This window comes from Kineococcus lubricus (assembly GCF_050871965.1).
Classification (GTDB): Bacteria; Actinomycetota; Actinomycetes; order Actinomycetales; family Kineococcaceae; genus Kineococcus.
Map to the genome: position 1 here is coordinate 1 of NZ_JBJLSK010000006.1, position 55,433 is coordinate 55,433.

Annotated in this window: 61 protein-coding genes and 1 pseudogene (1 of these 62 running past the window's edge); 30 read left to right on the forward strand and 32 right to left on the reverse strand. The window is 72.1% G+C overall.

Annotated features, from left to right (window positions below; all coding sequences use genetic code 11):
* The 3 genes and pseudogenes from ACRYRX_RS05750 to ACRYRX_RS05760 all read right to left on the reverse strand — a co-directional run.
* Positions 1–190: pseudogene (locus ACRYRX_RS05750) on the reverse strand (MFS transporter); the annotation flags it as partial.
* Positions 191–405: 215 nt separating this feature from the next.
* On the reverse strand, positions 406–1,764 hold the full coding sequence (locus ACRYRX_RS05755) for a cation:proton antiporter domain-containing protein (RefSeq protein ID WP_432510875.1): 1,359 nt from the start codon (positions 1,762–1,764) through the stop codon (positions 406–408).
* Complete coding sequence (locus tag ACRYRX_RS05760) at positions 1,761–1,892, reverse strand: hypothetical protein (protein WP_432510876.1); 132 nt, start codon at positions 1,890–1,892, stop codon at positions 1,761–1,763. Before ACRYRX_RS05760 ends, ACRYRX_RS05755 begins: the two co-directional genes overlap by 4 nt.
* Positions 1,893–2,316: 424 nt before the next feature.
* Here ACRYRX_RS05760 and ACRYRX_RS05765 point away from each other — a divergent pair, with 424 nt between their 5' ends.
* Both ACRYRX_RS05765 and ACRYRX_RS05770 read left to right on the forward strand, forming a co-directional pair.
* Positions 2,317–4,041: a phosphatidylglycerol lysyltransferase domain-containing protein gene (locus ACRYRX_RS05765; RefSeq protein ID WP_432510877.1), complete on the forward strand. Its 1,725-nt coding sequence runs from the start codon at positions 2,317–2,319 to the stop codon at positions 4,039–4,041.
* A 168-nt stretch (positions 4,042–4,209) separates the two neighbouring features.
* Positions 4,210–4,866 (forward strand): DedA family protein, encoded by a 657-nt coding sequence (locus ACRYRX_RS05770; RefSeq protein ID WP_432510878.1) that lies wholly within the window; start codon positions 4,210–4,212, stop codon positions 4,864–4,866.
* 508 nt (positions 4,867–5,374) lie between these two features.
* Here the strand turns inward: ACRYRX_RS05770 and ACRYRX_RS05775 are convergent.
* Complete coding sequence (locus ACRYRX_RS05775) at positions 5,375–6,040, reverse strand: MFS transporter (RefSeq protein ID WP_432510879.1); 666 nt, start codon at positions 6,038–6,040, stop codon at positions 5,375–5,377.
* A 40-nt stretch (positions 6,041–6,080) separates the two neighbouring features.
* A complete protein-coding gene (locus ACRYRX_RS05780) occupies positions 6,081–6,689 on the reverse strand; it encodes an MFS transporter (protein ID WP_432510880.1) in 609 nt (202 codons plus the stop codon).
* A 178-nt stretch (positions 6,690–6,867) separates the two neighbouring features.
* Between ACRYRX_RS05780 and ACRYRX_RS05785 the strand changes: the two genes are divergently transcribed.
* Positions 6,868–7,086, forward strand: a complete 219-nt coding sequence (locus tag ACRYRX_RS05785; RefSeq protein WP_432510881.1) for a hypothetical protein — start codon at positions 6,868–6,870, stop codon at positions 7,084–7,086.
* A 141-nt stretch (positions 7,087–7,227) separates the two neighbouring features.
* Here ACRYRX_RS05785 and ACRYRX_RS05790 read toward each other — a convergent pair whose 3' ends face one another.
* The 6 genes from ACRYRX_RS05790 to ACRYRX_RS05815 form a co-directional block, all read right to left on the reverse strand.
* The gene (locus ACRYRX_RS05790; RefSeq protein ID WP_432510882.1) at positions 7,228–7,626 is read right to left on the reverse strand and encodes a hypothetical protein; all 399 of its coding nucleotides are present in this window, start codon (positions 7,624–7,626) and stop codon (positions 7,228–7,230) included.
* 589 nt (positions 7,627–8,215) lie between these two features.
* Positions 8,216–8,692 (reverse strand): HIT family protein, encoded by a 477-nt coding sequence (locus ACRYRX_RS05795; RefSeq protein WP_432510883.1) that lies wholly within the window; start codon positions 8,690–8,692, stop codon positions 8,216–8,218.
* A gap of 620 nt (positions 8,693–9,312) precedes the next feature.
* Complete coding sequence (locus ACRYRX_RS05800; RefSeq protein WP_432511045.1) at positions 9,313–9,630, reverse strand: MarR family winged helix-turn-helix transcriptional regulator; 318 nt, start codon at positions 9,628–9,630, stop codon at positions 9,313–9,315.
* Positions 9,631–9,769: 139 nt separating this feature from the next.
* Positions 9,770–10,261 carry a hypothetical protein gene (locus ACRYRX_RS05805; protein WP_432510884.1) on the reverse strand — a complete coding sequence of 164 codons (492 nt, stop codon included), beginning with the start codon at positions 10,259–10,261 and terminating at the stop codon, positions 9,770–9,772.
* Between the two features lie 61 nt (positions 10,262–10,322).
* Entirely contained in the window at positions 10,323–10,727 is a 405-nt protein-coding gene (locus ACRYRX_RS05810; protein WP_432510885.1) for a hypothetical protein, read from the reverse strand.
* Between the two features lie 87 nt (positions 10,728–10,814).
* Positions 10,815–11,273: a GNAT family N-acetyltransferase gene (locus tag ACRYRX_RS05815; protein ID WP_432510886.1), complete on the reverse strand. Its 459-nt coding sequence runs from the start codon at positions 11,271–11,273 to the stop codon at positions 10,815–10,817.
* Positions 11,274–11,535: 262 nt separating this feature from the next.
* Between ACRYRX_RS05815 and ACRYRX_RS05820 the strand changes: the two genes are divergently transcribed.
* Positions 11,536–12,504, forward strand: coding sequence for a dipeptidase (locus tag ACRYRX_RS05820; RefSeq protein WP_432510887.1), 969 nt, complete (start codon positions 11,536–11,538; stop codon positions 12,502–12,504).
* A gap of 158 nt (positions 12,505–12,662) precedes the next feature.
* Positions 12,663–13,001 (forward strand): hypothetical protein, encoded by a 339-nt coding sequence (locus ACRYRX_RS05825; protein ID WP_432510888.1) that lies wholly within the window; start codon positions 12,663–12,665, stop codon positions 12,999–13,001.
* Between the two features lie 126 nt (positions 13,002–13,127).
* Here the strand turns inward: ACRYRX_RS05825 and ACRYRX_RS05830 are convergent, their stop codons facing one another.
* Positions 13,128–13,583, reverse strand: coding sequence for a hypothetical protein (locus tag ACRYRX_RS05830; RefSeq protein ID WP_432510889.1), 456 nt, complete (start codon positions 13,581–13,583; stop codon positions 13,128–13,130).
* A 50-nt stretch (positions 13,584–13,633) separates the two neighbouring features.
* Between ACRYRX_RS05830 and ACRYRX_RS05835 the strand changes: the two genes are divergently transcribed.
* Positions 13,634–14,029: a hypothetical protein gene (locus ACRYRX_RS05835; protein ID WP_432510890.1), complete on the forward strand. Its 396-nt coding sequence runs from the start codon at positions 13,634–13,636 to the stop codon at positions 14,027–14,029.
* A gap of 505 nt (positions 14,030–14,534) precedes the next feature.
* On the opposite strand, the gene ACRYRX_RS05840 is transcribed toward ACRYRX_RS05835, so the two are convergent.
* Complete coding sequence (locus tag ACRYRX_RS05840; RefSeq protein ID WP_432510891.1) at positions 14,535–15,053, reverse strand: hypothetical protein; 519 nt, start codon at positions 15,051–15,053, stop codon at positions 14,535–14,537.
* A gap of 77 nt (positions 15,054–15,130) precedes the next feature.
* Complete coding sequence (locus ACRYRX_RS05845) at positions 15,131–15,391, reverse strand: hypothetical protein (RefSeq protein WP_432510892.1); 261 nt, start codon at positions 15,389–15,391, stop codon at positions 15,131–15,133.
* Between the two features lie 185 nt (positions 15,392–15,576).
* Here ACRYRX_RS05845 and ACRYRX_RS05850 point away from each other — a divergent pair, with 185 nt between their 5' ends.
* The gene (locus ACRYRX_RS05850) at positions 15,577–16,365 is read left to right on the forward strand and encodes a DUF6924 domain-containing protein (protein WP_432510893.1); all 789 of its coding nucleotides are present in this window, start codon (positions 15,577–15,579) and stop codon (positions 16,363–16,365) included.
* 94 nt (positions 16,366–16,459) lie between these two features.
* Here ACRYRX_RS05850 and ACRYRX_RS05855 read toward each other — a convergent pair whose 3' ends face one another.
* Complete coding sequence (locus tag ACRYRX_RS05855; RefSeq protein WP_432510894.1) at positions 16,460–16,642, reverse strand: hypothetical protein; 183 nt, start codon at positions 16,640–16,642, stop codon at positions 16,460–16,462.
* 282 nt (positions 16,643–16,924) lie between these two features.
* Here ACRYRX_RS05855 and ACRYRX_RS05860 point away from each other — a divergent pair, with 282 nt between their 5' ends.
* The 5 genes from ACRYRX_RS05860 (at position 16,925) to ACRYRX_RS05880 (ending at position 20,001) form a co-directional block, all read left to right on the forward strand.
* Entirely contained in the window at positions 16,925–17,587 is a 663-nt protein-coding gene (locus ACRYRX_RS05860; RefSeq protein ID WP_432510895.1) for a hypothetical protein, read from the forward strand.
* Between the two features lie 112 nt (positions 17,588–17,699).
* Positions 17,700–18,056 carry a hypothetical protein gene (locus ACRYRX_RS05865; protein ID WP_432510896.1) on the forward strand — a complete coding sequence of 119 codons (357 nt, stop codon included), beginning with the start codon at positions 17,700–17,702 and terminating at the stop codon, positions 18,054–18,056.
* Positions 18,057–18,232: 176 nt separating this feature from the next.
* On the forward strand, positions 18,233–18,607 hold the full coding sequence (locus tag ACRYRX_RS05870) for a PadR family transcriptional regulator (RefSeq protein WP_432510897.1): 375 nt from the start codon (positions 18,233–18,235) through the stop codon (positions 18,605–18,607).
* Between the two features lie 95 nt (positions 18,608–18,702).
* Positions 18,703–19,371 (forward strand): hypothetical protein, encoded by a 669-nt coding sequence (locus ACRYRX_RS05875; protein ID WP_432510898.1) that lies wholly within the window; start codon positions 18,703–18,705, stop codon positions 19,369–19,371.
* A gap of 96 nt (positions 19,372–19,467) precedes the next feature.
* A complete protein-coding gene (locus ACRYRX_RS05880; RefSeq protein WP_432510899.1) occupies positions 19,468–20,001 on the forward strand; it encodes a hypothetical protein in 534 nt (177 codons plus the stop codon).
* Positions 20,002–20,150: 149 nt separating this feature from the next.
* Here ACRYRX_RS05880 and ACRYRX_RS05885 read toward each other — a convergent pair whose 3' ends face one another.
* The gene (locus ACRYRX_RS05885; protein WP_432510900.1) at positions 20,151–21,461 is read right to left on the reverse strand and encodes a Kelch repeat-containing protein; all 1,311 of its coding nucleotides are present in this window, start codon (positions 21,459–21,461) and stop codon (positions 20,151–20,153) included.
* Positions 21,462–21,804: 343 nt separating this feature from the next.
* On the opposite strand from ACRYRX_RS05885, the gene ACRYRX_RS05890 reads away from it, so the two are divergent.
* Both ACRYRX_RS05890 and ACRYRX_RS05895 read left to right on the forward strand, forming a co-directional pair.
* Entirely contained in the window at positions 21,805–22,398 is a 594-nt protein-coding gene (locus ACRYRX_RS05890; RefSeq protein WP_432510901.1) for a hypothetical protein, read from the forward strand.
* A gap of 497 nt (positions 22,399–22,895) precedes the next feature.
* Positions 22,896–23,336 carry a hypothetical protein gene (locus ACRYRX_RS05895; protein WP_432510902.1) on the forward strand — a complete coding sequence of 147 codons (441 nt, stop codon included), beginning with the start codon at positions 22,896–22,898 and terminating at the stop codon, positions 23,334–23,336.
* Between the two features lie 120 nt (positions 23,337–23,456).
* Here ACRYRX_RS05895 and ACRYRX_RS05900 read toward each other — a convergent pair whose 3' ends face one another.
* The 4 genes from ACRYRX_RS05900 to ACRYRX_RS05915 all read right to left on the reverse strand — a co-directional run bounded on the left by ACRYRX_RS05900 (position 23,457) and on the right by ACRYRX_RS05915 (position 28,013).
* Positions 23,457–23,939, reverse strand: coding sequence for a GNAT family N-acetyltransferase (locus ACRYRX_RS05900; protein ID WP_432511046.1), 483 nt, complete (start codon positions 23,937–23,939; stop codon positions 23,457–23,459).
* A 109-nt stretch (positions 23,940–24,048) separates the two neighbouring features.
* The gene (locus tag ACRYRX_RS05905) at positions 24,049–24,624 is read right to left on the reverse strand and encodes a GNAT family N-acetyltransferase (RefSeq protein WP_432510903.1); all 576 of its coding nucleotides are present in this window, start codon (positions 24,622–24,624) and stop codon (positions 24,049–24,051) included.
* 1,030 nt (positions 24,625–25,654) lie between these two features.
* On the reverse strand, positions 25,655–27,349 hold the full coding sequence (locus tag ACRYRX_RS05910) for a hypothetical protein (protein WP_432510904.1): 1,695 nt from the start codon (positions 27,347–27,349) through the stop codon (positions 25,655–25,657).
* 310 nt (positions 27,350–27,659) lie between these two features.
* Positions 27,660–28,013 (reverse strand): hypothetical protein, encoded by a 354-nt coding sequence (locus tag ACRYRX_RS05915; protein WP_432510905.1) that lies wholly within the window; start codon positions 28,011–28,013, stop codon positions 27,660–27,662.
* 264 nt (positions 28,014–28,277) lie between these two features.
* Between ACRYRX_RS05915 and ACRYRX_RS05920 the strand changes: the two genes are divergently transcribed.
* Positions 28,278–28,595, forward strand: a complete 318-nt coding sequence (locus tag ACRYRX_RS05920; RefSeq protein WP_432510906.1) for a hypothetical protein — start codon at positions 28,278–28,280, stop codon at positions 28,593–28,595.
* Between the two features lie 96 nt (positions 28,596–28,691).
* Here the strand turns inward: ACRYRX_RS05920 and ACRYRX_RS05925 are convergent, their stop codons facing one another.
* Both ACRYRX_RS05925 and ACRYRX_RS05930 read right to left on the reverse strand, forming a co-directional pair.
* Positions 28,692–29,324, reverse strand: coding sequence for a GNAT family N-acetyltransferase (locus ACRYRX_RS05925; protein WP_432510907.1), 633 nt, complete (start codon positions 29,322–29,324; stop codon positions 28,692–28,694).
* Between the two features lie 650 nt (positions 29,325–29,974).
* Positions 29,975–30,562 (reverse strand): glyoxalase superfamily protein, encoded by a 588-nt coding sequence (locus ACRYRX_RS05930; protein WP_432510908.1) that lies wholly within the window; start codon positions 30,560–30,562, stop codon positions 29,975–29,977.
* A gap of 334 nt (positions 30,563–30,896) precedes the next feature.
* Between ACRYRX_RS05930 and ACRYRX_RS05935 the strand changes: the two genes are divergently transcribed.
* The 4 genes from ACRYRX_RS05935 to ACRYRX_RS05950 all read left to right on the forward strand — a co-directional run bounded on the left by ACRYRX_RS05935 (position 30,897) and on the right by ACRYRX_RS05950 (position 34,886).
* Positions 30,897–31,976, forward strand: coding sequence for a PDDEXK nuclease domain-containing protein (locus tag ACRYRX_RS05935; protein WP_432510909.1), 1,080 nt, complete (start codon positions 30,897–30,899; stop codon positions 31,974–31,976).
* An 870-nt stretch (positions 31,977–32,846) separates the two neighbouring features.
* Complete coding sequence (locus tag ACRYRX_RS05940) at positions 32,847–33,872, forward strand: tyrosine-type recombinase/integrase (protein ID WP_432510910.1); 1,026 nt, start codon at positions 32,847–32,849, stop codon at positions 33,870–33,872.
* A gap of 12 nt (positions 33,873–33,884) precedes the next feature.
* Positions 33,885–34,358: a hypothetical protein gene (locus ACRYRX_RS05945; RefSeq protein WP_432510911.1), complete on the forward strand. Its 474-nt coding sequence runs from the start codon at positions 33,885–33,887 to the stop codon at positions 34,356–34,358.
* A gap of 18 nt (positions 34,359–34,376) precedes the next feature.
* On the forward strand, positions 34,377–34,886 hold the full coding sequence (locus ACRYRX_RS05950) for a GNAT family N-acetyltransferase (RefSeq protein WP_432510912.1): 510 nt from the start codon (positions 34,377–34,379) through the stop codon (positions 34,884–34,886).
* Between the two features lie 45 nt (positions 34,887–34,931).
* On the opposite strand, the gene ACRYRX_RS05955 is transcribed toward ACRYRX_RS05950, so the two are convergent.
* A complete protein-coding gene (locus ACRYRX_RS05955) occupies positions 34,932–36,269 on the reverse strand; it encodes a M20/M25/M40 family metallo-hydrolase (RefSeq protein ID WP_432510913.1) in 1,338 nt (445 codons plus the stop codon).
* A 46-nt stretch (positions 36,270–36,315) separates the two neighbouring features.
* Here ACRYRX_RS05955 and ACRYRX_RS05960 point away from each other — a divergent pair, with 46 nt between their 5' ends.
* From ACRYRX_RS05960 to ACRYRX_RS05985, 6 genes are all read left to right on the forward strand, one after another.
* Positions 36,316–36,972 (forward strand): GntR family transcriptional regulator, encoded by a 657-nt coding sequence (locus tag ACRYRX_RS05960; RefSeq protein WP_432510914.1) that lies wholly within the window; start codon positions 36,316–36,318, stop codon positions 36,970–36,972.
* 151 nt (positions 36,973–37,123) lie between these two features.
* On the forward strand, positions 37,124–38,047 hold the full coding sequence (locus ACRYRX_RS05965; protein WP_432511047.1) for a sugar phosphate isomerase/epimerase family protein: 924 nt from the start codon (positions 37,124–37,126) through the stop codon (positions 38,045–38,047).
* 22 nt (positions 38,048–38,069) lie between these two features.
* Positions 38,070–39,791: a dihydroxyacetone kinase family protein gene (locus ACRYRX_RS05970; protein WP_432510915.1), complete on the forward strand. Its 1,722-nt coding sequence runs from the start codon at positions 38,070–38,072 to the stop codon at positions 39,789–39,791.
* A 28-nt stretch (positions 39,792–39,819) separates the two neighbouring features.
* Complete coding sequence (locus ACRYRX_RS05975) at positions 39,820–40,320, forward strand: ribose-5-phosphate isomerase (protein ID WP_432510916.1); 501 nt, start codon at positions 39,820–39,822, stop codon at positions 40,318–40,320.
* Positions 40,321–40,350: 30 nt separating this feature from the next.
* Entirely contained in the window at positions 40,351–41,121 is a 771-nt protein-coding gene (locus ACRYRX_RS05980; protein WP_432510917.1) for a triose-phosphate isomerase, read from the forward strand.
* A 9-nt stretch (positions 41,122–41,130) separates the two neighbouring features.
* On the forward strand, positions 41,131–42,108 hold the full coding sequence (locus ACRYRX_RS05985; protein ID WP_432510918.1) for a 3-hydroxyacyl-CoA dehydrogenase family protein: 978 nt from the start codon (positions 41,131–41,133) through the stop codon (positions 42,106–42,108).
* Between the two features lie 103 nt (positions 42,109–42,211).
* Here ACRYRX_RS05985 and ACRYRX_RS05990 read toward each other — a convergent pair whose 3' ends face one another.
* A complete protein-coding gene (locus tag ACRYRX_RS05990) occupies positions 42,212–42,691 on the reverse strand; it encodes a hypothetical protein (protein ID WP_432510919.1) in 480 nt (159 codons plus the stop codon).
* A gap of 104 nt (positions 42,692–42,795) precedes the next feature.
* Entirely contained in the window at positions 42,796–43,233 is a 438-nt protein-coding gene (locus ACRYRX_RS05995; protein ID WP_432510920.1) for a VOC family protein, read from the reverse strand.
* A gap of 70 nt (positions 43,234–43,303) precedes the next feature.
* Here ACRYRX_RS05995 and ACRYRX_RS06000 point away from each other — a divergent pair, with 70 nt between their 5' ends.
* Positions 43,304–44,269: a helix-turn-helix transcriptional regulator gene (locus ACRYRX_RS06000; protein ID WP_432510921.1), complete on the forward strand. Its 966-nt coding sequence runs from the start codon at positions 43,304–43,306 to the stop codon at positions 44,267–44,269.
* Here the strand turns inward: ACRYRX_RS06000 and ACRYRX_RS06005 are convergent.
* From ACRYRX_RS06005 to ACRYRX_RS06020, 4 genes are read right to left on the reverse strand one after another with little or no spacing between them, the layout of a single operon-like run.
* Complete coding sequence (locus ACRYRX_RS06005; RefSeq protein WP_432510922.1) at positions 44,238–44,912, reverse strand: class I SAM-dependent methyltransferase; 675 nt, start codon at positions 44,910–44,912, stop codon at positions 44,238–44,240. The two genes, ACRYRX_RS06000 and ACRYRX_RS06005, sit on opposite strands and share 32 nt — an antisense overlap.
* Positions 44,909–45,679 (reverse strand): ABC transporter ATP-binding protein, encoded by a 771-nt coding sequence (locus tag ACRYRX_RS06010; protein ID WP_432510923.1) that lies wholly within the window; start codon positions 45,677–45,679, stop codon positions 44,909–44,911. Before ACRYRX_RS06010 ends, ACRYRX_RS06005 begins: the two co-directional genes overlap by 4 nt.
* Complete coding sequence (locus ACRYRX_RS06015; RefSeq protein WP_432510924.1) at positions 45,676–46,650, reverse strand: ABC transporter substrate-binding protein; 975 nt, start codon at positions 46,648–46,650, stop codon at positions 45,676–45,678. Before ACRYRX_RS06015 ends, ACRYRX_RS06010 begins: the two co-directional genes overlap by 4 nt.
* Positions 46,651–46,661: 11 nt before the next feature.
* Entirely contained in the window at positions 46,662–47,735 is a 1,074-nt protein-coding gene (locus ACRYRX_RS06020) for a FecCD family ABC transporter permease (protein ID WP_432510925.1), read from the reverse strand.
* Between the two features lie 106 nt (positions 47,736–47,841).
* On the opposite strand from ACRYRX_RS06020, the gene ACRYRX_RS06025 reads away from it, so the two are divergent.
* Together ACRYRX_RS06025 and ACRYRX_RS06030 are read left to right on the forward strand one after the other, a co-directional pair.
* Entirely contained in the window at positions 47,842–48,606 is a 765-nt protein-coding gene (locus ACRYRX_RS06025) for an alpha/beta hydrolase family protein (RefSeq protein WP_432510926.1), read from the forward strand.
* A gap of 145 nt (positions 48,607–48,751) precedes the next feature.
* A complete protein-coding gene (locus ACRYRX_RS06030) occupies positions 48,752–49,249 on the forward strand; it encodes a QcrA and Rieske domain-containing protein (RefSeq protein ID WP_432510927.1) in 498 nt (165 codons plus the stop codon).
* A 22-nt stretch (positions 49,250–49,271) separates the two neighbouring features.
* Here the strand turns inward: ACRYRX_RS06030 and ilvD are convergent, their stop codons facing one another.
* Positions 49,272–51,131 carry a dihydroxy-acid dehydratase gene (gene ilvD / locus ACRYRX_RS06035; RefSeq protein ID WP_432510928.1) on the reverse strand — a complete coding sequence of 620 codons (1,860 nt, stop codon included), beginning with the start codon at positions 51,129–51,131 and terminating at the stop codon, positions 49,272–49,274.
* Positions 51,132–51,466: 335 nt separating this feature from the next.
* Between ilvD and ACRYRX_RS06040 the strand changes: the two genes are divergently transcribed.
* Complete coding sequence (locus tag ACRYRX_RS06040) at positions 51,467–52,480, forward strand: tyrosine-type recombinase/integrase (protein ID WP_432510929.1); 1,014 nt, start codon at positions 51,467–51,469, stop codon at positions 52,478–52,480.
* A 58-nt stretch (positions 52,481–52,538) separates the two neighbouring features.
* Here ACRYRX_RS06040 and ACRYRX_RS06045 read toward each other — a convergent pair whose 3' ends face one another.
* On the reverse strand, positions 52,539–53,366 hold the full coding sequence (locus ACRYRX_RS06045) for a hypothetical protein (protein WP_432510930.1): 828 nt from the start codon (positions 53,364–53,366) through the stop codon (positions 52,539–52,541).
* 99 nt (positions 53,367–53,465) lie between these two features.
* Between ACRYRX_RS06045 and ACRYRX_RS06050 the strand changes: the two genes are divergently transcribed.
* Positions 53,466–54,644 (forward strand): M15 family metallopeptidase, encoded by a 1,179-nt coding sequence (locus ACRYRX_RS06050; RefSeq protein ID WP_432510931.1) that lies wholly within the window; start codon positions 53,466–53,468, stop codon positions 54,642–54,644.
* A gap of 57 nt (positions 54,645–54,701) precedes the next feature.
* Here ACRYRX_RS06050 and ACRYRX_RS06055 read toward each other — a convergent pair whose 3' ends face one another.
* Positions 54,702–55,433, reverse strand: the 3' portion of a protein-coding gene (locus tag ACRYRX_RS06055; RefSeq protein WP_432510932.1) for a phosphoenolpyruvate carboxykinase (GTP). The gene runs 1,224 nt beyond the window's last position; the window shows 732 of its 1,956 coding nt (coding positions 1,225–1,956); the start codon falls outside the window, past its right edge — the gene reads right to left on this strand; its stop codon occupies positions 54,702–54,704.

The window sequence follows — 55,433 nt, forward strand, 5'->3', positions numbered from 1 at the left end:
TGGGGTTCAGGTCGGCGGTCAGGGCGGGGATGGCCAGGGCCAGGACGGTGCCGTCGACGGCCAGCAGCACCACGGCCAGGGTCAGGACGATCAACGCCAGCCACGCGCGCCTGCCCGCGCGGGCGGGCGCGGTGCCGGGAGCCGCGCCGGGGGTCGTGCTGGCGGGGTGGCTGGGAGGAGTCGGGGTCACTCCACCACCATATACGTCCCAGTCGGTACAACAAGCCGAACGGTCAGTTGTGGATCCGTAAGGGTGACGGCCGGGACTGGGCGCCTGGGCGACGAGCAGGGCGAGGCGGGTTCCGACGGGCCGCTGGCTCGGCGGCGCGTTCCGAGCGCTGCGCCCCAAGGCCGGGGCGCCACGTCCGGGCTCGTCCGGTCCTGGCCCCTTCGGTCCCGCCTCGTTCAGTCCGGACTCGTCGCGTCCCGGGGGGCGGCGTCCGGGCTGCCCGCCGGCCCGGCGGTCGCGGGGGTGCCCGCCGGCGGTCGGGCTGCTCCGGAGCCTCGGCCGACACGCCGGATGAGCGGGTGCGCCAGGGGGCCGTGCAGCAGCACGCTGCCCAGCAGGGTCAGCACGGTGATGAGCAGGACGGTGTCGGCCACCGCCCCGTCCAGGGAGTTGTAGGCCAGCAGGCCGAAGACGATGGACGTCGTCCCCCGCGCTCCCAGTGCCCCCAGCAGCACCCGCTCACGGGCCGGCACCCCCGAGCGCGCGGTTCCGATCCACACCGGCAGCAGGCGCACGAGCGTCAGGGCCGCCAGGGTGAACAGCAGCACCGGCCACGGCACACCACCGGTGAAGGCGAGGACGCAGGCGCTGCCCACCAGGAACCAGACGGCCATCACCGCCAGGGCGGTGACGTCGTGCAGGAAGCGGAAGTCCTCCTCGCGGGTGGTGAGGATCTGCCGGCGTCCGGCGTCGTCCCGCGTCCGGGCCGTCAGTGCCGCCACGACGCGGTGCACGTTGGCGAAGACGGCCCCGGCCACGAAGGAGGCGACGAAGCCGTTGCCGTTCCAGGCCAGCGTCACGGTGTACGTCAGCAGCGGAGCCATCAGCACCAGCATCCGCCGCGCCGGGGCGTCCACCCAGCCGCGGGCGGCGGCGGCGTGCAGGCCACCGGCCAACGCCGTGCCGACGACCGCACCGACCGCGACGGCTTTGAGCGCGTACGGCAGTGCGGTGGCCAGCCCCCCGAGGGGGTCTTCGTGGCCGCGGGGGCCGGCGGCGAGGGCGATGGCGAACAGGAACAGGGGGGAGACGAGGGCGTCGTTGTAACCGCTCTCCAGGTTCAGCGTCGTCCGCACCCGCCCGCTCAGGCGCGAGTGCTTCAGCAGCCGCTCGGCGGCGGCGAAGTCGGTGGGCACCACGACGCAGGCGATCACCAGCAGGACCGGCCACGTCAGCCCGTCGCGGCCCCCGGAGCCGCTCAGCAGGAGCGCGCCCACCGCCACGCTCAGCCCGATGCTCAGCGGCATCGCCACCAGCAGCACCCGTGCCAGCAGCCGGGGGTGGGGTCCGAGCAGTCGGCCGCCGCGCACCATCGTGGCGTCGGAGAACAGCAGCAGCGCCAGGACGACTTCGACCACGTGTTGAGCCACGGTGGTGTTCAGCGCCTCGACGGCCGAGTTCGACGTCAGCAGCCCGCCCAGCGCCCCCATCGCCAGCATCGCCGTCGCGGGACCGGCCAGCCACCGGTCCAGCACCCGCGCCAGCAGCGAGTGCACGATGATCGCGGCCGCGATCATCGCCAGCGCCAGCGTCACCGCCCGACCTCATCGGCCGCACCGGGCCGGCTGACCGCGTCGACCCCGGGCCCGACGCCGTGCTCGACGTCGTCCGGGCCGTTCGCGGTGCGGTTCTCGGCGGCGGTCGGGGCGAGCCCGCTGCTCACCCGTACTTGCCTCAGGTCCGTCACACGTCCTCCATCACCTGCTCCTGAGCCGGTCGTAGGCTCGGGCATCCACCTTACGGACTATGTGGTCGGCAAGACAGACCGGGTAGACTGTTCGTGGAACGCAGCCGGCCTGCCGAGCGACGTCCGCCTCCTTCCCATCGGCGCCTCAGAGAGCGACCTCACCAGTGATCTTCACCCGCTCCGTCCTCGGATCCTCGCCCCAGCAGGCGTCGCCGGCTCAGACCCCGGGGTTCGCCGCGCACGCCACGAGAACCGGGCGTCCCGCGGAGAACCCCGCACCCCCTCGCCCCTCCCACCGCGCACCTCACGACGCCGACCCCCGGGCAGCTCATCGGCCCGACCTCGTCCGAGGCGCCCGCCGGGTCCGCCTCCAGGGTCAGCGCCCGGGCGGAGGCCGGTCGTGACGGGGTCGGCGGAGCAGTCGACCGAGGCGTCGAGGAGGCGTTCACCGTCGCTGGTCGCCCGGGCTGCCACAGCCATCACGCTGCTCTACTCCGCTTTCGGCGTCACGTCGATCCTGCTGGCCCTGACCCCGGCGGTGCGGGCCGTGGCCGAGCAGGTCGACTTCGAGCGCAACGCGTGGGTCTATGTCCTGGGCTGGCCCAGCTTCGGGTACGGCACTCTCCTGCTGCTCCTGGCCCGCTCCCTGCGCAAGCGCAAGCGGGCCGCCTGGCGGGTCCTGGCCGTCGTCGTCACCCTCAACGCCCTCGGCGCCCTGGCCCTGGTGCTGACCTACCGCGACGCCCAGGCGTGGGCGGTGCTGGCCGTCTTCGTCCTGCTGCTGGCGGTGGTGCTCCACGCCCGGCCCGCGTTCACCGTCCTGGGGGACCCGAAGAACCTGCGCGCGGCCGTGACGGTGCTGGCGGTGCTGCTCGGGGTGTGCGTGCTGCTGGGCAGCACGCTCGTGACGCTCCTGGACGCCTCGCACGCCGGGTACCTGCAGCACCTGGCCTACACCTTCACCGCCGCGCTGACGTCGGTGGAGCTGTTCGAGCCCGGACCGGTCACGCTGCAGCTGCCGCACTGGGTCGGCGTGCTGCTCAACACCATCGGCACCCTGGCCCTGCTGGGGGCCGGCTGGGCCCTGTTCGGGCCCCGCCGCGATCAGCGCGCCCACACCGCGGCCGACGACGACGCCCTGCGCCGGCTGCTGGCTGCCGCCGGCCCCCAGGACTCCCTGGGCTACTTCGCCCTGCGCCCGGACAAGTCGCTCGTCTTCTCCGCCGGCGGCAAGGCGGCCATCGCCTACCGCACCATCGGCGACGTCTGCCTGGCCAGCGGGGACCCGCTGGGGCACCCCTCGGCCTGGCCGGAGGTGATCGAGCTGTGGAGGGTGCTGCTGCGTGAGCACGGCTGGGTCCCCGCCGTCCTGGGCGCCTCCGAACGCGGCGCGCAGGCCTACGCCGGCGCGGGCCTGGACGCCCTGGAACTGGGCGATGAAGCGGTGGTCGACACCACCGCCTTCTCGCTGGAAGGCCGCGCGGTGCGCAGCCTGCGTCAGGCGGTCAACCGCGTCGCCCGCACGGGGATGACCGTCCGTCTGCGCCGGCAGGGCGACATCGCCCCCGCTGAGCTGAGCCGGCTGGCCGAGCTCGCCGAGCAGTGGCGAGCCGGCGAGGTGGAGCGGGGCTTCTCCATGGCCCTGGGTCGGCTGGGGGAGCCGGGTGACGACGACCTGCTGATCGCCGAGTGCCTGGACGCGCAGGACCGCCCCTGCGCCCTGCTGACCTTCGTCCCCTGGGGGCGGGACGGTCTGTCGCTGGACCTGATGCGCCGGGACCGGGACGTGGAGCTCAACGGCCTCACCGAGTTCGCGGTGACCTCGGTGCTGACCCGCGCCCCCGAGCTCGGCATCTCGCGCGTGTCGCTGAACTTCGCCGTCTTCCGCGCCGTCTTCGACCGCGGTGCCCGACTGGGGGCCGGCCCGGCGCTGCGGGCCTGGTACCGGGTCCTGGTCTTCGGCTCCCGGTGGTGGCAGCTGGAATCGCTGTACCGGGCCAACGTGAAGTACCAGCCGGAGTGGACCCCCCGCTTCCTGTGCTTCGCCAGCGCCCGGGACGTCCCCAAGATCGGCATCGCCGCGGCCCGCGCCGAGGGTTTCCTGCCCTCCCGCCTGCGTGGCTGACCGACGGCGGCAGCCCTCGCGGCTGTGAGCCCTCGAACCCCCGGCGCACCCACTCGAACCACTGCACCGAAGGAGGACCGAACGTGATCGACGACCGCCGAGAACCCCACCGGACCCGACAGGGACAACCGCCGCCCGCCCCGACCGCGAGGGGTGCGGTGCGACGACGTGGGTGATCTCCTCTCCCCGGACCGGTTGCTGACCACCTTCGGCGCCTTCGGGATCTTCGTCATCCTCTTCGCCGAGACGGGCCTGCTCATCGGCTTCTTACTGCCCGGGGACACCCTCCTGATCGCAGCCGGCCTGCTGGCCGCGACCCCGGTCGGTGCTCCCGTGCACCTGGATCTGGGGGCGGTCCTGGTGGGGGCCGTCGCCGGGGCCCTGATCGGTGCGCAGGTCGGTTACCACATCGGGCGCCGGTTCGGCCCGGGGTTGCTGTCGCGACCGGAGGGTTCACGCATCGGTGCGGGCATGCGCCGCTCCCAGGACCTGCTGGAACGTTTCGGTCCCGGCAAGGCCATCGTGCTGGCCCGCTTCGTCCCCGTGGCCCGCACCCTGATGAACCCCCTGGCCGGGGCCACCGGGGTGCCGGTCCGCCGGTTCCTGCTCTGGCAGGCGGCGGGCGGGGTGCTGTGGACCGTGGGCATCGTCCTGCTCGGCTACTTCCTCGGCGCCACCGTGCCGAACATCGAGCTCTACCTCGTCCCGGCCCTCGTGATCATCACCGTGGCCAGCGTGCTGCCCCTGGTCGTGCGCTCGGTGCGGCAGCGCCGCGCCACGGGAGCGCAGCAGGCGAGCACCGACCAGTCCGATGCCCTCGGCTGAGCCGCGACCGTGCACGAGCCGGGGACACGGCCCACGGCCGTCGGCTCGTCCCGCACCACCGGCTGGGCGATCGCTCGGGACGGCACCCGCACCGCACAGGACCCGCACCACCAGGGAGGAACCGGTGAAGCACCCACGGCTGCGCATCCGAGCGTGGCGTCTGCCCGGAGACGTGCACCGCACGCGGATCCCGCTGAGGCTGATCCGCTTCGCCGCCGTCCGCGCCTTGCTCCGGAGGGGGCTCCAGCACCTGAGCGCGCCGGACATCACCCGTGAAGTGCTCGCCACCACCGGGGTTCGCGCGGCACCAGCCGTGTCGTCAGCCACGCCACGGGTCGGTGACCAGGATCCCGCACCCGACGGTTCCGTGCTCGACGGTTCCGAGGTGCGTGGGGCCGGCGTGGTGGCGCCGACGGGTGGAGCGCGCCGCACGCGGGTCTCGCGGCGTCGGTCGCTCCCGGACGGGTGAGGAGAACCTCCTCGGCCGTCCCCTCACACCACCTGGGACTCACGGCCGGCCGGTCGGTCCGCGAGGTGGAACCCGGCGACACCGGTCGGGGTGTTGCCGATCGACGCGTCGGCGTCGGTGGGTGGCACGAGGACAGGGTCGTGGCTGGTGTCGGAGTCGGCGTTCGTCGTGCGAGCCGAGGAAGGCGCCGAGCGCCAGGACCGCCACGACTCCGCAGCCGAGCAGCGCGGGCCGGTAGCCCCAGGCGTCGACGGCGATCCCGCCCAGGACACCGGAGAGCAGGAAGCCGCCATCGGCTGAGGCGGAGAACAGCGTGGTGGCGAACCCGGTCGACGGCGCGAGGGTCTCCTGGAAGAAGCGCACCCCCGCGGCGGCCAGGACCGCGATGGCCACCCCGCGAGGCACCTGGGCGATGAGCAGCAGCACCACCCCGTCGGCCGCCGCGGTCAGCGCGAAGTGCACCGCGAGAGCGAGGATCCCGCCCGCGAGGAGTCCACGCCCGCTCAGTCGTGACGGCAGGGCCACCACCGCCAGGGCGGCGAGGATCTCCACCACCGCGCACGACGCGAACAGCGTCCCCACGACCTCGTCGGGCAGGCCCAGGCCTCGGGTGACGTACAGCGGCAGGGCCAGACCGCCGGCGAACACCGCCAGGAAGAACAGGACGGTGCTGGCGGTCAGCAGGACCAGGCGGACGCGGGGCACACCCCTCGGCCGGTCTGCGGGGGTGGTGTCCGGGTCAAGGTCAGGGGTGGGCGATGCCGGCACGGCACCCGGGGAGGGCACCGCAGCGGTGGCCAGCAGGGTCAGCACCAGCAACCCCACGGTGACCCACAGCACGCCCGAGGTAGCCGATCCACGGAACCAGGAGCAGCCCGGCGACCAGCGGGCCGAGGGCCCAGGCCAGCGACCACCCGGAGCGCAGCAGCGGCACCGCGCGCTGCCCCACGGACCCGGTACCCAGGACGGCGGGGGCCATGGAGAGCAGCTGGGGGTAGATGGCCTGGTAGACGGCGAGCAGGGTCGTGGAGATGAGCAGCAGCCAGGCGAAGGACGTGGTCGTGGTCAGCAGGGCGTAACCCACCGCGCTGGCGGCGGTGGCCAGCAGGGCCCAGGTGCGGGTGGGACGGCGGTCGAAGCGCCGCCCGCTCCACAGGGTGAAGGCGATGCCGCCGAGGGCGGGCAGGGAGAAGAGCAGGCCGATCTGAGTGGCGGACAGGTCGGCGTGGTCGTCGAGGAAGAGGACGTAGCAGCTGCCCACGACGGAGTCGGCCAGGCCCAGCAGGACCACCGAGCCGGCCAGGGTGGTGAAGGGACGAGCCAACAGCACCGGACGCTGCCCCGGCTGGGTCATGCGGTCACCGACGTGGACTCCTGCCAGACCGGGGTGCGGGATGGGCTGTCGGTGATCACCGGCTGGAGCCTCGCAGAGCTCGGCCGGCGGCGCCACGGGTATTGCGCGGGATCGGCACGACCGTGACGTCGAGCAGGCCCGGGGAGCGTCCCCCGCCGAGCAGGAGCGCTTCGGCCTCGTGGCCCGCGTCGGCGTCGCGATCGTGTTCCTCGCGGTCGTGCTGCTCGGGGAAGCGAGCCGCCCCCGCGAGGTGGTGTCGGGCTGCGTGCCCCTCTTGGTGGGGACACAGCTGGTGCTGCCCGGGGAAACGCGGAGCGGCCGGGCGGTGCGAGTGGTGAACATGGTGCTCCTCGCGGTGGCGGTGGCCCTGGTGGTCGTGAGCACCGCTGTGCTCTGACCCGGCGGTGAGCAGGTGCAGCGAGGAGCGACGCCACGCAGGAGCGGGCACACCGCGCGACGACCGTGACGTCTCCACCTGATCACGGTGCGACGGCGAAACCGTGCAGCCGTCCGGCGGCGACGGATCCAGCAAGGGGCGTCACAGTTCGAACGGCGGGAGCGGCTGGTCGGGGGTGGCGGGGTCGGAGACGAAGGCGAGGTAGGGCTCGGCCAGCACGTGCCGGCGACTGGGGTCGCGGTCGAAACCCACCTCGAGGGTCTCGTCCAGGTGAGCCAGGAGCAGGTTGAGCGCTGCCGGCGCTGACTGCCCGCCGAAGGCGCTGACGGCGTCGGCGGCCATGTCGCGGCAGATGGTGCCCAGCTGCCGGGCGGTGATGTGGAACCGCAGGGGTGGGTCCAGGACCGTGGCGGCCAGCGGGACGTCGGTGGCGAAGTCCCAGCGGTGCAGCACGAACGCGCCGTCGAGGTACTGGACGTCGGGGTCGACGTGCTCGCGCAGGCGGCGTGTCAGCTCGGCGAAGAACTCCTCATCGTCCACCCCGGCAGCCTAGAGAGGCGGCGGAGGGGCGGCTCGACGCTGCTGGGGGTCATCCGCTCCCCGGTGTGACCGGGTGGTGTCCCCAGGCGTCAGAGAGCAGGAGCTCGTCGGGGCAGGTCGTCGATGACGTCCTTCGCGGGCTGGTCGCCTCCGGCTGCGTCGTCGAAGGTGCGTTGCAGCAGGGGGGCAGGACGTCCGCGGCCAGCCCGGCAGCGGGTGCTCGCGCAGTTCCCGTGGCAGGTACTCGTGGTACGGCCGTACCCGGCCGGCGAGGGCGAGGATCACGCCGAGCAGTTGGGACGTCCGGACAGCTGCCTGAGACGTTGGGCAGATCTCTTGGGATCTGGACGGGTATCGCGTCGTGGTCCGTTCCCACCCGACCTGTTCCATCCACACAGCTCTGACCCGCGGTGGGACGGGTTGGATCAGACGGCCAGCGGACTGCTCGTCTCATCCGGGCTGTCCTAGTCGAAGATCACCAGGTCCTGCGGGGGAGCGGGGCGGGGAAGTCCGCGACCGCGCGCCCGGAGCGCGCCACGACCGTGATGTCGCCGTAGCGAGGCACGACCTCGAACACGTCGACGAGTTCTCAGGCACCGGACGGGTGGCCGCCCGCGGGACGAGCAGAGGCCGCCTTGACCTCGTGCGCGTCGCTGTCCAGGCGTTGCCTGTCGCGGTCCAGCGTCTTGGGGAGACTCTCGACGGGCCAGCCGTCTCCGGTGTAGCGGGGCATGACGTGGAGGTGGAAGTGGAAGACCGTCTGGAAGGCGGCCTCGCCGTCACACACGTTGAGGTTCATGCCTCCCGGGCGAAACGATGAGCGGCGCAAGGCGCGAGCCAGGTCCTGAGCCACCGCCCAGACGTGACCACCAGTGACGCCGTCGAGGTCTTCCAGGCCCACCACGTGACGGCGCGGCACGACGAGGAGGTGCCCGGGGGTGACGGGGTAGCGGTCCATGAAGGCCACGACGGTCTCGTCCTCGTACACCGTGCTGGCCTCGGCCTCGTAACGGGCGATGGCGCAGAAGATGCACTCCTGCGGCGCCGCAGCCGCGCTCTGTGTCATGACAGCAACGGTTCCAGCGCGCCGAGTCGAGCGCTACTCGATCGACGAGCGGATGCCTCCGCGGATCCAGTGGTTTCACCGGGTCCGTGAAGTTCTCAGCCGTCCTCGACCTCGTGCCGTTCGCGGCGCGGGAACGTCGGCTCAGCGAGCGCTGACCAGCAGGTAGCGCTCATCGGTGATGTCCCTGCCCCCCTCGCCCCTCGGTCAGTGGCCCTGGTCACAGGCTCCTGTGACGTAGCGGCGCACTCAACGCCTGGGAGCGTCCACGCATCCGGCAGGACGAGGCTGGGACAGATTCGTTGAGAGGTTGGGACGGATCCTGCGAGAGTTGGGACAAGTTTCGTGAGGCTGGGACAGACCAGATGGGAGAAGACAGTCGACATCGTCCGTCCTCATGCGAGCTTTCCCGAGTTCGAGCCCGTGACCTGCGGTTGGACAGGTCGGCTGAGACGCCACGGAGGCTGTTCGTCCCATCCGACCTGTCCTCGTCGAAGATCGCTGGGACCTCGGTAGGTCCGGGAGCGGTGATCCGGTGGGGGAGCGGCGTTCGTGCGGTCGCTCCCTGAGCGCGGGATGAGCGGAAGTTCCCGTCGAGTTGATCAGCGGCGGCGCTCCAACGGTCAGCGCGCGGCGTTGATCAGCCGGGACATGAGCAGGTGGAAGTTCTCGACGTCTCGCCGGCTCCAACCGGCCGTCAGCTCTCGGAACACCTCCTCCTGCCAGCGGTGGGCGTCGTCGATCAGCTGCTCCCCTCGGGGCGTCAGGAGCAGATGCCGGACTCGGGCGTCCTGGGGGCTGGGGGTGGAGGAGAGCAGGTCACGGCTGACGGCGTCGGTGACCAGGCGGCTGGCCCCGGAGTGGTCCAGGCCCAGCTGGTCGGCGACGTCGCGCACCGATGCCGGCGAGGGTGCTGCGGAGCAGACCGCTTCCAGGACCATCACGTCACGGCCGCGGTCGGCCTGCACCGCCTGACCGGCTCCGGCCCACCGCCGTGACCAGTAGCGCACGAACTGGAACAGCGTCTGCCCCGGACCCGGACCCGGACCCGGACCCGGACCGGGGCCGACGGGCGCCGGCTCAGGCACGCGCGTCCTTCCTCGTCCCTGCGCTCGTGGTGCTCGTGCCGGCAACCGTCGTGCGCTCCTCGGTGCTGGTCACCGTCTCGACGGCGAAGACCTCGGAGAGAAGGTGGGCGAGCTGCAGGGCTTCGCGGGCGGGGGGGTAACGCAGTGCGGCGCTGACACGCCCGGCGGAGGTGATGAAGCAGGTGGCGACCTCGGTGCCGGAGGGGTCTTGCGGCCAGGTGGCGTGTTGCTCGACCACGCTGACCCGCTCGCTGACCGGGTGCCAGGTGTGCGCGGTCAGCGTGATGGCCGAGTGCTCGATCCAGTCGGCGAACTGCGCGGTGCTGATGCGGCCGGCGCCCTTGGGACCGTGAACCAGGACCGGGTCGGTCACGACCTCTGGTGCCTGCCGTGTGTCGCGGGTGTTGACCACCGCGTGCCAGCGACGCAGGGCACACGTGGTCATCGACAAGTCCGTGAAGTCGCCAGCCGCCAGCGACAGCACGCACAACGCGGGATGACCGTGACGTCGTAGAGGACCGTGCTCGCGTGCAGCCGGGGCGCGATCAGTCTCGTGCGAGTAGGAACCACAGCAGGACGACGGCAAACGCCAGTGCCTCGGGGGCGGCTACCAAGAGGGTGCTGACCCGTACGTTGGCGTGCCGCCAAGCAGCAACGGTCGCGGTCACCCCTACTGGCAGGCAGAGGGCGATCGCCACAGCGCCGACCCGGCCAGTGTCCGAAAGCGTGTTCCCGCCGAAGTCGCCAGGCAACATCGTGGCCACGACGAGCAGGGGCAGTGCGATGGCGACCAGCGCTGCCCCTCCTAGGCCGGCAGCGAGCAGGGAAGCTTTCCGGGTGGTCAGCTCAGGGTGGTGGGAGTCGATCACGGGCACCTCCGAGAGCACGTCGACGTGCTTGTCATCATGCCCGGTACCGCTCGCTTGAGGTGGCGACTTGATCTCCCGCATCTCGGCACAAAGCGGACGTCTCCGGCGGCCACGACCGCGCACTGAACGCGGGATGACCGTGAAGTCGCGGCTCCCGGCAGTCAGTGCTCAGGATCCAGCAGCAACGGTCCCGGCTGGGGCCTGGGGCAGCCTCTTGACGAAACTGCGCGAGCGGCTCTGGAAGCCGGCGGCGAGGTAGAAGGCGTGGGCCTCCTCACGCCAGTCACCGGAGGACAGGTCGAGACGAGGAGCTCCGGCGGACCTGGCGTGGGCCTCAGCAGCGGCCAGAAGGGCAGAGCCGATGCCGCCCCGGCGCAGGCGTGATGAGACGACCAGGTCGGTGACGCGGCAGGTGACGGCGTCGTCGTCCATCCGAGGCACCAGGTGCGTGGCGACCAGGCCGACCACGTCGCCGTCGTGCTCGGCCAACTGCAGTCGCGATGAAGGCGGCGCGCTGAACCGTTGGATGTGGGCCCGGGCCGAGCTCTCGGTCGTGGGGTAGCCCATCTCGGCCAGGAGGGCGGCGACAGCTGCGGCGTCGCTGTCGTCGGCGTCTCGGATGCTCACGGACATGGAGGGAGTGTGCCGCCGCCTGAGGGATGCCGGGCAGCAGGCGCACCAACCCTGGGGCGGCTTGGCGTCTCCCCGGCGCGCTCTCGGCGTGCACGCCAGTCGGCGGGCGGTGACGTCGCTGTCCGACGATGCTCACAGCCTGACGCTGCTCACCCGCTGAGCGCGCGAGTCCTCGATGGCGTCGGGCCTCGAGCTGGCAAGGTGGCGACCTCAGTCAGCCCCAACGCTGGTGCCAGACACCGTCAGGAGCGCCAGGATGACCCGCCCGCCACTGCTGTGGGAGCAGCACTGCTGCCTGCCCCTGACCCCGGCCGCCGACGTGGGCCAGCTGGCCCGCTACGCCCGCCCCGGCGGCGCCTTCGTCTCCGTCAACGTCGGCTACGCCCCGCACAGCGCCGACGACGTCCGCACCATCACCCGCAGTTGGCGGCGATGCTTGAGCGACGACGATCGGTTCACCCTCGTCGCCACCGTGGCCGATGTCGACCGGGCCGCGGCGGACGAGGGGATCGCCGTCGCCTTCGACCTGGAGGACTCCGACCCCCTGGAAGGACGCTTGGAGCTGGTGCAGGAGTTCCACGACGCCGGAGTGCGGACCTTGCTGCCGACGTACAACACCCGCAACGCCGCCGGCGGTGGGTGCCTGGACCCGGTCGACGAAGGGCTGACGAGCTACGGGCGTGACCTGGTGGCGGAGATGAACCGCATCGGGATGGTCGTCGACGGCTCGCACTGCGGCCGGCGCACCGGCCTGGAACTCAGCGAGGTCACGACCCGGCCGATGGTCTACAGCCACTCCTGCCTGGCGTCGGTGTGGGAGCACCCCCGCAACATCAGCGATGACCAGGCGCGAGCGTGCGCAGCCACCGGTGGGGTCGTCGGCATCACCGGGGTCGGTATCTTCCTCGGCCCCAACGACGCCTCCTTGCAGGCGGTGCTGCGCCACCTGGAACGCGCCCTGGACCTGGTGGGGCCCGAGCACGTCGGGGTGTCCACCGACTACCCCTTCGACGTCGAGGGCTTCAACGCCGAGCTGACCGAGAACCCGCACCTGTTCCCCGACTGCTACACCCGGTGGGGTTCCATCGACTTCGTCACCCCTGAGGAGTTGCTGACGTTGGAGGCGGCGCTGCGGGAGCGGGGGTACCCGGAGGAGACGGTGCACGCGATCCTGGGCGGCAACTTCCGACGCATCGCGGAGGGCGGTTGGGTGGGAAGCAGGTAGGTCCTCCGACGCGCGGTCATCTGGGATATGCGGGTGATCCTCGTGCTCAGCGTGCACGCGGACATCGTCAGGACCGCGACGTCGCGGACGCCAGCGTCAGCGCGCACACCGCGGGGTGACCGTGCGGTTCGGAGCCGGCTGGCGGGCATGCTGGTCCGATGGCTCAGAAGGTGTCACGTAACCGGGTGCACGGGGATCGCTTGTGGGATGAGGGCGGCCAGGTGTGGCGGCGGTCGATGGGGTCGTGGCTGAGTGCGGCTGAGGTCGAAGAGTTGGTCGAGGCGGGGCATCGGTTGGTGGTGCTGAGCTTCGAGGGCCCGATGCGGTGGCTGGCGCCGCAGGTGGCGCGTCAGGAGTGGGCTCGGGTGCGGGGGCACTTCGAGCAGCCGGGTGCTGGAGGTGGTGGTGCGGTGCCGGATGCGCGGGGGCGTGTGTACGCGGGCATTGCGTGGCGTCGTGAGGGGCAGGTGCTGGTGGGGCTGCAGGAGAACTGCTGAGGCGCCCCGACAGCGGGATGACCGGACGTCTTGCTTGCCGCGGTTGATCCATCTATGGAGTCACCCGGAGCTTGACCCGCTTCTCCGGATGACCGCGCGTTCTGCACCTCGGGGGTGTCGGCGTGTTCAGCGGCAGGCGAGCAGGACCCGCGCCGCTTGAACGATGTCGGCCTCGTAGGCGGCTCGGTGCTCGGGATCGTCCTCCCACTCACTGGCCAACCCGACGAAGTCAGCGAGGACGTCAGGGTGGCCCAGGGGGCTGGAGGCCTGCCACCAGATGCGCCGGGCCGCTTCGTAGGGCGTCATGGTCCCTTCCACAGCAGCCTGCGCCCAGGCGCGGGCCATCTCCCAGCGGGCCTGGGCCTCATCCAGCGTGGGTGCGCCGAGCTCGTTCAAGGCGGCGGTGAAGGTGTCTTGCACGTCGCGGGGGTCGGCGACGTCCAGGCCGGCGAGCTCGCCCAGCGAGGGGGAGTCGTACCCGTCGATCAGTGCGTGAGCGGCCCAGGTGGGCATCTGCTCCGGTGTCAGCAGGTGCAGCACGGCACGGGCTCGCGCGCGACGAAGGTCCTCCACGCTTTCCATGATGCTGTGCTGGACCAGCCGTATCTCAGTCCGACCGCGCGATGTGCGGGATGACCGTGAAGTCGCTGGCGGTCGCGACCTCAACGGACGAGACTGATCGTGTGGCTCACGACCCAGCAGCGGACATCCCTGGCCACGACCTGGTGGACGAGGCGGGCCGGCGGTGGACAACCCACTGGGCGCGCTGGTGCGACGCCAAGCAGGTCCGCCAGTTCCTGCACCGAGAGCAGGACATCCTCATCCGCTCCTCGACCGGTGGTGAGGTGACCCGCCTGAGCCCTGAGCAGGCCCGAACCTGGTGGCGTGAAGTGCATCGTTGCTTCGAGGAGCCGGGCAAGGCGGCTCCGTCCTGGAGCGCTGAGGGACTCACGTGGGCAGTGCACATCTGGCATTGCGACGACGGTGGCGAGCCTTCTCGTCTGCTGGTCTTCGAGACCTTCTGCTGATGCCTGGCTGAGCGCGTGACGTCCTGGCCAGCGGGATGACCGTGAGGTCGGTGAAGACGTCAGACTGCTGGGATGGCTGGTCACCGCGACGTGGAGCTGCAAGCTGCCCTGGATGCCGCTGATGGGTACTCGAGCCAGCCCGATGACCAGGCCTCCGCTGATGAGTGGGAGAAGTGGATGGAGCTGCAGGGGGCGGTGAGCACGGTGGCGGGCTGCGTGCAGAGCGTCGCGAGGGAGGGCAGTTGGATCGGGAGGCCGTCGTGGAGGCGGGGCTCTTGTTCGACGGCCTTTCCCGGATGGGGTGGCATCGGGAGGAGACTGCAGCGTGGTGTCGGGTGCGGGACCTGCTCCTGTCCAGATGATCACGCTGATCGCGGGATGACCGTGAAGTCGAAGAGGGTCCGACAGCCATCGAGCTCACGTAGCGAGCCGTTCGATCCGGTGGGACCGACGACCCGCCTGACCCTGCGCAGGGCGGCTCAAGGAGCTCGCTAGCTGGAGGAGTTCAGGTCATCACCCAGATGGCCTGCTCCGGGGCAGCGCCGCACTGCGTCAACGCTTCTCCCGTCTTCTCGGAGTACCCAGCGAGGGCCTTCGAGGTGAAGCTTCCCCCGCCTGTCTGCATCTCCTCGCCCAATGTGAAGGTGTCACCATCGGCGAGGGTGAGGGTCGAAGTGGCGGCGTCCCAGGTCGTGGCGTCCGGCCAGATGACCAGAGTGCCCCCCAGGCCGATGCACGAGCCGACCCGGGCCAGCGGCGCGGTGAGGCCAGCGAGCAGGGAAGTGCTGTCGCTGTGGTCGACGACGATCACCTCGCCCTGCAGCGTGGCGTCTAACAGGTTGGGCCTCGGGGCGCTGTCCTGGCTCGATGCGGGGGTGCTCTCTGGGTCCGGCACTGGGGCGGCGCCGTCTTGGCTACAGGCACCCAGGGCCAACGCGAGGGCAAGCGCGATCGGGGCTGCGATCCGCTGCGGGCGCGAGACGTTCACACCGTTGCGACGCAGCAGGAAGTCTGCAGGATCCATGAAGCCGTGTGTGCCACTCGCGGCCAATCGGGATGGCCGCCCGATGATCTTGCGCAGATCGCGGGATGACCGTGAGGTCACGGACCCTCGACGAGAGTGGTGATCACCAGCATCGCCGGTAGCAGCAGCGTCCCGAGGACCCCTGCCACGATCAGGGGAACCGAACGGGCCGCACCTCCCAGGAACAAGGCCCCCACACCGAGGACGACCGCCGCGGCACCGACGACCAGAGGCCCCATCGATCCGGCCTGGTAGGCCCAGGGGAAGCAGAGCGCGCACACCACGGCCAGCGCCAAGGCGGTGATCGAGAGCCGCCCAGCAGACGATTCACTCAGCACCCGCTCAACCTGTCACACGCGCTCAGCTATGTCGTCGGCGACAGGACGCGCACTCACCGCGGGATGACCGTGATGTCGTCCACGCTCTTGATCGGACTGCCCCGGTGCGGGTGCCCACCGCTCCGACCGGGGCCGGCCTGGGGGTTGGCCCCCTCCGGACGGCGGTCATCGAGCAGACTCCAGGGGTGCGCCGCGTCCTCCTCCTGACCGCCCTGCTGGTGGCGGTCACCGCCTGCAGCTCCCCGACCGACCCGGCACGGACCTCCACCGCAGGTCAGAGCGAGCCCGAGACGGCGGCGGTGGGCTCGGACTCCTTCTGGGTCGACGACCCTGGACCGGCGTGCGAACCGCCGGCGGACGCCGCAGACGGCGACGTCTGGTTGTGCGTGGAAGAGACCGTGCCCGACCCGCAAGCCGAGCAGGAGCGACTGGCAGCTCTGGCGCAGGAGACACGAGGGTGGTCAGAGCAGGACGCGCAACGGGCCGACGACGAACGGCTGCGGCAGGTGATGGCCGAGTACGAGGCGGAACACCCTGAGTTCGCCGCCGAGGACGACGCGCTGGCGGCGTCCGGAGATCTGCCGGCGGATCGAGGATCGCTGCTGATCCGCACCGACTTCACCCACCAGCTGCAGTGGGAGGCGCTGCTGAACGCGGTGCAGACGCCGAGTCCGAACGGGTTCGTGCCCTCCCTGAGCACGATCGAGCACCAGCGGTGGGCCGGGGCGTCCGTCGCCGACCTGGCTGCCGCTGCCCCGCCGTACGTGCTGCTCGTGCTTGCTGACGCGACGACGCTGTCCTCACCGGAGATGCCGCTGCTGGTGTTGGAGGTCCGCGACGGTGCGGTCCGGGAGCTGCGCGTGGCTCCGCAGGCTTTGGCCTCGGTGGAGAACAACTTGTCCATCGCCAACATGGGCTGGGAGGACTTCGCGGGTTCGGCTGATCCCGACGGCGTCTTCCGCGGTTTCGACTGATCCGCGGACGGTGGTGCCAGCGTGAGTTGCGGCACCGACCCGATCACACAGAAGGCGGGATGACCGTGCGGTGCGTCGTCGCTCGGGCAGCAGCTCAATGCTCGTCGCGGCGGGCGCGGTTCCGCCCAAGGGCGAAGCCAAGTCCAATGCCGACCAGCGGCAACACGACGCCGATGTTCCGAACCGGCATCGACTCCGTGTAGATCCCGATGATCACCAGGACACCGCCGAGCGCCACGCCCGAGACGAAGCAGCTGCGCCAGATCTTCATGTTCATGCCTCGATCGTGACGGGTCCGAGTGCGCCTGGCAGAAGATCGAGGTAGGTACCTGCGACGCATCTCCGACTCGTTGGAACCGTCCACAACTCGGCACGAGCGGACGTCTCGGCCGGCTACAGCCGCGCGCTGAGCGCGGGATGACCGTGAAGTCGTCCGTCACCTGAAGATCAGGTTGCGCACCCTCGGCGAGGGAGTTGGGAGCGGTAGCGTCCCAGGATGCAGAGCACTGTCGCCGCCCCCACATCCTCAGCCACGGCGTCGTGGTGGGGGTGGGCCGGGGTGCGTGCCTTGCTGCTGCTGCTCACCCCGGTGGTCGTGCTGGCCGCGCTGGTGGGTGGGGAGCGCGAGGCCACGCTGGGCGACCTGCGGGACGGCGTGGAGGTCGGGGAGGTCTTCTGGGTTCAGGTCGCCGGTGACCTGTCGCCGGGGTCGACCGGGACGGTGTGGCAGGACGTGCGCTGGGGTTCGGGGTGGCGGACGTACGAGACGGCGGTGCAGTTGCAGGTCGGGGACACCAGCACGGCTGCGATGAGCGGTGAGGACGGCTCGCCCCTACCGGTCGTGCGGCAGGACGTCGGTGCGCTGGTGCGGGTCTGGGACCCTGCCGTGCGCGTGGAGCGGGTGGACCACGAGTCGGGTCTGGTCTTCTCCACCGAGGTGTTCGGGGTGGAGGTGCCCGGTGGGGCGGGGTTGCTGGCGCTGGTGCAGTGGTTGGGGGCGGTGGTGCTGCTCGTGCGTGGTCCGCAGCCGCGGTGGGTGCGCCGGTGGGGGTGGTTCTGGTTGTTCGCCCTGCCGTTCGGGGTGACGGCTTTCCTGGTGTCGTCCGGTCCGCTGCCGGGGCGGGGGTACGTGGCGCCGGGGCCTGGTCGGTTGCGGGGTGGGCGGGCGTTCGTGGTCGCGTTGTTGCTGGTGGGGGCGTTGGGGGGATCGGGGGCGTTGTGACGGTGGCCGCGGTGCCGTGGCGACCATGGGGGCCACCCAGATCGCGGGATGACCGTGATGTCGCCCGTGGTGGTCCGACGGTTCCACTCGACGGAAGGCCTAGCGTCGAGTGGTGGACACCCAGCAGGCGAGGCCCCGGCCACTGACGGCCGATGAGACCGGCGTGCTCGCCGCCTTGCTCGCCCAGCACTTTCCCGGGGTAGCGGAGCTGCGACAGCAAGCCCCGCACGCCCTCGCCGTCCCTGGGTGCGGATGCGGCTGCGGCACGATCAGCCTCATCGTCACCGATCCCCGAGCCCCCCAGGCCCGAACGCTCGACTCTCAGCCGGCCGCCGTCGACTTCAGCGCCCCGGGCGAGGGAGGCGTGATCACCCTCATCGTCATCGACGGGCTGTTGGACGAACTGCGGATGAGCTACTGGGGCGAGGATCCGACCCCCATGCCCTCTCCGGAGCACCTCACGACCTGACCTCTGCAGAGCAGTGATCAGGCATGCCTGAGCTGCTCGGACTTTCGCCGCACCGCGGGATGACCGGTAGCCAGATCATCTGGGCAGGACTTCGCCGCTTCGCATGGGCGCACCAGGAGGCGGTTGTCCCTACAAGGACCTATGCAACACATAGGTCTTTCGCTAGTGTGCGGCGCATGACAGTGGAGGGTGGCGCCGCAGACCGGCGGACCCAACTCATCCGCGGTGTCCTGGACATGTGCTTGCTGGCGATGTTGCGGCAGCAGCCAGGCCACGCCTACGAACTGAGCCACCGCCTGCAGCAGGCCGGTCTGGGGGAGACCAGCTACGGCACGATCTACCCCCTCATCACCCGCCTGCGCCGGCTGGGCCTGCTGGACGAACGCAGCCAACCCAGCGACGCGGGTCCTCCCCGGAAGATCTTCAGCGTCTCCCCTCGCGGCCAGGACGCCTTGGCCGCTTGGAGCACCCAGTGGCTGCAGTCCACCCGAGTCGTGGCCACCCTGCTGGTCGCCACCGACGTCGTCGATCCCCAGGAGGTTGTGCTGTGAACGCCGCGCCGCGACGAGAGCGGGACCAGTCCGATGTCCCACCGGTCCTGGCTTCCCTGCTGCACGAGCTGGACTGGCGCTGGCGTGGGAACGATGTGCCCCGAGGTGAGCGTCAGGAGCTCCTGCAGGACGTGCGGGCGGACCTGCTCGTCGCGCACGCCGCCACGGGCAGCACGAACCCCCGCGTCCTGCTGGGCACCGACACCGCCACCTTCGCCGCCGACGTGGTGCGGGAACGAGGTCTGCAACGTCCGCGCGGCCGCTACACCACTGTGCTGGTCTTCGCCGTCGTCGCCGTCCTGGTCGCCGTCGTCGCGATCTGGCCTCTGCTGCACGAGGTCTTCGACGCGGTGAACCCCTCGCCGAGCGGACCGATGCCGATCACCGCGGGCACGACCATCGAGGCCGACGGGAGCATCAAGTACCCGGCGGAGCCGCTGACCGCGGGGCAGGAGGCCGTCATGATCGGCGGCTGGGCCCTCGGCGGTCTTATGGTGGCAGCACTCATGGTCGTCGGTGTGCACGTCGCGCTGCGCAGACGGGCCCGCGCCGCCGCGACGGTGTGGCGTGCGGCCGTCCTCATTCCGGTATCGGTCGCAGTGACGCTGCCCGCGGCGATGTTCTACGCCAAGCAGACCGACTACAGCACCGCTCCCGCGGTGGTCATCTTCGAGTGCGCCCTGGTCCTGGGGGGCGCGATCATGGCTGTGGTCGTCGCCCGCTGGTGGGCGTTCCGCACGCAACCCTCGACGGTCGCTGCCTGAGCTGGAGATGGCTCAGATCGCGGGATGACCGCGAGGTCATCGACGTCATGCTCAGAGCACCATGAGCGAGCTCCCCAGTGGCAGTAGCTTCAGGAGGTGCCTTCCGGCTTCCCCATGACCCACGACCCGCACCGCGACCACCTCTGGAGCCGCGTGGTCGATCTGGTGGACCAGCACCGGGAGCCGGGAAGGTCACCGCACCAAGCTGACCGCGATGAGGAGTCCATCACCTGGATCATCAGTGGCCCCGACGGCTCCGAAGCGCACGTGACGGTGCGGGAGCGCCCCTTCCGTGACCTGTCGTTTCGTCGCACCCACGGCGAGCCGGGGGTCTGGGCGGAGCTGGAGATCCTGCGCGTGGGGCTCAGCACTCTGCTCGGCTTCCGCGCCGTTCCCGCTGCTCCTGCAGTGGCCCTCGACGAAGAGAGCGAGCGGAACGCCGTGCACGCGGAGGTCTCGCTGCGCGATGACCTGGGCAGTTGGTACACCACCATCAGCGGCTGGGGAGCGCCTCCGGACGTGGACTGGGGTTGGCGCTTCACCGCGCCGCCGTCTGAGGCCTCCCGCTTGTGGGTGACCTTGACGGATCGGGGCGAGGTGTTCGCTGAGTACGTAGCCGAACTTCGTTAGCAGTGGCTGCTTGCCCGAACCAGTGCCGCCACAACATCACGCGCAAGGCGGGATGACCGTGCGCCCACGCACCGCGGGATGACCGCGACGTCGCGCGCAGCACGCCGTGATCAGTAGCTCGTCGTGGAGCCTGCAGTGGACCGCTGCGATCAACGCGAAGGGTGGTAGATCCAGGCGTTTCGGTTGGGGGTGACGGCTTCCTCGCCGATGGTGGGGACGGCGCGGCTTCCCAAGACGAGGAGCCCCTGGCTGGTCCATACCGCAGGACCGGGTTCCTCAGCGGTGCGGCCCTTCTCCGGCGCCGGGATGGTTGTCCAGGTCTGGATGATGTCGTCGTAGATGGAGCCGCCGGTGGCCACTCGCGCCCCAGCAGTCGCCTCCACCGGCCATCCGCGGGAGCTGGATCCGGGGTCGGGGGGTTGGGGGATGGAGGTCCAGGTGCCGGCGGGCAGGGTCAGCGCCCCGCTGTAGGGGACGAGCCGGCCGTAGGAGGAGTCGCTGCCCGTGTCACCGCCGGGGGTGGCGTCGAGGGCGCGTTCGCCGGTCCACGTCCAGTGCCCGCCGAAGATTTGGTCGCTGTCGGGAAGGCGTCGCCAGGCGGAAGAGGCCGCATCCAGCAAGGCGGCGTGGACCAGAGGCGGTGGATCTGCCGGGCCAGAGCGGGCGACGTCACTGGCCACGAGCAGCAACCCGTAGGGGGTGGCTAGTGCGTTGCGGAAGACCATCGGGTCCAGAGGGTCGTCGGGCAGGGGGAGCCACTGCCCGCCCTCGCCCTGGGCGAGGTCGTAGATGGAGTCGGGAAGCTCCGGCGGCAGCGTCTCGCCAGGGGCGGTTGCGTATCCGGGAGCCAGCGCCACCAGCTTGCCGTCGAAGGCGACCAAGGAGTAGCCCGGGCTGGAGTTCGCGGGGTGGCCGGGGGGCAGCGGCAGTTCGGTCCAGTCATCTGCTTCGGCGTCGTAGACGACAAGTGCGTCCTCTCCCAGGATGTAGACCTGCTGATCGATCACCGCGTGCGCGGTGTCCAGGACCCCCTGCGGAGCGGTTGCGGTGCGCCGCCACCGCTTGGCAGTGGGGTTGTAGGCCATTCCGTCGCGGTGAGCTTCGGAGAGGTCCTGCCAGTTAAAGCAGGGCGTGTGCGAGTCCGAAGGGCACGCTGGCGCGGTGGAGCCGCCGAGGAAGAGTGCTTCGTTGCCTGTCCAGGCCGTGACTGCGTGCCAGCGGGGGGTGGAGGGCGGTTGAGGTACCGCCGACCAGCGCCACTGGTTTGTCACCGGACCCGCAGCGGCGTCGGCAGGCACGGCGCTGGGCTCGCCGGAGCTGGCGTCGTGGTCGCTGGCGCAGGAGGTGAGCGATAGGAGCGCTGTGAGCCCGCCGGCGCGCAGCACCGTCCGTCGTCGGGGCGCAAGGTCGCTTGCGCGCTTCGCGACGCCCTCGGTGGTGATCTTCGAGTCGAGGCTCACCCTCACCAGACTGCCTGACGATGCCTGCTGATGACGGCAAGAAGCCTTGCTCATGTTCGGCTGGGCCTCGGATGGGCAGCGGTACTGGTGAGGCCGAGGAACTGCCCGCAGATCGACAAATCCGTGACGTCGCCGGCTGGGAGCGACAACGCGCGCAACGCGGGACCGTGCGCCGCGCGCACCGCGGGATGACCGTGCGTGTTGCCCGTCCTCAACGGTGCCCGGCACGACGGTCAGCCAGACTGATCCGATGGGTGAGGGCGCATCGGGGGATGAGGACGTGCCGGCTGTCGAGGCAGCCCGCCGGGCTCGAGCCCGCTACGGGGTGGACTACCCCCTCGACGTGCAGCGCTGGTTCCAACACAGCGACTGCGGTGGGCGCGACTACCTGATCGGCAACCCGCACACCTTCCGCGGCCGGATCGCAGCCTACTGCCCGCACGAGGACGTCGGCTTCACCGTCTCCAAGCAGGACATCGACGTCCTGTCGCCGTCGGCGCAGGCGTGGCTGGAGGGCTACCTGGCCGGCGCGGAGCCGGAACCGCAGGAGGTGTTCGGGCCGGACATCCACGACGTCGGTGTCGAGGATGAGCGGTGGGTGCGGTGGCAGCAGCTGGTGCGTGACTTCCGGGCCAGCGGGACGTGGCTGTTGCAGGACTGGTGGGATCCGGCGCCGCTGCCGGCCGGGGTGGATCTGCCCGCGCTGCTCGCGGTGCCTGCGGTGCCGTGGGTCGTGCGGGGAGCTGAGGTGTGGACCTGGCAGCAGGAGGGGCAGGAGCGGGGGTGGGTGCGTGCGCAGCCGCAGCCGGCGTTGAGTCGGGGCTTCCTGGTGGGTAGTGCGTGTGAGCGGCGCGATGACCACGACGAGGAGGTGGTGGCGTTCAGTGAGCGGCAGTGGATGTGCCGCGACTGTGGTCACCTGATCGAGTCCCGTTGAGGTCTGCCGGACGAGGTCGTCAGTGTCGATACGACCGCGTGGACGGCGGGATGACTGCGTGCAGCTAGCGGCCTCGTGACCTCGCTCCGCGACGCCCGCGGCGGACTAACCAACCGGTCACGAGGACTCCGAGCAGGCACGTCGCTGCCTGCCACCAGTCGTTGACGACGAGGGCACGGATGCCTACGGCCAGCAAGAGCGCGCCGGCGATGAGCATGGTGATGGTGAAGGCGCGATCGACGAACCGTTCGCCTTCTTCGTCCTCGTCCGGCACTGTGCTACCCCCTCGGTGATCGCTATTCGGCGATTGCTGAATCCTCGCAGTGCTCTAGGACCGCTCGCTCGTCGCCATGTCAGGACGTCCGAGGCTGACCGACCATGATCCCGCGCTGAGCGCGGGATGACCGTGCGCTGTGGAGGCCGCGTATCAGCCGTTTGGAGCAGTCCAGAGGCCTCTCCGGGTGCGACCCGGGCTTGCCCTGGCAAGGTCAGGAGGCATGGCTGCTCCGGTGTCGGTCTTGGGAAGAGACTTGGTCGTCGAGCGGGTCTGGTCCCGTCGCCCGCGCATCGTGCACCAAGGCCAGGAGCTGCCCCGAGACCGCTGGGGGTCTCCTGTTCTCATCGACGAGAACGGCCGCAGCCATCAGGTGCAGGCCAGCTTCAGCTGGCGGCAGCTGAGTCCAGTCGTGGAGGTGGACGGGCATCAGAGCGCGACCTGGGCGCCGCTGCCGGTCGCTGCTCGCGTCGTCCTGCTCGCCTTCATCGCTGTGGGCCTTCTCGGTGGCCTGATCGGTGTGCTGCTGAGCGTGGGGGCAGCGTTGGTGAGTGCTGCCTTGTTGCGGCGGCCTGGGCGCCGTGCCGCCCACGTCGTCGCTGCGGTTCTGGTGCCGCTGATCGCGGTCGTGGTGTTCGTTCTGGTTGCTGTGTGGGTGCAGTAGCAGCCGCTTGGAGTGCTTGCTCGACGCCCAGTTGACTGCTCGGTCTTCGTCATGACCGCGACGTCGTCGACGTCCACGACAGCGGGGTGACCGCCAACAAGCCGGTGTGGCCGCGCGTGGTCAGAGGTCGCGGGCGAAGCGGGCCAGGAAGGGCTCGAACCCCTGGCGGCGGAAGAAGGCGTGAGCGGCCTCGTTGAACAGCCAGCTGTCCAGGCGCAGACCGCTCAGGTGATGAGTCGTGGCGTACTCCTCGGCTGCAGCGAACAGCGCGGAACCCACGCCCCGGCGCCGCAGGGTCGGGTCGACCGCGAGGTGGTGAATGTAGAGGGTGTGCTGCTCGGTGGTGAAGGGATTGGCCTCGCGGTGGACTTCCACGGCGTACAGGTAGCCCACCGTCCTGCTGTCCATCTCGGCGATCCAGAAAAGGTCGTCCCCGCTGGCCAGGCGCTCAGCGAAGAAGTCGTGCGGGGCTACCTCGTCGATCGGGGCGAACTGGCCGGGGGCGACCTGGAGGTGCAGACGTTGCACGTGGGCGTTGAGCGTCGTGACGGCTGCCGCGTCTTCGGTGGTTCCGCGTCGCAGGCGCACTCCGTGGTCGTCCATCGTCACCGGCGGCAGTCTGCTCGTCTCATGCGGGTATGCGCCAACAACATCGTGTGGGACGTGTCGTGTCCGCGTGGTCCTTGCCCCTGCCTGCGCGAGCACCCCGGTGTCAGGTGGCGTTGCGGATCGTGGCGTAGAGCAGCATGTCCTGGCGGCGGCCCCCGATGCTCTGGTGGCTGCGCAACAGTCCTTCCCGTTGGTACCCGGCGTGCTCCGCGGTGCGGATCGAGGCTTCGTTCCAGGTCTCGATGTGCAGCTCTACGCGGTGTGCGGCGGGGATGGTCCATGCGAACGAGGTCACCGCTTGGAGCGCCGCGCCGGCGAGTCCCCGTCCCCGCGCGGACGCGACGAGGCTGTACCCGGCGCTGAGGCGGCCCTCATCAAGGTCCCTCAGCCACAGCCCGATCTGCCCGAGGGCGTCGTCGGTGTGCGGGTCGGCGATCGCGAAGGAGTACCCCACCCCTTCGGCCAGGCGTGCACGCTGGCGCCGCACCCACTGCAGGGCCTGCTCCTCATCCGCGTGGGCGGGCAGGCTCCCGGTGAGAGGCACGTAGGGGTCTTGAGCCAGTTCCATCGCCATCACGACGTCTTCCGCGCGGAAGGAGCGTAGGGCGACGGTGGGGGCGGCGAGGCGCGCGGGTTGAGGTGGAAGACCGTCCAGGGTATGTCGGGCCGCGAGGGTCATCTGGTGAGGGTAGGAGCGTAATCAGGGCGCGGTCACTCCACTTTGTGATCTTCCGACTTTCGCCATGTCCGGACGTCGCTGGTTGCCCGGGACTGCGCTCGGACGGGCGCCATGCGCGCGACGTCGCCCGCAGGGCGACCAGGGCACGAAGTTCGCATCGGTGCGTGCGATCGGGTGAAGGAGTGATGGTTCACCGTCTTGAAGGTTGGACGGTCCTTAAGATGCGTGGGGATCACGGTGTACCGGATGGCTGCTCACCTCCGGATCGGCGAGGGCCTGTCGACGGCTGCCGAACCTGCCGGAGAACTCGAGCGTCTCGATCGGTGTACGCCGATCAACCAGAGTCAGCACCCGGTGTTGGAGGAGTCCCACGTGTCCGCTGGCCGTTGCCGTGCCGTGGCTGGCCTCGCTCCGCTTGCACTGGTCCTGGTGGCCTGTGGGACGACGGGGGAGGACCGCGGGGTGGAACCCTCCAACGCGCCCGCCACCACCGATACGGCCAGCGCGTCTTCTCCTGCTGAGCCGGCTGCGCTCGCCCAGGTTCCGGCGCCGGAATCGGTCGGGGCCTCAGCGACAGCGGGCGGTGCAGGGGACGACGCTGCAGTGGGTGGGGCGATCGTCATAGACAGCGTGCAGCTGCCGGCGTGGACTGAGGCGACCAGGTCGGGGTTCGTGGGGGCGGTGCGCAGTGCGGTGCCCGGTGTCGGGGTCAGTGATGAGCAGATCGTGGCGTTGGGGGCCGCGACCTGTTGGAACATCGCCTCCGGTCTTGGTGATGAGGCGATCGGGCAGGGCGTGAGTGCTCGTGCGGCCGGTTGGGGTGCGGGCACTGTGACGACGGCACAGAGCGCAGCGGTGCTTGCGGCGGTGCGAACCGCTGGGTGTTAGGGCTGGTGCTCGGCGGGGCGACTGGTGCAGCGAGCCGAGACCGTATGCAGCGTGGCCCGCGCCATGAGCACGAGCCCGCCCGGAGGGCGGGATGACCGTGACGTCACGTGCGGCGCGCTATGACCGTGACGTCCCTCTGTGGTCATGGCTGGGGAAGGTCTCCTGCCGACAACCGACGGTGCACGTCCTCCAGGACGGTCCTCGGCTTCTCGTGCCCCAGGGACAAGGCGTCGACGGCTCCCACCACCGCCTCGGCGGGGTCGGGCAGGGCGGACTGCTGCAGCGCGTCCAGGGCGACCACCTCAGGGGCGTAGGGCTGGTGGACCTCCTCCTCGGCCCAGCTGATGTAGGAGCCGCTGTACTCGACCTGCTCCTCGTCCTCTTCGTCCCCCTCGTCCGCGGGGAACACCTTCGCCAGCACCTGGTCGGGGTCGCTCCACAGCGGCGGCAGCGGTCCACCACCGGCGGCAGCGTGCAAGGACTCCTCGATCCAGTCCTGACCGGCCAGCCCGGCGAGCGTGCACGCCTGACGGGCCGCCCACACCGCCACCGCGCGCTGCTCGCCGGCGGGTAGGGCCGCCAGGGCTTCGGCCAGTTCGCGGTGCCGCCGGCCCACGGACGACGCGCGGCCGCCGACGGCCAGCAACCGTGCGGAAGGCAGCTGCTCACCGTCCTGCACGCCCCACTGCACGCACAGGTCGAAGTACTCCTCGGGGTCCATCCCCTCGGGCACCTCCTCGAGCGGATCCGGTTCGGTGAAAGGCGGCCGGTGATCCACGACGTGCCCGAGGCCGGACTGCTCGGTCAGTTCCCGCCGCGCACCGCCCAACTCCTGCCGGGCCTGCGCGAGGAAGACGTCCGCGTGCTCGTCCCCGATCGCCTCGTGAACCTGCTTCAGGGTCGAGACGACCGCGTCCAGCGGGTCAGTGCCAGCGGCGGTGACGAGGCTGGACACCGCGTACGCGGCCGGGCTGTGGGGCCAGCCGTTGACCGCGGACGCCTCACCGTCCGGTGCGGGGAGGGAGTCGTCCAAGCGCGCGTACAGGGCGTCGGAGTCGTGGAACAGCGCCGGCAACAACCGGTCCTCGCCCAGGGTGCGTAACGCGGCGGCGATCCAGTCCGCGCGGTCCACACCGGTCCGGGCGCAGGCCCACTGCGCGGCCCAGTACGCCACGGCCCGCTGCACGCCGGGTTCGGCCGCCACCAGGTCCTCAGCCAGGTCGCGGTCCAGCTCGACCAGCCAGGGCGCGTCGAGCACGTCCAGCAACGCCTCACTCGGCAACGGGGTCTCACCCCACATCGCGGATATCTGTGCGGCGCGGGCGAAGGCGGGGTCCTGCATCCGGTGGCGGTAGCGGGCGGTCTGGCTGCCGACACGCACGATCGCGTCGGGAGCGGGAGGAGCAGGCCACAAGACCAGTTCGTAGTGGTCCACCAGCGGTTCGTCCGCCATGACGACGTCGGCGTCGCGGCCGGCGTCGATGCCCCGGGCGCTCCAACGCGCGCGGTAGCTGGGCTGGTCCAGGTACAGGTCGCACACGGCGTCGGACAGGCACCCGGCCAGGACCGCCTCGGGCCACTGAGGGGTGAACGGCGCCTCGACGACGTCCTCCCACTCCTGCCCGACGGGCGGTGCCTGCTCGCACAGCAGGACCCGGAGGCCGACGTCACCGGTGTGGACACCGACCAGCAGGGTCAGGTGGCCCGGCAGCTGCCCGCCGGCCAGGCCGTTGACCTGACCGGCGAAAGCGGCTTCGTAGTCGTCGGGAACGTCCCCGGCGGACAGGTACGCCTGGAAGTAGGAGACGGCCATGCGCCCCTCGTAGACCAACTGCACGGAGAACCCCTCACGACGACGCTCGGTGACGACAGCCCGTACCGCCTGCGGAGTCGACGCCAGATCGGGCGGTGCAGATGTTCCACGATGTCGTGGGGTGACGCGCCAGCGGATCGCCGAGCACCCCCCGAAGGGAGCAGCGAGCCGGTGCCGGGAGTTCCGAACGGGGGTCGCAGCGTGATCGGCGCAGGCACTCGTTGCGCGCTCTTCGCCGAGATCGTGACGCCGCGGGACGCCGGCGACAGCGCGCACACCGCGGGATGACCGAGCGGTTGAAGCCTCGGCTGCGAGTAGCGACGGAACGCTGATGCTAGAAGGGGATGCGTGGACTGCGCAGCTCGCCGATGAGCAGGGCGAGCACCTTGCCGTCCTCGCTCTCCCAGCGCTGCAGCTCGCCCTCGTTGTCCACGAAGCGGACCAGACCGGCTTTGACGATCTTGCGCCGCTCGGCGTCGGTAGCCACGCGCTTGGACCCCACGCGTGGGCTGGGGCTGCAGTCGAGGAGGTTGAAGACCATGACGTCGGCGGCGTTGAGCAGGTCGCTCTCGCGCTTCCACAGTCGGTCGCTGGTCAGGTGGTAGGTGCGGGTGCCGTCCCAGAAGCGGTCGTCGTCGGTGTACTCCGGTTCCCCCGGCTGCAGGGGGTACCCGCTCCAGTCCTTCACCGCAGCAGCATGTCCTGTGACTCCTCAGCCCTGCCAGCGACTTCCCGACCAAGCGGGTGATCTGAGGTCGCTCGGTACCGGGCCGGCGGTATGAGCGCCCATGCACGCGACCAGCCGTGTGAGCGGTAGATCGTCGTCGCGTGTCAGCATCGGCTCATGCCGTGGAGCCCGCCATCGTTCGGGGCCCCGGTGCACGATCCGCGCGTGGAGCGGTTGCGGGGCCGAGCCGCTCGCATCCGCCACCGCGACGGTCGTGTGGGGACCGTGTACTTCACGGTCAGCATCGAACGAGCCAGGCCGGGGGGACTCCTGTGGTGGCGGCGGTGGTGCGCGCCGTTCCACCTGGTCGACGGCTACGTGTGGGGCGATGCGGAGGTCACGTCGACGTTCGATCCCTCCGGTCGGTACGGGCCGGAGTACCGGGTGAGCTACCAGGCCCGGGGTGGGGATCTCGAACAGCTGCTGGACGAGGCTGACCGGAGCGTCTTCACCTGGTTGGACGAGGAGTGGCAGCTGGAGTGGCTGGGTGATGATGAGATGGCGCGCTTTCGTGAGGAGCGCAGGGAGGAGCTCGACGGGTGAGCTGAGCCCGACGAGCCGCTCGCTCACCCACATGTCGAGCATGACCGAGCGTTGAACATCCGACGGGGAGTCATCCTGAAGCAGTGGCGGTCGCCCCTACACCGCCAGCCGCAGGCTCACCTGATGCCCCAAGGACCGGTACCCCAAGGCGTAGGCGACGCGTCGGGAGGCGAGGGGGCGGGCGCGCCACTGCGGCAGGAGCCCGGCGCGCAGGGCGTGGTCGGTGGCGGCGCTAGCCACGATGCGGGCCAGGCCGGTGCCTCGCGCTGCGGGGTGGGTGAGGACGCACAGGTGAGCGATGCCGCTCGGCCACAACTCGTAGCCGGCCACCGCCAGCGCTGTGCCCTCACGCAGGAGGACGAAGGCCGGTGAGGCCAGGGAGTCGAGCGCGGCTTCGGCAGCGTCGACAGCGGAGCAGGCTGCGAGGAGTTCTGGGACGAGCGGATCGGTGGCGTCGACGGTGCGGACCGCGTCCCCCGCGGCGGGCGGGGTGGTGGGCGGGGCGGTGGGCGCGGTGGGGGAGCCGGTGGGGAGGTAGGCCACGTCGGTCGGGCCCAGGGCCTCGCGCACGGGGAGTCCTGCTGCCAGCCTCGACGACGACTCGGGGGTGAGGCCGCTGGAGCCGGGGGGAGTGGCGGGGCCGGGGAAGGCAGTGGGTGACGTGGCCCACAGGTCGTCCAGCCCACGCTGCAGCACCTGCGCGCAGGTGTCGTCGGGGGCGGTGGCCACCGTGGCGCCGGCGATGGTGACCAGGCCGCACCATCCCGGCGGGGACAAGCGGGAGGTCGGCGCTACGAGCACACGGACCGGTGAGGCGGTGGCCGTGGTGGCGAACCGGGCGGAGGGTCCGGCTAGGTGTTCCCAGGCTCGGCGGACGTCCTGCACGAGGGATGGCTGGGGCGTCGATTCGTCGTCCACGGCGTCATCGTCCCTGGTCGCCGCGTGAAGGGGTGCGCTGTCGGCACTAGCAGCTCGTCAGGTGCTTCATCGCGCCGGCCGGTGGGGCAGCGGTTGGACAAGTAGCTGAGACGTTTGGACAGATGCCTGAGACGTTGGGCAGATCGTCTGAGATTTGGACAGATTGTTTGAGACAGGACAGCGATTGTCCGTTCTCACTCGATCTGCCCTGGCCCCAAGTCGGCGACCTGCGGTGGGACAGGTCGGGTGAGACGCCGCGGGGGCTGTTCGTCTCATCCGACCTGTCCTTGTCGAAGATCGCTAGGACCTCGGTAGGCCCACGAGCGGTGATCCGGTGGGGCAGCGGCGTCTGCACGGCCGCGCTCTGAGTGCGGGATGACCGTGAAGTCGTAGATCGGCCGTGACCGCGCCCAGCCGCGACGAGGTCGGACATTGCTTCCTGCTTTGCCGCCGCCTGGCTCTCAGCTGCCGTCTTGCTGGCAGAAGCGCAGGACGTTGCCGTAAGGGTCGATGATCTCCAGGGTGGGCCCGCCGGGGAACTCGACGTCCACGCCTGGTCGCGCGGGTGCGGTGGGGTGGGAGTGCAGCTCGGTGTGCAGGGCGTGGACGTCGGCCACCGCGATCCACACGACACCGTGAGGACTGCCGTCACCGTGGTGCTCGGACAGGTGCAGGACCGTCTGCCCGCGCGAGACCTGCACGTACAGCGGGAAGCCCGGGGCGTGGCGGTGCTCCCAGTCCAGGGTGAAGCCGAGGTGGTCCCGGTAGAAACCCAGCGCCACCTCGGCGGACATCACCCGCAGCACCGGGACGCCAGGGGCGAACGCCGGCGGCTGCGCGGGCGGTCGTACGGGCGCCGCCGCGGTGTGCGCGCCTGCCGTGGCGGCGAAGGTGTTCCAGTCCTTCGCGCCGTGCTGGTGGGCGATGAGTTCCAGCGCCAGGGAGTGGGGGACGTCGATGCCGGCGGCGGTCAGGTCGCTGCGCAGCAGCTTGGCCAGGTCCTTGGCGCGGGCGAGAGGAGTCGAGGACGGAATCGACGGTGGGGTCATGGTGCGCCTTCCGGTGCGGCAGGTGCTGTGCCGGGTGCTCGCGTTGCCGGCTGCTGCCGCGTCCGGGAAGCCGCGGGAGGCTGGACCCAGCGGTGCATTCACCAGACCCCGAGCGGGCGCGAGCGGCAGGCTGCACCGAGCCATCAGCAGGGTAGCCACCGCAGCTGCGCCTGCCCAGATCGACGACCGCACGACATCCGCAGATCGCCCTGACCGTGACGTCGTCGAACAGGGCAGGACCGGTCGGGCTGGTCTCCGCGTCGCGGCGATCGCGCCACCTCACGCCACCGTCGACAGGACCCGACCGCCGGGCACGTCCGAGCCGGCCGACAGGATGGGACTCGTCAGCGCACAGGATGCAGGGGAGCTGGAGCCGAGCGGCTACGCGGCGCTGCTGGCCGACCTCAAGGCCCGGGTGCAGGCCTCCCAGGTTCGGGCGGTCCGCGCGGCCAACACCGAGCTGCTGAGCTTGTACTGGTCGATCGGGCGGGACATCCTGACCCGCCAGCAGCAGGACGGCTGGGGCGCCAAGGTCGTCGACCGCCTGGCCGCGGACCTGCGCGAAGCCTTCCCCGACCAGCGCGGCTTCTCCCGCCGCAACCTGCAGTACATGCGCGCCTTCGCCGCGGCCTGGCCCGAGCCGGCCTTCCAGCGCGACTTCGTGCACCAGGCTGGTGCACAACTGCCCTGGCGGCACGCCACCGTCCTGCTGGACCGCCTCGACACCGCCGAGCTGCGGGCCTGGTACGCCGCCGCGGCGGTGGAGCACGGCTGGTCCCGCAACGTCCTGGAGCACCAGATCATGACCGGCCTGCACGCCCGGGCCGGGGCCGCACCGTCGAACTTCGCCACCCAGCTGGCCGCCCCGGAGTCGGAGCTGGCGCAGCAGCTGACCCGGGACCCGTACGTCTTCGACCACCTCAGCCTCACCGGCCGGGTCGGGGAGCTGGAGCAGGCGCTGATGGACCGGCTGCAGCAGACGCTGACCGCGTTCGGGCACGGGATGGCGTTCGTGGGGCGTCAGCACCGGCTGGAGGTGGGGGAGGAGACCCTCATCGTTGACTTGTTGCTGTTCTCGTACACCCAGCTGCGGTTCGTGGTGGTGGAGCTGAAGATGGGCCGCTTCGATCCCGCCTACCTGGGGCAGCTGGGTACCTACGTGGCGGTGGTCGAGGATCAGATGCGCGATGCGTCCAAGCACGCGCCCACGGTGGGGATCTTGCTGTGCACCGGCGGGGATGAGCACCTGGTCCGCTACGCGCTGGGCAGTTCCACCTCCCCGATGGCGGTGGCCAGCTACGAGACCCTCACCGCTGAGCAGCGCGCCGGGCTGCCCGACCCGGCTCAGCTGAACGCCGTGGTCAAGGACGCGCTGACCTCGCACCAGGCGACTTCCCCTCAGAGGGAGTCGTGACCAGTCAGCCGGGCAGGAGGCTGGACCCAGCGGGGCATGCACCAGATCCCGGAGAGCGCGAGCGGCAGGGCTGCACCGAGCTACCAGCCGGGTGCGCCGCCGCGGCTGCGCCTGCCCGGATCGAGGACCGCACGACCTCTGTAGTTCAACCTGAGCGGTACCTCGGGAGCCTCAGCCGATGCGCTGGACGTCGGCTGCCGGCACACCTTGAGGATGCACTGCCGCATCCGGTGGTGAGCGCCGTCGGTCGCGGCCGCCGGGCAGCGGTTGGACAGATGCCTGAGACGTTGGACAGATCGTTTGAGATTTGGACAGATCGTCTGAGACAGGACATCGGGGAGGGGTCGAACAGTCACCACACTCACAGATTGTCATAATGAAGATTATCGGCATACGGTCCGGGAGCTGATCGGAGCCGACACCCGCCGCTGGTGACGGCCGACCACGACGTCCGAGTCTCGTCGGCACACGTGCCGTGCAGTCACCGAACCTGAGTCTTGAGCCCGGCCTCGCCGCGCGGATCGCACCCGGCGGTCGCCTCGACGGTCGACCGACGTCCTGGTCGCTGATGCTCGCCAGGTCGCCGACGGTCACCGGATCGCCGGCCGGTTCGAGGTCGGCCGGCGATCCGGTCGCCGTGCACGACGCACCGCATCACCGCCGGCCCCGAGACCCGTCGAACCCGGCGGATCACCGGATCACCGACGACAGCCGGAACTCCAGTCGCTCGACGGGACGCGACGGGTCGACTCACCACGTACTCCGCATAACGAGGAATATGCGGCACTCCCCCATCAGGTCGAACGGAACTCGTTGCAGCGCAACGACTTCCGCTTGACACAGCTCTCCCCCACCCGTACCGTCGTCAGCATGGCTCCCCTGAACCCCGGGGTTCTCGAGTCCCTCACCACCTCCTCGGCGCTGTCGACGGCCGTCGACGCCTACGAAGTGGCGCGACTCCCCCGCAAGGACTCCCCCCACACCCTCGCCGCCCGCACCCGCGACGTCGCCGCGATCCTCCCCCGGCTGTCCCGCATCATCGGCACCGACGACCTGCGCGTGGGTGACCTGACGACGGCCGCCCTGCGGGCCGCGTTCGCCGACTTCTCCCTCGACCACGCCCGCAGTTCCATCGCCCGCTGCTGGTCCACCTGGAACGGGCTGTGCGGGTTCCTGGTCGCCGAGGACGTCCTGACGGGGAACCCGATGGCCGGCGTGCACCGCCCGCGTCCCGAGACGCAGAGCCCCAAGCCGTTGCGGGGCAACGACACCCCGGAGATCCTGCTGAGCGCGGTGGCGGCCGGGCGGCAGGCGCGCGACCCGTGGCCCGAGCGGGACCTCGCGGTCGTCGCCACATTGCTGGTCACCGGCATCCGCAGTTCCGAACTGGTCGGCCTGCGCGTGGGCGACCTGGCCGGAACCCGCGGCGACCAGCGGATCCGGGTGCGGGGCAAGGGGAACGTCGACCGTTCCCTGCCCGTCGAACCCGCCCTGGGCGACCTCGTCGAGCAGTACCTCGCGAGCAGGTCCCGCCGGTTCCCCGCCGCGCGCGGCGCCCGCCTGGACGCCCCGCTGTTCGTCGACACCACCGACCGGCAGCTGTCGCGGCACCAGCTGCAGTACCTCGTGGAGCAGTGCTACCGCGCGGCCGGCATCGGCGACCGGGTGCAGCGCGGAGCGCTGGTCCACGCGCTGCGGCACACGTTCGCGACCCGCGTCGTGGCCGGGGGGGCCAGCGCCGTCGAGGTCATGCGGCTGCTAGGGCACCGCAGCCTCGCCACCTCCCAGCAGTACGTGGACGCCGGCGCCGACGAGCTGCGCAGCGCCGCGGCGGCCAGCAGCTCCTACACGGCCCTGCGAACACTGCTCGACCGGTCCGGACCCGCCCGGGCGTGAGAGGATCCGGCCATGGCCACCTCCCGGCGCACGCACTGCGCCAACAAGATGCCCTGGCCCGCCGGCAACCACCGCAGCCTCGAGCGCTTCCTGGACGACGCCGAGCGCGCCGGCACCCTCGACATCATCGCCGAGCACCCCGCCGCCGCGACCGCCCTGGCCCTCGCCCCGCACAGCCTGGACGCCGCGACCGTCGGCACCGTCCTGCGCTTCGCGGAGTCGACCGAGCAGGGACGGGCCTTCCCGGCCGCCTTCGCCCGGTGGTGCGAGCTCACCGAGGGCCGGTTCGAGGACACGGCCGCCGCGGCCGCCGCCTTCAGCGACGTCGCCGAGCAGCTGACCGTCGAGGACTGGGACGCCCAGGAGGGCACCCCCGTCGCCGAGAGCATGATCACCTTCGTGGAGGCCGCCGCCACGGCCCAAACCGACGGCACCAGCACCCGCGCCGCCCTGGACGCCGTGACCGGAGCCCCCGCCGGGGACTGACCCGGTACCGTGCGCGGGGTGGAGCTGCCCGAGGTCACCCTGCGGCTGTGGCACCCCGAGGAGGCGCCGCGCCTGTTCGACCTGCTGAGCCGGCCGGAGGTGACCCGGTGGTTCGGCGAGTCGGCGCGGGAGCCGCTGACCCACGTCGACCAGGCCCGCGCCCGCATCGAGCAGTGGGCCCTGGGTCACGACGCCCCGCTCGGGACGCGGGCCGTCGTGACCCCCGACCGCGCCGAACCGGTGGGCAGCGTCCTGCTCTTCCACGCCCCCCACGCCCTGCACGGCGAGGTCGAGGTCGGCTGGTACCTGCACCCCGACGCCGTCGGCCACGGGTACGCGGCGGCCGCCGCGGCCGCCGCCGTGCGGGAGGCGCTGGCCGCCGGTCACCGCGAGGTCTGGGCGCTGACCCACCCGGACAACCTGCGCAGCCGCGCCACCGCCGCCCGCATCGGCCTGCGCGACCTCGGCGTCGTGCAGGGCCTGTGGCACGACGGGGAGTCGCAGCTGTTCGTCACCGACACCCCCTGACCGGGCGGGAACCGGTACCGACCCGCACCGACCCGCCCGGACCGGTCAGCAGGACGCCAGGAACCGCCGCAGCACCCGCACCCCGAACTCCAGCGCGTCCACCGGCACCCGCTCGTCGATCCCGTGGAACATCCCGGCGAAGTCCATGCCCGCCGGCAACCGCAGCGGCGCGAACCCGTACCCGCGGATCCCCAGGTGCGAGAACGACTTGTTGTCCGTCCCCCCCGACAGGCAGTACGGCAGCACCTTCGCCCCCGGGTCCTCGGCCTCCAGCGCCGACCGCATCCGGTCCACCAGCGGGGCCGCGAACTCCGTCTCCAGCGCCACCGACTCGTTCACGACCTCCACGTCCACCCGGTCCCCGGCCAGTTCCCGGATCGTCGCCATCAGCTCCTCCTGACGGCCCGGCAGGAACCGGGTGTCGATGAGGGCGCTCGCGGACCCGGGGATCACGTTGTGCTTGTACCCGGCCTCCAGCACCGTCGGGTTGGCCGTGTTCTGCAGCGTCGCCCCCACCCAGCGGGCCGTCGTGCCGAGGGTCGCCAGCAGCGCCGAGGGGTCGTCCTCGTCGAAGACGACGCCGGTGATCTCCGAGACCCCTTCGAGGAACTGCCGCACCGTCGCGGTGTACTCCAGCGGCCAGGTGTGCCCGCCGATGCGGGTCACCGCCGCGCACAAGCGGGTCACGGCGTTGTCGGTGCCGACCTGCGAACCGTGCCCGGCGCGCCCGTGCGCGACCAGCCGCAGCCAGGCCAGTCCCTTCTCGGCGGTCTGCAGCAGGTAGGTCCGCTGACCGTCGAGGTCGACGGAGAAACCCCCGACCTCGCTGACGGCCTCGGTGACGCCCTCGAACAGGTCGGCGCGGTGGTCCACCAGCCACTGCGCGCCCTGGACCCCGGCGGCCTCCTCGTCGGCCAGGAACGCGAACACCAGGTCCCGCGGCGGGCGGGTCCCGGTGCGGGCCAGGTCCCGCAGGATCGCCAGCAGCATGGCGTCCATGTCCTTCATGTCGACCGCGCCGCGGCCCCACAGGCAGCCGTCGGCGATCTCCCCGGCGAAGGGGTCGACCTTCCAGTCGGCGGCCTGGGCGGGCACGACGTCGAGGTGGCCGTGCAGCAGCAGCGCGCCGCGCGCGGCCGTGCCCGCCTCGTCGCCGGGGACCCGGACGACCACGTTGCCGCGCCGGGGGAAAGCCTCGACGTACTCCGGCTGCAGCCCGACCTCGTGCAGCAGCCCCATGACGTGCTCGGCGGCCACGCGCTCCCCCGGGCCCGACCCGTCGCCGTAGTTCGAGGTGTCGATGCGCAGCAGGTCGCGGCACAGGTCCACGACCTCGCTCTCGGCCACGGTCGTCCCCTGGGCGGTGCTCGTCTCGGCGTTCACCCGCGTCACCGTAGCCCCGGCCGCTCTCCGGTAGCGTCCCGGTCCCATGGACGACTGGTCGGTGACGACTCCCCGGGGGGTCACGGACACCGTGCACGACGCGATCCTGGAACTCCTCATGAACCGCGGCCTCGAACCCGGCGCGGCGCTGCGCACCCAGGTGCTGGCCGACCGGCTCGGCGTCTCGGCCACCCCGGTCCGGGAGGCGCTGGCCCGCCTGGAGGGGTCCGGGCTGGTGCTGCGCAGCGCCCGCCGCGGGTACCGGGCCGCGCCGCTGCTGTCCTCCCAGGAGCTCGCCCAGCTCGTCGACGTGCGGCTCCTGGTCGAGCCCGGCAACGCCGAGCGGGCCTGCGTCCGCACCGACGACGCGTTCGTGGCCCGGTTGTGGGCGGCCGTGGAGGAGCAGCGCACCGCCCCCACCGGCCCCGGGTACGCCGCCTTCAAGGACTACCTCGCCGCGGACTGGTCCTTCCACGAGCTGCTCGCGGCCGGCACCGGCAACCCGTTCATCGTGCGGACCCTGGACTCCTTCCGCGGCTTCGTGCAGCGCCTGCACCAGGTCGAGGAGCGGGTGACCGACGCCGACCAGAGCGTGGCCGAGCACGAGGCGATCGTGCGGGCCTTCGAGCGGCGCGACCCCGCGGCCGCGGGCGAGGCGATGCGCGGGCACCTGCGGGGGGTCCTGGACCGCGCGATCGGGTGAGGCACTCGCCAACCGGCGTGATTTTCTATAGAATCGGTGGCACGACGACCTCTGGAGAGAGAACGTGAGCGACGACGCGAACGCTGGGACCGGCGTGTTCGACGGTTTCCCCGATGTCCTGACCCGCCAGAACTGGCCGATCACGGTGCCGATGATGCCGCACCCGCACGTCCTGAAGGACGGCACCACGGTGCAGGACCAGCCGGCCGAGGGCTGGCTGGAGACCCTCGAGGTCATGACCGACGCCGGCTACACCTGCATCGACCCGACCGACACGTGGATCCGCATCGCGGACCTGCCCGCCGACCGGCTCCAGGAGTTCGCGCAGACCGTCCGCCGCGCCGGGCTGCAGATCCCCGCGTTCTCCACCTCGCGCCGCTCGGTGATGGACCACGAGAAGGCCGACGAGAACCTCGCCTACTCCCACCGCGCCATCGACGCCTGCGCGGCCATCGGGATCCCGCTGGTGAACTTCGGGTTCATGCGCGGCTTCACCCCCGCCCAGGCCAAGGCCCTGTGGTTCTGGCTCGAACCGGGCTACTCCGACGACTTCTCCGCTGACGTCCGCCAGGTCGCCGTCGGCAAGGTCCGGGAACTGGCCAAGCACGCCCAGGAGGTCGGCGTCCAGATCTCCCTGGAGATGTACGAGGACACCTACCTCGGCACCGCCGACGGCATGGTGCAGTTCGTGCAGGACGTCGGCTACGACAACGTCGGCCTCAACCCCGACTTCGGCAACATCGTGCGCCTGCACCGCGAGATCGAGCCGTGGGAGGAGATCGCCGCCAAGACGTTCCCCCACACCAACTACTGGCACCTGAAGAACTACTACCGCGACGAGGAGCCGACCACCGGCTCCGTCCGCACCCACCCGGCCCCCATGGAGTTCGGGACCATCAACTACCGCAAGGCCATCGGCATGGCCCTCGACGCGGGTTTCCGCGGCGCCTTCTGCGTGGAACACTACGGCGGCGACAGCATCTCCGTCGGCGCCACCAACCGCGAGTACATCCGGCGGGTGCTGCCCAAGGAGACCGCCTACCAGCCGTTCCGGACCCTGTCCGGCAACCACTGAGCGATCGAAGGAGACCGTTCGCATGACGAAGATCTTCGGTGACCCGTCCCAGTTCGTCGACGAGTCCGTGGCCGGGTTCGTGGACGTGTACTCGCGGTTCGTCCAGCCCGTCCCGCACGGGGTGATCCGCTCCACCGCCACCCCCGAGGGCAAGGTCGCGGTGATCGCCGGCGGCGGGTCGGGGCACTACCCCGCCTTCGCCGGGTACGTCGGGCCCGGCCTGGCCGACGCCGCCGTCTGCGGCAACGTGTTCGCCTCCCCCTCCACCCGCTGGGTGTACGACGTCGCCAAGGCCGCCAACCGCGGCGGCGGGGTCGTGCTGGGCTTCGGCAACTACGCCGGGGACATCCTCAACTTCGGGCTGGCCGCCGAGCGGCTGCGCGCCGAGGGCATCCCGGCCGAGCTGCTCGTCGTCACCGACGACGTCGCCTCCGAGGGCCAGGGCGCCAACGGTCAGCGCCGCGGCATCGCCGGCGACGTCGTCGCCTTCAAGATCGCCGGTGCGGCCGCCGAGGCCGGGTACGGCTTCGACGACGTCGTCCGGGTCTCCCGCCACGCCAACGACGTGACCCGCTCCATGGGCATCGCCTTCGCCGGCTGCACCCTGCCCGGGGAGACCGAACCGCTGTTCACCGTCACCGAGGGCCACATGGGCGTGGGGCTGGGCATCCACGGCGAGCCCGGCATCTCCGAGGAACCCATCGGCACCCCCGCCGAGATCGCCGACCTGCTGGTCGACAAGGTCCTGGCCGGCAAACCCGAAGGCATCAGTGGCGTCGAGGGGGACGGCGGGAAGATCGCCGTCCTGGTCAACGGGCTCGGCTCCACCAAGTACGAGGAGCTGTTCCTGCTGTACGGCCCGATCGCGGCCCGGCTGCGCGCAGCCGGCTACGAGATCGTCGCCCCGCAGGTCGGCGAGCTCGTCACCTCCCTCGACATGGCCGGCGCGTCGCTGACCGTGACGTGGCTGGACGAGGAGCTGGAGACGCTGTGGACCGCCCCGGCGCAGTGCCCCGCGCTGTCGGTGGGCCCCACGATCGAGACGACCCCCGCCCCGGCGTACGTGCCGCCGGCCGACGAGGTCGCCGACTACTCCGGCACCCCCGAGGCCGCGCAGGCCGCCGGGCAGCAGGTCGCCGGGCTCATCGAAGCCGTCCGCGACGTCCTCAAGGACGCCGAGGCCGAGCTGGGCCGCATCGACGCCATCGCCGGTGACGGCGACCACGGCACCGGCATGGTCAACGGCTCGGTCGCCGCCGCCCAGGCCGCCCGCGCGGCCGCCGACGCCGGCGCCGGCGCCGCCTCCACCCTGGCCGCGGCCGGCGGCGCCTGGGCCGACCGCGCCGGCGGCACCTCCGGGGTCATCTGGGGCGTCCTGCTGCACGCCTTCGCCGACCAGCTCGGCGACGAGGGCAAGCCCACCGCCGAGCAGGTAGCCGCCGGGGCCACCGCCTCCGTCGAAGCCGTCCAGCGCCTGGCCGGGGCCCGCGTGGGCAACAAGACCATGCTCGACGCCCAGGTCCCCTTCGCCGAGACGCTCGCCGAGCGCGTCGGCGCCGGCGACGACCTCAAGACGGCCTTCACCGCCGCCGCGCAGGCCTCCACCGCCGCCGCGGAGGCCACCAAGGACCTGCGCCCGCAGATCGGGCGGGCCCGCCCGCTGGCCGAGCGGTCCCTGGGCCACCCCGACGCCGGCGCGGTGTCGCTGGCCCTGGTGACCCGCACGGTCGCCGACAAGCTCTGACGACGAGCACTGGACGAGAGGACGAACCATGACTGACCTGCAGTGGCGCGTGGTGCTGGCGGCCGACGAGGCCGGGGTGTCCTACAAGGACGCGATCAAGGCCGACCTGCTGAAGGACCCCCGGGTCAAGGAGGTCCTGGACGTCGGGGTGAACTCCGACACCGACAAGACCGCCTACCCGCACGTGGCCGTCGCCGGGGCCCGCAAGATCGCCGCCGGGGAGGCCGACCGGGGGATCTTCGTGTGCGGCACGGGGATCGGGGTGGCGATCGCGGCGAACAAGGTGCCGGGCATCCGCGCCTCGGTGGCGCACGACTCGTTCTCGGTGGAGCGGCTGGTCCTGTCGAACAACGGTCAGGTCCTGACCCTGGGTGAGCGGGTCATCGGCAAGGAGCTGGCGCGGCGCCTGGCCAAGGAGTTCCTGGGCTACACGTTCGACGAGACCTCGGCGTCGGCGGCCAAGGTCGACGCGATCACCGGGTACGAGACCGGCGCCGCGGAGCAGGCGGGTAGCGTCGGTTCCTGCTGAGACCCCCTGCGACCTGGAGCACTGCCGACCATGACGACCCGTCCCCGCCCGCTCGTCGGGGTCAGCCTGAAGATGTACTTCTCGCTGGCCCGCACGCGCAGCTACCTCGCCGACGTCGCGACCCTCGGTCCCCTGGTGACCGAGTCGGGCGTGGACGCGTTCGTCATCCCCGACTTCCTCACCATCACCACCGGGCTGGACCTGCTGCGCGGGACGGGCATCTCCGTCGGCGCCCAGGACGCCTCCTGGGAGGACTTCGGGGCCCTCACCGGTGAGGTGTCCCCCGCCGCGCTGCGCGAGGCGGGGGCCAGGTTCGTCGAGATCGGGCACGCCGAACGGCGCCGCATGTTCGCCGAGGACGACATCGTCACCGCCCGCAAGGCGGCCGCCGCGGCCCGCAACGGCCTCGTCCCGCTGGTGTGCATCGGCGAGAACGTCCGCATCGACGTCGACGACGCCGCCCGCACCACCATCAGCCAGGTCCTGGCCGCGCTCGAGGACGTCCCGTCCGACGCCGAGGTCGCGATCGGCTACGAACCCAACTGGGCGATCGGGCAGACCGAACCGGCACCGCCGGAGCACGTCGTGGGCGTCACCACGCGGCTGCGGGACGCACTGTCGCACCGCTCGGGCCTGACGCGCATCCTCTACGGCGGCAGCGCGGGCCCCGGCATGTTCACCGACGTCGCCGAGGGCGTCGACGGCCTGTTCCTGGGCCGCTTCGCCCACGACGTCGCCAACTTCGCCGCCGTGATCGAGGAGATCGCGGCCCACCCGCTCAACGGAGCGGACCACCTCTAGGAGACCCACGTGCCCACCGCACCCCGCACCGACAAGATCACCAAGGTCGCCCAGATCGGCACCGGCTACATGGGCGGCGGCATCGCGCAGTCGCTGGCGCTCGCCGGCAACGACGTCTGGCTGGCCGACGCCGACCGGGAGTCCACGCAGCGCAACTACGAGCGGCTGCTGAAGGAGTCCGAGCTCTTCGAGGCGCAGGGGCTGTTCGCGCAGGGCAGCACCGAGGTGCTCAAGCAGAAGTTCCACCCGGCCGACTCCATCGAGGAAGCCGTCGCCGACGTGCACTTCGTCGAGGAAGCCGTCTTCGAGGACCCGGCCGTGAAGAAGGACGTCCTCTCGCGCGTCGAGAAGGCCGTCGCCCCCGGCACGATCATCGGGACCAACACCTCCACCATCCCGGTGAAGGTCCTCGCCGAAGCCTTCGAGGACGCCTCGCTGTTCCTCACGGTGCACTTCTCCAACCCGGCCCCGTTCATCCCCGGCGTCGAGCTCGTCACCGGTGAGGCGACGAACCCGGCCGTGCTGCCGCTGATCGACGACCTGCTCACCCGCGCTGGCCGCCGCGGCGCCCAGGTCCAGGACGTCCCCGGCTTCGTCCTGAACCGCCTGCAGTACGTCCTGCTCAAGGAGGCCATGTCGGTCGTCGAGGAGGGCGTCGCGACCCCGGCCGACGTCGACACCATCGTCTCGACGACCTTCGGTTTCCGGCTGCCGTTCTTCGGCCCGTTCGCGATCGCCGACATGGCCGGTCTCGACGTGTACGCCAAGGGTTTCAAGGTCCTCGAGGGCCACTTCGGGGAGCGGCTGTCCGCACCGGCCAACCTCACGGCCCTCGTCGAGCAGGGCAAGTTCGGCACCAAGACCGGTTCGGGCTTCCTCGAGCTCGAGCCCGAGAAGCTCGCCGCCCTCATCGACTACCGCAACCGCGCGTACCAGAAGATGGGCGAACTCCTCGCCGAGCTCGGCCCGTCGCCGATCGCGGAGTGAGACCGGCCCCCTCCCCCGCCGGGTGACCACCCTCACCCGGCGCACAGCACGCACCCACGCCCCCGGTGGTCAAGATTCCCTCGACCACCGGGGGCGTCGGCGCTCAGGACGCCCGGACCCCCGCCGGCGGCCGGTACCGCACCGCGCACGTCACGACCACGTGGCCGGCGGTGAACACCAGCCACCCCGCCAGGACCGCGGACCACCACCCCGGCAGTCCGTGACCGGCCGACCGGGCGGCCTGCACCACCGCCACGGTCAGCGACCCGGCGAAGACGTCCATCCCGGTACCCACACCAGCAGGTCGGTGCGCAACCGCCGGCGCAGCTCGCCCCCCCAGACCGGCGTCGACCCACTCCTGCTCGCGCGGCACGTCGACCCACTCCTGCTCGCGCGGCACGTCCACCCACTCCCACCGCGCCCGCGGCACCCACCGCGCCAGCGCCGAGAACGTCCCGACCGGACCCGCCGTGAGCACGGCCAGGGACGTCACCGCCCCGGCCGCCCAACCCCACGCGCCCGCCTCGCCGCCGGGCCCGAAGTGCGTCGGGACCCGCTCCGGCAGCACCGTCGCCGCCCACACCACCCTCCGCGCAGGCCGGCACCGCGGTCGCGACGAACAGGACGAGCACAGGGCGCGCGACGTCCCGGGACACGGCCCCGGACCCTGCCGGGCCCGCTCGCCGGTCAGTCCAGGCAGAACTCGTTGCCCTCGGGGTCGGCCAGCACCAGGTGCCCGGCCTCCAGCGGCGGCTGCGGCTCCCGCCGACACAGGACCGTGGCCCCCACCGCGACCAGCCGTTCGGCCTCCGCCTCCAGCGCCGCCATCCGCTCGGCCCCCTCCAGCCCGGGCGCGGCGCGCACGTCCAGGTGCACCCGGTTCTTGACCACCTTGCCCTCGGGGACCTTCTGGAAGAACACCCGCGGCCCACGCCCGTCCGGGTCCACGACCGCCGACGCGTCGTCGCGACGCTCGGCGGGCACCCCGAAAGCCTCCAGCGCCTCGGCCCACGTCTCGAACGGCGGCGGGGGCGGCTGCACCCGGTACCCCAGCACCTTCGCCCAGAACCGGGCCTGCGTGCCCGGGTGAGCCGCGTCGAACGTCACCTGCACCTCACGAGTCATGACCCCACCCTCCCGCCGATCACGGACAGAACCGGTCCGCGATCGGCCGGTCCGGGTGCACGATGGGCCGGTGAGCGCAACACCGGGAGCATCGACGGCCGAACGCGTCCTGCGGCTGCTGGAACTGCTGCAACGGCGCTCGCGGTGGACGGCCGCCGACCTCGCCGCCGAGCTCGGCGTCACCGACCGCTCGGTGCGCCGCGACGTCGACCGGCTCCGCTCCCTGGGCTACCCGGTGCCGGCCACCGCCGGGGCCGGCGGCGGGTACCGGCTCGGCGCCGGCGCCCGCCTGCCCCCGCTGCTGCTCGACGACGAGGAGGCCGTCGCGACCGCCATCTGCCTGCGGGTGGCCGCCGGGGGCACCGTCACCGGCGTCGACGACGCCGCCGTGCGCACCCTGGCCAAGCTCGACCAGGTCATGCCCCCGCGGCTGCGGGAACGGGTCCGCGCCGTGCACGCCGCCACCCAGACCCTCACCGCCCCGGGCACCCCGATCGACCCCGACCTGCTGGTGGCGCTGGCCCACGCCTGCCGCGACCACCGGCGCACCCGCTTCACCCACCGCGACGCCGAACGCACCGTCGAACCGGTGCGGATGGTCACCACCGGCCGCCGCTGGTACCTCGTGGCCTACGACCTCGACCGCGACGACTGGCGCACCTTCCGGCTCGACCGGGTCCACGACGTGCACGTCACGACCCTGACCTGCCCCCCGCGCCCCCACCCCGACCCCGACCCGGCCGAACTCGTCGAGCGCTCCCTGACCCGGTCCCCCTACCGGTTCACCGCCCGCATCCGCGTGCACGCCCCCGCCGACACCGTGCGCGACCTCGTCCCGCCCGAGGTCGGGCAGGTCGTCCCCGAGGCGCCCCGGCGGTGCCTGCTCCTCGTCGCCGGTGACGACCCCGACTGGATCGCGGCGCACACCGCCCGCCTCGGGTTCCCCGCCGAGGTCCTCGAACCGGCCGAGGTGCGCGACGCCGCGGCCCGCCTGGCGGCCAACCTCACGGCCCTGGCGGCGCCACCGCCGTCGTGAGGTGCTGCAACGTCGGCCGGTGCCCCGGGGACACCCCGTGCCGCCGGTCGTGCTCGAACAGGTCCGTCAGCGGTTCGCTGCGGATCCCGGTGAAACCGCCCGCCGCCAGCAGGTCCCTCAGCGCCCGCGGCGACCCCGACACCAGCGGCAGGTCCACCCCGGCGTACGCCGCCGCGAACTCCGGCCCACCCCCGCGACCCAGCCCGTCGGGGAACCACGCCCCGTCCACCACGACGAGCCGCCCCCCGGGGCGCAGCACCCGCCGCCAGTTCCGCACCGCGGCCACCGGGTCTCGCAACGTCCACACCACGTACCGGCTCACCACCGCGTCGAAACGGCCCGCCCGGAACGGCGGGTCCACCGCGTCCCCCCGCACGAACTCCACCGCCGCCCCGCGCGACCGGGCCCGCTGCAGCATCCCCACCGACCGGTCGACCCCGGTCACCCGGTGCCCCAGCCCGGCCAGCAGGTGCGCGACGTACCCGCTGCCGGTGCCGACGTCCAGCACGTCCACGGGCGACGGCAGCGCCCGCGACCAGACGTCCCGCCACAGCGGCCGGGCGTGGTCGACCCGCAGCTGGTCGTCGTCGTACGACGGCGCCCGCCACGTCCAGTACTCGTCGATCCGTTCCTGAGCGCTCACCGGCGACCCCCTCGCCGGGGCCGGAAGGCCAGCTGGAACCCGTCGCCGAGGTCCAGCCGGCGCACGTCCACCTCGTAGACCGCCTCGACGTTCCCCGGGGTCAGCACCTCCTCGGGGGTCCCGGCGGCGTGCACCGCGCCCTCGTGCAGCAGGACGACCTCGTCGCAGTAGACCGCCGCCAGGTTCAGGTCGTGCAGCACCACCACCACCGTCGACCCCAGCCCCCGCACCAGGTCCAGCACCTCGTGCTGGTACCGCACGTCCAGGTGGTTCGTCGGCTCGTCCAGCAGCAGGTGCCCGGCCGACTGCGCCAGCGCCCGCGCCACCAGCACCCGCTGCTTCTCCCCACCGGACAACCCGGCGAAACCCCGCGGGGCCAGCGACAACGCCCCCACCCGCCGCAACGACTCCCCCACCACGTCGCGGTCGGCGGCGGTGGTCCCCCCGAACGGCCCCCGGTGCGGGGTCCGGCCCAGCAGCACCATGTCCGCCACCGTCAGCGGCAGGTCCCCCCCGTGCTCCTGCACCACGACCGACACCCTGCGCGCCAGCTCCCGGGTGGACAGCGCACCCACGTCCACCCCGTCGATCCGCACCGACCCCGCCGACGGGGTCAACGACCCGTACAGCGTGCGCAGCAACGTCGTCTTGCCGCTGCCGTTCGGCCCCAGCAACCCGGTGACCTTCCCGTCCGGTGCCCGCAGGTCGGCCCCGCGCAGCACCGGCGCACCGCCGTAACCGAACTCGACCCCGCGGGCCTCGATCACGAGACCGCCCCCACCGGGGGGAACCGCTCGACGATCCGCGCCAGACCCTCCACGGCCAGCGGGGTCGGCGGCTCGGTGAAGTTGAACAGCAGCGGCAGGACGGCGCCGTCGCGGACCGCGGTCACGCCGGCCAGACCCGGCATCGACGTGACGGCCTCGGTCACCGCCTGCGGGTCCCCGTCGCTGTGCAGCAGCACCAGCACGTCGGGGTCACGGGCGATGAGCTCCTCACGGGTGACCTCGAACACCCGGTCGTCCACGTCGGCGAAGACGTTCGTGAAACCGGCCGCCTCCAGCTGCGGGTTCGCCATGCTCGCCGAGCCGTAGGCGTAGGTGACCCCACCGCCGACCGTGGGGTACAGCACCGCCGCGGTCCGGCCGGTGGCGGGGACGGTGAGGTCGGCGACCCGCTCGCGCAGCTCCGCCGCCGCAGCCGCCGCACGCTCCCGCCGGTCGAACACCGCGCCGTAGAACTCCATCTGCTCGGACACGTCGTCGAAGCCCACGTCCGGGACCCCCGAACCGCACAGCGCCGGTTCCTCCAGCAACGGGATGCCGGCCGCCTCCAGCGTCGCGCGGTCGAGGTTGTCGACCTCACCGATGACCAGGTCCGGTCGCTGGGCGATGACGACCTCCCGGGAGATCTGCAGGTGACCGCTGGTGTCCAGCCGGTCGGTGAGCGACGGGATCGCGTCCAGCTCCGCCCGGGTCGCCTCGTCGTAGTAGTCCGCCGGGAACCGACCGGCGCGGGCCACGACCCGGTCCAGCACCCCCAGGTCGTGCAAGAACGGCACGGCCGCGCTCTTGAGCAGGACGACCCGCTCGGGCTCGGCGTCGAAGGTGACGTCGGCGCCGCAGTTGCGGACCGTCAGGGGGTACCCGGCCCCGGGGGCGGTCCCCTCGGCACCGGTCCCGGAACCGCCGCAGGCGGTCAGCAGCAGGAGCACCAGGGCAGGAGTCAGACGACGCACGGGACGTCCCTTCACGACTTCTCGGTGGAGTACTGGTTGCGGATCAGGTGCAGCAGGAACGGGGCCCCGACCAGGGCCGTGACGATCCCCAGCGGCAGCTCCTGCGGCGCCATCAACGTGCGGGCCAGCAGGTCCGCCCACAGCAGCAGCGACGCACCCAGCAACGCCGACACCGGCACCACCCAGCGGTGCGCGGCCCCCACCAGCCGCCGGGCCAGGTGCGGGACCACGAGCCCGACGAACCCGATGCTGCCGCTGGCCGCCACGAGCACCCCGACCCCCAGGGACACCAGCACCAGCAGCCGGGTGCGGAACGCGACCGGGTCCACCCCCACCGTCCGCGCGGTCTCGTCCCCGATCGCCAGCGCGTCCAGACCCGGCGCCCACCAGCGCAGCAGCACCACCACCGCGACGGTCACCACCAGCACGACGGTCAGCGGCGAACCCCACGTGGCCAGGGCCAGCGACCCCAGCAGCCAGAACATCACCGAGCGGGCCCCCTCGGCCGACCCCGACGCGAAGACGAGGAAGCTCGTCGACGCGCTCAGCGCGTACCCCACGGCGACCCCGGCCAGCAGCAGCCGCACCGACGTCACCACCCCCGCCGCCCGCGCCACCGCGAACACCAGCAGCGACGCCGCCAGGGCCCCCAGGAAGGCGCTGCCCGACAGGGCGTGCTCACCCAGGCTCGCGAAGGCCCCGAACAGGATCGCCGCCGCCGCCCCGCACGACGCGCCCGAGTTGATGCCCAGCACGTACGGGTCGGCCAGCACGTTGCGCACCATCGCCTGCAACGCGGCCCCGCACACCGCCAGCCCCGCCCCCACGGCCAGACCCAGCAGCACCCGCGGCAACCGCACCGACCACACGATCGCCTCGTGCTCGGCCGGCCAGTCCCCCACCGCCGGCCACCCCACCGCCGAGTGCGCCACGATGCCCACCACGTCCGCCGGCGCCACGAACACCGCCCCCACCGCCACGGCGGCCGTCGCCGTCACCACCAGCAGCAGCACCAGGACCAGCACCACGAACGTGTTGCGCCGAGTACGGGCACGCACCCCCAACGGGTCGGCGACGAGCGACACCCGGACCTCCTCACATCAGCTTGTTGCAATCTACTCGCAACAAGCCCCGGCCCAGGCCCCCCACCGCACCCCGGCGCTCGCGGGCGGCGACCAGTAGGGTCGGACGGTGGCCGAGCAGGTGTCGTTCCCCAGCTCGACCGGCCACCGGCTGGCCGGTCTCCTGGACGTGCCCGACGGGCCGGTCCGCGGGTGGGGCGTCTTCGCGCACGGCTTCACCCTCGGCAAGGACTCCCCCGCCGCCTACCGCATCTGCCGCGGCCTGGCCGACGAGGGCATCGGCATGCTGCGCTTCGACAACCTCGGCCTCGGCGGCTCCGAGGGCGACTGGGGCGACGGCTCCTTCACCCACAAGGTGTCCGACACCGTGCTCGCCGCGCAGTTCATGGCCGCCCGCGGCACCCCCGTCGACCTGCTCGTCGGCCACTCCTTCGGCGGCGCAGCGGTCATCGCCGCCGCCGGGCAGGTCCCGGGCCTGCGGGCCGTCGTCAGCATCGGCGCCCCGTCCGAACCCCGCCACGTCGAGCACAACTACGACGCGCTGCTGGAGAAGGTGATGGCCGAGGGCCACGCGGAGTGGCTCGTCGGCGGCCGGGCCCTGACCCTCAAGCGCGCCTTCATCGAGGACGTCCGCGCCGCCGACCTCAAGCACCGGATCCGCCGCCTCACCGTGCCGCTGCTGGTGATGCACTCCCCCACCGACTCCACCGTGAACGTGGAGAACGCCAGCGCCATCTTCAAAGCCGCCCCGCACCCGCGCAGCTTCATCGCCCTCGAAGGCTCCGACCACCTGCTCACCGCCCGCGGGCAGGCCCGCCGGGCCGCCCGCATCGTCAGCGCCTGGGCCGACCAGTACCTGACCGCCGCACGGTGAACCAGCGGGACGTCCCCAGCAGCACCCACGGCGACTGCGGCACCCAGCGCTCGTCCACCCGAGGACCGCGACCCCGCTGAACCGGACGACCCCGCCCACCGTTCAGTCCCCAGGAAGCTGCACCGACCCCTGACGGAGGACCACCGTGGACGACGCCGCCCGCACCCCCCACCCCCTGACCCGCGCCGTCCTGTCCCGGCGACGGGCGCTCGCCGCCGGGGGCGGCACCCTCGGGATCGGCTCGGTCCTCGCCGCCTGCGGCGACGACACCACCACGAGCACCGGGACCCCGGCCACGTCCACGACCACGACCACCAGCGCGACCAGCGGGTCGACGGCCTCCGGCCCCGAGGAGCTGGCGAAGGTCGCCGACGTCCCCGTCGGGTCGGCCGTCGTCGTCACCAACGCCGCCGGTTCCGCCGTCGTCGTCGCCCAGCCCACCGCCGGCGAGATCGTCGCCTTCAGCGGCCTGTGCACCCACCAGGGCTGCGCCGTCGCCGTCCGGGACGACGAGCTGGACTGCCCGTGCCACGGGTCCCGCTTCGAGCTGCTGACCGGGAAGGTCCTCCAGGGCCCGGCGACGGCCCCGCTCGACCCCGTCGAGGTGCAGGTGGACGGCGACTCCGTCGTCGCCGCCACCTGACACCGCTCGGTCCGGTCCGCCGTCAGCGGCGGTGGGAACGCTCCGGCACCCGGCGGACCGCGCCGGTGGACGCCGACGTCGCCATCGCCGCGTAGGCGCGCAGGGCCGCCGTCAGCGGCCGGTCGCGGTCCTTCGGCTCCCACGGGCGCTCGGAGGACTCCATCTTCGCCCGCCGCTCGGCCAGCACCGCCTCGTCCACCCGCAGGTGCAGACTGCGGGTCTCGACGTCGATCTCGACGCGGTCACCGTCCTCGACCAGGCCGATCAGGCCACCGGCCCACGCCTCCGGGGAGACGTGCCCGATGGAGATCCCGCTCGACCCGCCCGAGAACCGGCCGTCGGTGACCAGCGCGCACACCTTGCCCAGCCCGCGGCCCTTGATGAACGACGTGGGGTGCAGCATCTCCTGCATGCCCGGCCCCCCGGCCGGGCCCTCGTAGCGGATGACGACGACGTGGCCCGGCTTCACCGCCCCCGACAGGATCCCGGTGACCGCGTCCTCCTGGGACTCGAACACGATCGCGGTCCCCTCGAAGTGGAACAGCGACGGGTCGATGCCCGCGGTCTTGATGATCGCGCCCTCGGTGGCCAGGTTGCCCTCCAGGACCGCGAGCCCCCCGTCGGCGGTGTAGGCGTGCGCGAGGTCGCGCACGCACCCGTTCTCGGCGTCGGTGTCCAGGGAGTTCCACCGGTTCTGCGTGGAGAACGCCTGCGTGGTGCGGACCCCGCCGGGCGCGGCGTGGAACAGCTCCACCGCCTCCTCGCTCGGGGACTGCGCCCGCACGTCCCACGCCGACAGCCAGGACGCCAGGTCCGGGCTGTGGACCGTCCGCACCGACTCGTCCAGCAGCCCCGCCCGCCACAGCTCACCGAGGATCGCGGGGATCCCGCCGGCGCGGTGGACGTCCTCCATGTGGAAGTCGGAGTTCGGGGCGACCTTCGACAGGCACGGCACCCTGCGGCTGATGGCGTCGATGTCGTCCAGCGTGAAGTCGAGCTCGGCCTCCTGGGCCGCCCCCAGGATGTGCAGCACCGTGTTCGTGGACCCGCCCATCGCGACGTCCAGCGCCATCGCGTTCGAGAACGCCGCCTTGTTCGCGATGCTGCGCGGCAGCACCGACTCGTCGTCGCCGTCGTAGTACTGCTTCGCCAGCTCCACGATCAGCGACCCGGCGCGCAGGAACAGGTCCCGGCGCGCCGCGTGCGTCGCCAGAGTCGACCCGTTGCCCGGCAGCGACAGCCCCAGCGCCTCGGTGAGGCAGTTCATCGAGTTCGCCGTGAACATGCCCGAGCAGGACCCGCAGGTCGGGCACGCCGACCGCTCCACGGCGTCCAGGCCGGCGTCGGTCACCTGCTGCGAGGCCGAGGCCGCGATCGCGGTGATGAGGTCCGTCGGGGCGTGCGCGACACCGTCGACGACGACGGCCTTGCCGGCCTCCATCGGCCCGCCGGAGACGAACACGGCCGGGATGTTCAGCCGCAGGGCGGCCATGAGCATGCCCGGGGTGATCTTGTCGCAGTTCGAGATGCACACCAGCGCGTCGGCCTGGTGGGCGTTGACCATGTACTCCACCGAGTCCGCGATGAGCTCACGGCTGGGCAGGGAGTAGAGCATCCCCGAGTGCCCCATGGCGATGCCGTCGTCGACGGCGATGGTGTTGAACTCCTTGGACACGCCCCCGGCCTCGGCGATCGCGCCGGCCACCAGGTCCCCCATGTCCTTGAGGTGCACGTGGCCCGGGACGAACTGCGTGTACGAGTTCGCGATCGCGACGATCGGCTTGCCGAAGTCCCCGTCGGTCATGCCGGTGGCTCGCCACAGCGCACGGGCACCGGCCATGTTCCGGCCGTGGGTCGAGGTACGGGAACGCAACGCGGGCACGACAGCTCCAGGTGTGCAGGGAGGGTTGGGTCTCGCACGGGACACCGCGGCCGATGGGCCCGCGGACACCGCCCCGCGCGAGGGGACGTCCCCGGCCGACCCGCGCGTGTGCGGGCGGGCGACGACGTCCTGTCAGCGGCCACCGGAGTCGAGGTGGGCGCGCCTCGTCCCCCGGGTCCGTGACGGAGTTCACCAGGGGCCCGGTCAGGATAGCTCCCTGCCGCGCTCCGTCCGGGCCCCCTCGGTCGGGGCGGTCCGTCTTTGTTCTTTAACCCTTCCAACATTAGTGTTCGTATTGACTCCAATAACTAAATTTCCTATGCTACTGTGGTCGCATGAGCGCCACCGGGTCCGCCGACGTCCCCGCCGAACTGGTCGCCGTCCTGCTCCCCCCGCTCGAACCGCCGCCGACCTTCGACGCCGACACGCTGCAGACCTGGTTCGCCTCCCTCGACCCGGTCCGCCGCGCGGTGCGCGCTCCCGCGACGTGGCGGGCGTACGCCGTCGACCTGGCCCACTTCGGTCAGTGGTGCGCGGTCGAGGAGCGGCAGCCGCTGCCCGCCGAGCCGCAGACCGTGGCCGAGTACCTCCGGGCCCACGTGGAGTCGCTGTCCATCGCCACCCTGCAGCGACGGCTGGCCGCGATCGCCGTGGCGCACGCGCTGATCGGGGTCCCCTCCCCCACCGACGGCGAGCACGTCGGCCTGGTGTGGCGGGGCCTGCGCCGCGTCCACGCACCGGAGCGGCCGCGCCGCCGCGTCGACGCGCTCGAGACGCGCGGGCTGGCCGACCTCGTCGCCCCGCTCGTCGACTCCGCCATGGACCACCGGGACCGGGCCCTGCTCGTCCTGGGGTTCGCCGGCGCCCTGCGCCGCTCCGAGCTCAGCGCCCTCGACGTCGGGGACGTCGTCGACGAGACCGAGCGGCTGCTCGTGACGATCCGCGCCGCCGGCTCCCGCGACGAACGGGTCGTCGAGCTCCCCTGGGGCCACCGGGCGCAGACCTGCCCCGTGCGTTCGTGGCGCACCTGGGTCCGGGTGGCCCGCCTCACCGACGGGCCCGCGTTCCTGCGGATGACCAAGGGCGGCAAGTCGTTGCGCCTGGAGCGCCTCGGCGACCGCGGGGTCGCCGAGGTCGTCAAGCGGCGCGCCCTCGACGCCGGTCTGGACCCGAGCCTGTTCTCCGGGCACAGCCTCCGTGCCGGGTTCGTCACGTCCGCGACCCGGGCGGGCGTGCCCGGCGTCTCCATCGCGCGGCAGACCGGGCACCGCTCGGCCGCGGCCCTGGCCGCCTGCGTGCGCGAGGACCGGCCGTTCCCCGGCAACCCCGCCGCGCACGTCGGCCTGTGACGGGTCCTGCCCGTCGCGAGCGCCGGTCAGGCCGTGACCAGCGGGTACCGTCCCCCGGTCACGAGCCGACCTCGTCCCCGGCCGCCGCGACGCGCTCGTCGGGGCTCCCCTGCCGCTCCAGCGCGGACCGCAGCCGCCGGGCACCGCTCGGTGCGGCGAACCCGGTGGCCGGCGGTGTGGCGCCGGTGAGCCGTTGCAGCGCACGGCCGCACGCCTCCAGCACGGCGAGCACCTCGGGCCGGGTCAGCGCCGGCAACGACCCGTCCGGGCCGTCCAGGGCCAGGCAGCCGGTGACGGCCGAGCGGGGGCCGGAGTCGTCCACGAGCGGGACGGCCACCACGACGGCGTACTTGCCGCGGACCCGGGCGAACTCGGCCTCGCTCAGCCCCTGCGCGTCCCCGGCCGCCTCCAGGGCGGCGACGTCGCGGGCGACCACGGCGCCGGAGGCGACGCACTCGCCGACGACGCCCTTGCCCGGCGCCCAGGTGACCCCCGAGGCGACGGGGCGGCGCCGGGCCCGGACCCGGTGCACGCGCTCCAGCGCCGCGGGACGCCACCGGGGCCGGCGGAGGCGGTAGGCGGCCAGGGCCAGGTCGCGCGGGTCGTGGCCGGAGGCGTCGGAGACGGCCCACAGGGCACCGGAGAGGACGTCGTCGAACAGCTCGCGCTGGGCGGCGGTGCGCCGGCCCCGGACCTCGGAGACCGCCCGCAGCACGGCGGGCACGATGGCCAGCAGGGCCGTCAGCACGATGAGGGCGGCGACCACGCGGTCGGAGGCGTCCCACAGCTCGGCCCGTTCCAGGGCCAGCCCGGCCCCGACGAGCGCGGCGAGCACGACGAGGGCGACGTCGAGCACGAGGCGGGGCGGCACCCGGTCGGTGGTCACGACGATCACCGTAGAGGCCCGGTGCGACACCCCGTCGTCCACAGGGCACCGGCGCCGGTTTCCCGGCTCCTCCGACGGTCAACTACTCTGCACGAGCTCATGCCGCCGACGAAAGACGCCCAGCAGCCCGTGCGCCCGCCCCTGCCGTCCCCGTCCCGCCGACGCACCACCGCCCGTTCCCGCACCGCCTCGACGGTGGGTCTGGCCGCTGCCCTGCTCGTCCTCGCGGCACCGCAGGCGGTGGCGACGACCGCACCGGCCCCGGCGGCGAGCACCGCTGCGAGCACCGACGCCGCCCCCGGCTCGCGCGAGGCGCTGACCGCTCTGGCGGCACGGGCCGCCGCGGCGCTGGAGACGTACCAGCAGGCGCTGGCGGCCCAGCAGGGCGCCGAGGCCGCCGCCGCGACGGCGCAGGCCGAGCTCGCGACCGCGCAGGCCGCCGTCGAGGCCAGCCGCGACGAGCTCGGCTCGTGGGCGGCGCAGGCGTACCGCGGGACCGGGGGGATGCGGGACCTGTCGAGCGTGGCGGTCCTGCTCGACCCGGACGCGGCCGGCGACGTCAGCTGGACGCTGGCGGCGGTCGACCGCGTGGGCGGCGGCTACGGCCGGGCCGTGGAGACCGCCGACCGGGCCCGCGCCGTGCAGGCCGAGGCCGCGGCGAGGGCCGCCGCCGCCGTCGAGGCGGCTCGGGCCAGCGCCGACACGGCCCTGGCGGCCAAGGCCGCCGCCGACGCGCTGGTGCAGGAGCAGCTGGTGGCGTACTCGGCGCAGCAGCGCACCGCCGCCGGGCTGGACCCGCTGGCGCCGGACGCGGCCGTCGTGGACCGCGCCCGCGCGTTCCTGTCGAGCACGGCCACCTGCGCCGGCGGGGTCCTGACCGGGTTCGCCAACGGCGAGCTGCCCGTGGAGGCGCTGTGCCCGCTGTACGGGGCCCCCGCCATGGTCCTGCGCGGTGACGCCGCGCACGCCTTCGAGGCGTTGTCCCAGGCGTTCGAGGCCGAGTTCGGCACGCCGCTGGCCGTCACCGACGCCTACCGCTCGCTGGCCGAGCAGGTCGACGTCAAGGCCCGCAAACCCGGCCTGGCCGCCGTGCCCGGCACGTCCCGGCACGGCCTCGGGCTCGCCGTGGACCTCGGCGGCGGCGTGCAGGACGCCGGGTCCGTGCAGCACCAGTGGATGGACCGCAACGCGGCCCTGTTCGGGTTCATCAACCCCGCGTGGGCGCAGGGCTCCCCCGGCCCGTTCGAGCCGTGGCACTGGGAGTTCGTCGCCGCCTGAGCGGCGGCGGGCCCGGCCGGGTCGTCCCGGGCCGGGCCCGCCGCAACGGGGCCGGGCTCAGTCCACCGTCCAGGCGTCCCAGCGGTTCCGCGTCCACATCGCCGCGCGCAGCTCGTCGCGGACCCGTTCGACGTTGTGCCCGATCTCCCGCGGCAGCCGGTCGCCGAACCGCGCGAAGTACGTCTGGAGCTCGTCGAGCTCGGCCGACCACGCGGCGGGGTCGACGGCGAACAGTTCCGCGAGGTCGGCCGCGGGCACGTCCAGGCCGTCCAGGTTCAGCGTCCCCGGCGCCGGGACCAGACCCACGGGGGTGTGCTCGGCGGCGACGGTCCCCTCCAGCCGGCGGCAGATCCACTCCACGACCCGGGAGTTCTCCCCGAAACCGGGCCACAGGAACCGGCCGTCGTCGCCGCGGCGGAACCAGTTCACGCCGAACACCTGCGGCAGGTGCTCCACGCGGCCGGCCATCGACAGCCAGTGCCCGAAGTAGTCGGCCATGTTGTAGCCCGAGAACGGCAGCATCGCGAAGGGGTCGTGGCGCAGCGCGCCGACCGTGCCCTCGGCGGCCGCCGTCTGCTCGCTGGAGATCGAGGCGCCGAGGAAGACCCCGGCCGACCAGTCGACGGCCTGCGCCACCAGCGGCACGTTCGAGCGGCGGCGCCCGCCGAACAGGATCGCGTCGATCGCGACGCCCTCGGGGGCCTCGAACTCCTCGGCCAGGGAGGGGCACTGCGAGGCCGCGACGGTGAACCGGGCGTTGGGGTGCGCGGCCGTGCGGCCGGTCTCGGC

Bases quoted from the DNA above. Each gene is read 5' to 3' on its own strand.
- ACRYRX_RS05780 (WP_432510880.1), bottom strand. From the start codon at position 6,689: ATGACCCAGCCGGGGCAGCGTCCGGTGCTGTTGGCTCGTCCCTTCACC.
- ACRYRX_RS05795 (WP_432510883.1), bottom strand. From the start codon at position 8,692: ATGACACAGAGCGCGGCTGCGGCGCCGCAGGAGTGCATCTTCTGCGCC.
- ACRYRX_RS05800 (WP_432511045.1), bottom strand. From the start codon at position 9,630: ATGGTCCTGGAAGCGGTCTGCTCCGCAGCACCCTCGCCGGCATCGGTG.
- ACRYRX_RS05810 (WP_432510885.1), bottom strand. From the start codon at position 10,727: ATGCGGGAGATCAAGTCGCCACCTCAAGCGAGCGGTACCGGGCATGAT.
- ACRYRX_RS05820 (WP_432510887.1), top strand. From the start codon at position 11,536: ATGACCCGCCCGCCACTGCTGTGGGAGCAGCACTGCTGCCTGCCCCTG.
- ACRYRX_RS05825 (WP_432510888.1), top strand. From the start codon at position 12,663: ATGGCTCAGAAGGTGTCACGTAACCGGGTGCACGGGGATCGCTTGTGG.
- ACRYRX_RS05830 (WP_432510889.1), bottom strand. From the start codon at position 13,583: ATGGAAAGCGTGGAGGACCTTCGTCGCGCGCGAGCCCGTGCCGTGCTG.
- ACRYRX_RS05835 (WP_432510890.1), top strand. From the start codon at position 13,634: ATGACCGTGAAGTCGCTGGCGGTCGCGACCTCAACGGACGAGACTGAT.
- ACRYRX_RS05840 (WP_432510891.1), bottom strand. From the start codon at position 15,053: ATGGATCCTGCAGACTTCCTGCTGCGTCGCAACGGTGTGAACGTCTCG.
- ACRYRX_RS05855 (WP_432510894.1), bottom strand. From the start codon at position 16,642: ATGAACATGAAGATCTGGCGCAGCTGCTTCGTCTCGGGCGTGGCGCTC.
- ACRYRX_RS05870 (WP_432510897.1), top strand. From the start codon at position 18,233: ATGACAGTGGAGGGTGGCGCCGCAGACCGGCGGACCCAACTCATCCGC.
- ACRYRX_RS05895 (WP_432510902.1), top strand. From the start codon at position 22,896: ATGGCTGCTCCGGTGTCGGTCTTGGGAAGAGACTTGGTCGTCGAGCGG.
- ACRYRX_RS05900 (WP_432511046.1), bottom strand. From the start codon at position 23,939: ATGGACGACCACGGAGTGCGCCTGCGACGCGGAACCACCGAAGACGCG.
- ACRYRX_RS05905 (WP_432510903.1), bottom strand. From the start codon at position 24,624: ATGACCCTCGCGGCCCGACATACCCTGGACGGTCTTCCACCTCAACCC.
- ACRYRX_RS05930 (WP_432510908.1), bottom strand. From the start codon at position 30,562: ATGACCCCACCGTCGATTCCGTCCTCGACTCCTCTCGCCCGCGCCAAG.
- ACRYRX_RS05935 (WP_432510909.1), top strand. From the start codon at position 30,897: ATGGGACTCGTCAGCGCACAGGATGCAGGGGAGCTGGAGCCGAGCGGC.
- ACRYRX_RS05940 (WP_432510910.1), top strand. From the start codon at position 32,847: ATGGCTCCCCTGAACCCCGGGGTTCTCGAGTCCCTCACCACCTCCTCG.
- ACRYRX_RS05945 (WP_432510911.1), top strand. From the start codon at position 33,885: ATGGCCACCTCCCGGCGCACGCACTGCGCCAACAAGATGCCCTGGCCC.
- ACRYRX_RS05960 (WP_432510914.1), top strand. From the start codon at position 36,316: ATGGACGACTGGTCGGTGACGACTCCCCGGGGGGTCACGGACACCGTG.
- ACRYRX_RS05965 (WP_432511047.1), top strand. From the start codon at position 37,124: ATGATGCCGCACCCGCACGTCCTGAAGGACGGCACCACGGTGCAGGAC.
- ACRYRX_RS05970 (WP_432510915.1), top strand. From the start codon at position 38,070: ATGACGAAGATCTTCGGTGACCCGTCCCAGTTCGTCGACGAGTCCGTG.
- ACRYRX_RS05975 (WP_432510916.1), top strand. From the start codon at position 39,820: ATGACTGACCTGCAGTGGCGCGTGGTGCTGGCGGCCGACGAGGCCGGG.
- ACRYRX_RS05980 (WP_432510917.1), top strand. From the start codon at position 40,351: ATGACGACCCGTCCCCGCCCGCTCGTCGGGGTCAGCCTGAAGATGTAC.
- ACRYRX_RS05995 (WP_432510920.1), bottom strand. From the start codon at position 43,233: ATGACTCGTGAGGTGCAGGTGACGTTCGACGCGGCTCACCCGGGCACG.
- ACRYRX_RS06040 (WP_432510929.1), top strand. From the start codon at position 51,467: ATGAGCGCCACCGGGTCCGCCGACGTCCCCGCCGAACTGGTCGCCGTC.
- ACRYRX_RS06050 (WP_432510931.1), top strand. From the start codon at position 53,466: ATGCCGCCGACGAAAGACGCCCAGCAGCCCGTGCGCCCGCCCCTGCCG.